This window comes from Thiorhodovibrio winogradskyi, from assembly GCF_036208045.1.
Lineage (GTDB): Bacteria > Pseudomonadota > Gammaproteobacteria > Chromatiales > Chromatiaceae > Thiorhodovibrio > Thiorhodovibrio winogradskyi.
Genome location: NZ_CP121472.1, coordinates 1,259,138 through 1,316,808, shown reverse-complemented (window position 1 = coordinate 1,316,808; position 57,671 = coordinate 1,259,138). Strand labels below are relative to the sequence as shown.

Here is a 57,671-nt window from a genome sequence, read left to right as displayed (position 1 = left end):
GTGTTTTGCAACCATGTGCTGACTCCGCCCGCGCTGCGCGCCATTCTGAGCGACAGCGCGGACGAGGTCGCGCGCATCGACGGCATCCTGGGGCCGTCCCATGTCAGCACCATCATCGGCAGCGCGGCCTATGAGTTCGTCGCCCGGGATCATGGCTTGCCCTTGGTCATCGCCGGCTTCGAGCCGCTTGATGTGATGCAAAGCGCGCTCATGCTGGTGCGCCAGATCAACCAGGGGCGGCGCGATCTCCAAAACCAGTACAGCCGCGCCGTCAGCCCCGAGGGCAACACCAAGGCCCAGGCGCTGATGCGCGACACCCTGGTCCCGCGGGAGCGCTTTGAATGGCGCGGCCTCGGCTGGCTACCCGAGAGCGCGCTGAAAATCGCCGACGCCTATGCCGACTGGGACGCCGAGCAACGCTTCCCGGTCGCGGTGACTCCAGGGCGCGAGCACGAAGGCTGCGAATGCCCCAAGGTGCTGCGCGGGCTGATGGAACCGACCGATTGCAAGCTGTTTGGCCGTGTTTGTTCACCAGAGAATCCCCTGGGCGCCTGCATGGTTTCCTCCGAAGGCGCCTGCGCGGCTTACTGGCTCCACGGCCGCTCAAGAATCCCGCAACGCACCGCCAGCGCATCGGCGACCTGATCCTCGCTGCCAAGCCATGACCAACACCAAAGAAAGCCCACAAACCCATTTCCGCAGCCGTCTCGACATCCCCAACGGCCAGGTCGACCTCAGCCACGGCGGCGGCGGTCGCGCCATGGCGCAACTGATCGAGGACCTCTTCCGCCACCATCTCGACAACCCTCTGCTGCGCCAAGGCAATGACCAAGCCCTTTTTGGCCCGGTGCGCGGGCGCCTGGTGATGAGCACCGACGGCCATGTGATCTCGCCGCTGTTTTTTCATGGCGGGAACATCGGCAGTCTCGCCGTGCATGGCACCATCAACGATGTCGCCATGGCGGGCGCCCGACCGCTCTACCTGGCCGCTGGTTTTATTCTCGAAGAAGGACTGCCGCTGGCCGACCTTGAGCGTATTGTCATCGCCATGGCCGAGGCATCCCGGGCCGCCGGTGTGCCCATCGTCACCGGCGACACCAAGGTGGTGGAGCGCGGCAAGGCCGATGGCTGTTTCATCACCACCACTGGCGTGGGTGAAGTGCCCGAGGGAATCCATATTTCAGGGGAGCTTGCCGCGCCCGGCGACGCTGTCCTGGTCAGCGGCAGCCTGGGCGATCATGGCATCGCCATTCTGTCTCGGCGCGAGAATTTGGGGTTTGGGACGGATCTCCAATCCGACAGTGCCGCCCTGCATGGGCTGGTCGCGGACATGATCGCCGCCGTGCCAGATATCCACTGTCTGCGCGACCCCACCCGCGGCGGCATGGCGGCAACACTCAATGAGCTGGCCGCCCAGTCGGGCGTGGGCATGCTGATTCGCGAGGCGGCGATTCCGCTCAAGCCCGAGGTCCGCGGGGCCTGCGAGTTGCTTGGGCTCGACCCGCTGCACATCGCCAACGAGGGCAAGCTCATCGCCATCTGTCCGGCCGAGCGCGCCGCGACGCTGCTCGCCGCCATGCGCGCTCATCCGCTCGGGCAGGAATCAGCCATCATCGGCGAAGTCACCCAAGACCCGCAACGGCTGATCGAGTTGGAGACGCCCTTTGGCGGTCGCCGTCTGCTCGACTGGCTCAGCGGTGAGCAACTCCCGCGCATTTGTTAAGCAAAGGCCCACAGCATCAGGCTTAGCAAGACCGCGGCCAGGGTCCAGGGCGCCAGACGCGGACCACTCAGCCCCACGACCAGGCCAGCCAGCCTGTCGAGCAAGGCCACGAACAGGGGTTCGATCAAGGGCCGCCGATCCCGCCCCTGATCGACCGCCTGATCCCCCGCACGCTCCACCGCATGATCCATAGGGGGCCTCCCTGCCTCCGAGAGCAAGCCACCACCCGTCGGCACCGTGCCAAGCAGGCGCCACAAAAAGGCACGCACGCGTTCGCCAGATTCGGATGCGCTACGCCACACCCACCAAAGCACCGCCAGCAGCGGCAACAGCAGCAAGCCCTGCCACAGGGTCAACCACAGCATGTCAATACGGCCAGCAACGCCGCCCAGGGTCCAGTCCAGCACCGGCACGCCGAGCGTGCGCTGCATGGCCGCCACCCAACCCATGGCCGGCCCTGGCACCACCCCGGCCAGGAGCGTCAAAGCGGACAACCCCAGCACCGGCGCCATGATGGCGTCGGGCCGACCCGTGCATTTCTCGCCCGAGCGCGCGCGCATGATGGCCGCCAGCCGCAACAGCGCGAGCAGACTCAGCCCACTGCCAAGCAGCGCCAGCCAAAACAGTGGCCAGCGGCTCAGACCCAACAGGGGGTCGGTCAGAATGGCGTCATAAAGCAGCCACTTGGAGACAAAGCCCAGGGTTGGGGGCAGACCAACCAGGCTGGCACCAGACAGCAAAGCCGCGGCAAGCGCCAGACCTCTGAGCCCCGTCTCCACGCGACCCGAATGAGAACTTCGGGCTTGCGACCCAAAGGGCACCGATACCAAGGGCACAGCGACCAGACAAAGCCCGGCCAGCACCGCTTCCGCCAGACCCAGGCTAAACAACTGCAAAAGCCCACTCGCGGTGCCAAACTCCCCGCCCACCAACAAGGCCAACAGCACGAATCCGGTCTGGCTGAGTGCCAGCCAACTCAGCACGGCGCCAGCACAGCGTTGCCGCCAGGCCCGCCAACCGCCGAAAAGCACCAGCAGCAGCGCCACCCAGCACAGCAGTAGACGCGGATCGAGCCAGCCACCCCGCGCCAGCCCACCCATGCTCGCCAGCCACTCCACACCCACCATGCGCGAGAGCAACACAAGCAGAGCAAAAAACCCCACGCGCGCCGCGATACCATGCCAGAACACGGGCACCGGCGGCCGCACCTGCCCCGGCTGCCAGGCGAAAAGCGGCAAGGCGCCCAGTCTCAGCCCCAGGGCGACCAGCAACAACAACCCCAGCAGCAGTTCCTGCCCCAGGCCCAGGGTGGGCAGCGCGGCGCTGACCCGAGCGAAATCAAAAGATCCAGAGGCGCGAAACACCAGCGCCAGCGCACCGAGCAGGGCCACGCCACCAGCAAAGGAATAAGCGGCATAGCGCACGGCCGCGCCCAGTGCCAACCCGCCACCGACCGCCAACAGCAGGAAGAAGGCCCAGACCACCACCTCCCAACTCACATAGAGCGCCAGCAGATTGCCGCTGCCGAACAGACACAGGCTGCTTAGCACCGAGAGCGCCAATGCCACATGAAATAAATGCCAGAGTCCAGAGCCCGGACCCAATCGAGACGCGATACTGGCGCCCAAGCGAGTGACCAGCCGCTTGGTTTGGCGCGCGCCAAGTTCTGCGCCCAGGTAGGTGCCAGAATCCGCGCCGGGGTCGGCTTTGGCATCGGCTTTGGCGAACAGCGGCGCCCTCCCGTTGGACGCTGGCGCCAGTGCGAACAAAGTGCACACAAAAGCCGCGCCAATGGTCAGCATGGCAAAGAACCACGACAGACTGTCATAGCGCCACACCACCGGCTGGCGCAAAATGCGCAAGGCAAAGGAAGCCACCAGGGGCTGGCCAGTCAGCACATCGGCATGTGCCAGGGCCCAGAATTGCGCGCCATAACCGGCGGCAAACAGCGGCGCGAATACTCGCCAACGTCCCAGGACCAAGGCCAGCAGCAAGGTAACCAGGGCCGCGACGAACATCCAGTCGAGCGGCGAGAGCGCCTGCCATGACCAATCAGCGGACAGTGCCACGATGGGCGCCGTCGGCCAGGGCAAGGGCAAAGTGGCCGAGTTCGCTGTCATGGCTCAACCTCCCGCCACCAGACATCATCCTTATCCACCACCAGACGCGGCCCAGCGACCGAAGCCGTCGGCAAGGGCACCACCAGCCGATTCAGTCCCTCGGCCAGGGGCGCGATCGACAGAGTCGCCAGCAACAAGAGCGCCGCCACCAGCAGACTGTAGGCGCGCGCCAAGCGACTGGGTTCAAGCAACCGTGGCAAGCGATCAGCGCGCGTCAAGCCCAACGCCTTGCCATCCGCTAGCGCAGTCCCGCTCGCGCCTAACCCGGTGCGCGCATACAGCTGCCGCAGCAAGCGCAACCAGGCCGCTGCTTCCACCGCCGTGGCCAGCAGCAGCGCCAGTAGCACCACCAAAACGATTGCGCCAGCATGCTCGGCAAGACTCAACACCAGCATCAGCTTGGCCCAGAACCCGGGCAACGGCGGCACTCCAACCAGGGATGCGGCCAGCAACATCAGCACCGCCGCGGTCAGCGGCAAACGCCAGGCGATGCCGACTAGATCCGCATGGCGCCCGCGCCAGCGATGCGCCAGCACGAAAAGCGCGGAATGCACCAACAGAAAATGCAGCAGCAAGGCCAAGGCGGAGAAAGGCCCCGCTGGTCCAGGCAGGGAGAAGCCCACCGCCACGGCGCCCATGGAGGACAGGCTCAGGCCAATGAGAAAGGTTGGAAATTCCCGCGCCCACCACATGCCGAGCGCCCCGGCCAGCGCCGAGCCCATGCCCAGTAGCATGAGCGCCTCGGCGCCCTGGGCGGGCACGCCACCCGCGGCCAGCAGGCGCGCCAAATTCACCAGCGCCAGCGCCGGAACCACCCCGGTCAGCAGGGCCAGCACGCGCGCCCCGGCCGCCCAACCGGCCGGGGCCATCCAGGCATTGAGCGGAAAGAGCGCCGCCTTGACGCCAAAGCCCAGCACCAAAAGCCCAACGCCAAGCCGCCCCAGGGTAGTCGCCGCCGAATCGCCAGCGGCTAGGGATGCCGCCGTCAGCGTCAGCCCAAGCCCAGCCACCGCAAGCCCGGTTCCCGCCGCGCTCCAGCGCACAAAAGCGAGCATGGCGGTCAGGGAGCGCAGGGTGCCGCCAATCAGCAGCAAGGCTCCGGACGCCAGTGCGCAGACCTCCAGAAACAGCCAACTGGTGACGGGATCGCCCGCCAGGGCAAGTCCAATCAGACCGCCCGCAAGCAGCAGCAGGGCCGCGTGCATGCGCACCGGATCTGGATGATCCTCCCCCCGGGTCCAGCTCAGCAGCACCAGCGCAATACTCACGAGCGCCAGCACCAAGGCCAGTCGGTCGACCTTCAGCAGCAATTCAAGGGGCGCGTTCGTTGATCCGAGCGCGATGAGCAAGGGCCCGTCCGGGTTGACCACCAGCAGTCCGAGACCCAGCAGAGCGCACAACAACAAGGTCAGTGGTCCCAGTGCCCCAGCCATCCACCGTGATATGACAGCCAGTGGTCGCATCGCCAAGGCAGCTAGGAAGGGCAGCAACAGCATGACCAGAATCGGCATGAGCGGGCCGCGCGGCATTGCCGGCAACATTTCGGGCAGCATATCGGCAAGGGACGTCAAGACCGCATCCCCGCCACACCTTTGCGCCGCGCTGCCGGCCCCGCCTCCCGACGTGGCCCATCGCTGCGCGACACATCACGGCCCGATATATCGACGGCCGAGGGATCTTCACCCGAAAGATCCCTACCAAGCCATACCAGCCACTCCCGTCTGGCCAAATCATCGAGTGCTTGCGTTTGCAGCGTCCCCGCACGCTGATCAAGGGCAATCAACACCGCCGCCAGCATGGCGGCAAACAGTAGCCCCATCACCAGGACCGCCAATGCCAGGCCATGCAGGCGCGCAGCCAAACCAGCGCCGGAAAGTCCGATGTCACCGCCAAACCAACCGGCACCACCATAACGCGCGGCCAATTCAAGTAGTAGAAAGATCAGCCCAGCATGCAACAACCCCATGCCGGCAAGGAGTCGAGCCGGGCGCAAGGGCAACAGCAGGCCAAGCAGGCCAAGGCCAATCAGCACCCCAGCCAGGATCACCGGCAGGTTGATGACAAGCGCGGACTCAAGGATGGACATGGCTGAATCGGGGACTCATCGGATGATCGGTTGTTAAGATGAAACCGCATTGCACAGCCGTGATTCAACCCCGTCCGTCGCGATTCTGATCGCCGGGGGAGTCAAGCCGCCGCGCGGGCAGCCCATCCAGCAGCATGCCGGCGATTTCAACCAGCATGGCGCCAAAGAGCAAAGCCGCCAGCCAGACCGTCAGCGGCAAGGACAGCATCCAGCGCAGGGCGGTCATGAGCGCGCCCTGATCCGCCTGCGCGCCCCAAGCATGACTCTCAAGCAGGACACCAACCAGAGCAATGATCGCCATCAACACCACCAGCGACGCCAGCCACAGCGTCGGAGTCGCCGACAGGCGACCAGCCGGACGGGCGGATAGGTGCAGACCCCAGGCCAGTGCGAGCAAGGCGCCGCCTGCGAGAGGGGCGACAAAAAACCGATCGGCCAAGACCAGCAACGCCAATCCCGAGAGGGCCAGCAGAGCGACCAGCAGGCGGCGGCCGCCAAGCTTCGAGTTCCGACCCGAGGCGGGTTGATGATGCACGACGCCGGGCCGCTCACCGAGCATCAGCGCCACCGCGAGCGCCACCGCGCCCGTTAGGATCACCAGCAACCAAGCGCCATCAAGACCGACCACCCGCGCCCCCATGGCAGCGGACTCCGCCGCCACAGACCGGATCGACACGCCGATGAAACCAACCCCGAGCAGCAACTGACGCATGCCTGAGCCAATCATCTTGCGCGGCCCAAATATGGCACTAGGTCGGTTACCAGAGGATGCACAAGTGGGTGCACCAAGCTTGACCAGGGCCAAAATTTGCATTTAAGGCAATTAACGAAAATTCTCATATTAGGCCGACTCAATGCTTGGGATGCCTTCAGACCTGTCATGCTAACCCGAAACTGATCCGAGATCGGCATCATCGTCGAAAATGCCAGCCTCAAGCCGATCACTCTCACCACCCTGCTGAAGCACCAGATGTTAGAGCTCACGCGCGCCCCTGAACACAGGGACATGAAAAGGCTTAATACCCCGCCAGCCGGCACAAATGAGCAGAACAACTTGGCAGAGACCATGAAACTCAGGTGAAATAGCGCGGCATCATCCGACTGCCATGGTCAAGCTTACCTCGGAGCGAACGCGGCCAGGGGCGCCTTCGGTTTTGACCAGAGGTTGACCTGAGAGGTCGACCAGACCCAGATCCTGATCCCGGTCGGACGCGATGACCCTGATTTCAGTGACTTCTCATTCAATCACCCCAAGGAGAACCAGATGTCAACTCAACAAAAATGGGCTTTTGCCTTTGAAGACGGCGACGGCAAGAACAAAAAGCTACTCGGCGGCAAAGGGGCAAATCTGTGCGAGATGACTCAGATCGGACTGAATGTCCCGCCAGGCTTCGTGATTTCCACCGAGGCCTGCCTCGCCTATCTCGAGGACACAAGTCATGCACTGCCCACCGGAGTGATGGATCAGGTGCGCGCCGAGATGACCGCGCTTGAGCAGAAAACCGGCAAGGGCTTTGGCAATCCCGAGAAACCCCTGCTGGTGTCAGTTCGCTCTGGCTCGGCCATGTCCATGCCTGGCATGATGGATACCATTCTCAATCTGGGCCTGAACCAGGACACCCTTCAGGGCGAAATCCGCGCTACCGGCGACGCCCGCTTTGGTTACGACGCCTATCGACGCTTCGTTCAACTCTTCGGCAAGGTCGCGCTCGGCGTGCCGGATGAGAAATTCGATCACGAATTCGACGAAGTCAAGCGCGCCGCCCATGCCAAACAGGATGTGGATTTGTCCGCCGCGGATCTGAAAGACATCAGCGAGCGCTTCCTCAAGGTGGTCGAGGAGTTCACCGGCCGCCCCTTCCCCAGCGATCCCTACGAGCAACTGGAAATCGCCATCAAGGCGGTGTTCAACTCCTGGTCGGGCAAGCGCGCTGTCGACTATCGCACCCAGTTCAAAATTACCCCGGACATGGCCAATGGCACCGCCGTGAATGTGTGCACCATGGTGTTCGGCAACCGCGGCGATGACTCGGCCACGGGCGTGGGCTTTACCCGCAACCCCGGCACCGGCGAGAACAAGCTCTACGGCGAGTATCTGGTCAACGCCCAGGGCGAGGACGTGGTCGCCGGCATCCGCACCCCCAAACCGCTCGACCGGCTCAGGGTCGAGATGCCGCAAATGGCCAAGGAACTCGACGAACTGCGCGACAAACTCGAAACCCACTACAAGGAAGTGCAGGACTTCGAGTTCACCATTGAGCGCGGCCAACTCTACTGCCTGCAAACCCGCAACGGCAAGATGAATGCCACCGCACTGGTGCGCACCTCGGTGGAGATGGAACAGGAAGGCCTGATCACCAAGGACCAGGCGCTGCTGCGCATCGACCCCACGGCACTGGAGCAGATGCTCTTCCCGCGCCTTGATCCCAGCTTCAAGGCCGAGGCCGTGGCCACTGGCCTGCCCGCATCTCCCGGTGCCGCCTCCGGCATCGCGGTGTTCGACGCCGATCGTGCCGAGCAGATGGGTCGGGATCTGGGCCAGAAAGTCATCCTGGTGCGCGAGGAGACCAAGCCCGAGGATATCCACGGCTTCTTCGCCGCCCAAGGCATCCTCACCTCGCGCGGCGGCAAGACCTCGCACGCCGCCGTGGTGGCGCGCGGCATGGGCAAGCCCTGCGTGGCCGGGGCCGAGGGCATCAGCGTGGACGTCAGTCGGCGCGAGGCCATGGTCGGCGACACCCAGTTCAAGGAAGGCGACACCATCACCATCGACGGCTCCAATGGGCGCGTTTATCTCGGCGCCATCCCCACGGTCGAGCCTGAGTTCACCGAGGAGCTCTCTGTGTTACTGTCCTGGGCGGATGAAAAGGCACGATTGAAAGTCATGGCCAATGCCGACACCCCGGACGATGCGCGCACCGCGCTCAAATACGGCGCCGTGGGCATCGGGCTCGCGCGCACTGAGCGCATGTTCAACGATGTTGATCGCCTGCCGACCGTGATCGAGATGATTGTGGCCGAGACACCCGAGACCCGCCAGGCAGCGCTCGACAAGCTGCTGCCCTTGCAGCGCGAGGACTTCCGCCAGTTGTTCGAGGTCATGGCGCCGCATCCGGTGACCATCCGCCTGCTCGATCCGCCGATTCATGAATTCCTGCCCGACGAGCATCAGCTCGAACAGGAAATCGCCGATCTGCGCGGCCTGGCCCAATCCACCCGCGGCATGACGGCACTGGCCGGCGCCATGGGCCTGCTGCATGCACCTGAAGAAACCCGCCGGGAGTTCGATGCGCTGCGCCGCACCCTTGATCCGATGCTCGTCGAGGATGCCATCGCCAAGAAAGAGGCCATGCTGCGCAAGGTGCGGGTGCTCTACGAGACCAACCCCATGCTCGGCCATCGCGGCGTGCGCCTGGGGATTACCTTCCCGGAAATCTACCAGATGCAGATTCGCGCCATTCTGGAAGCCGCCGCGGAATGTCAAAAAGCCGGCATGGACGCACACCCGCAGATCAAGGTACCCCAGGTCTGCACCGCGCAGGAACTGCTCAAGGTCAAAGCCTATGTGGATGAACTGCACCAGCTGGTGCAGGCCGATTATGGCTTCCCGGTCAAGTTCAAGTTCGGCACCATGATCGAGGTGGTGCGCGCCTGCATGCGCGCTGAATCCCTGGCCGAGGAAGCCGAGTTCTTCTCCTTCGGCACCAACGACCTGACCCAGGCGGCCTTCTCCTTCTCGCGCGAGGACGCCGAGAACAAGTTCCTGCCGCTGTACAACCAGAGCAACATCCTGCACGACAACCCCTTCGAAGTGCTGGATGTGAAGGGCGTCGGCAAGCTGATGGAACTGGCGGTGGAATGGGGCCGCAAGGTCAAGCCGGACCTGCATGTGGGCATCTGCGGCGAGCATGGCGGTCACCCAGCCTCGATTGCCTTCTGTGATCAGGCGGGGCTGGACTATGTCAGCTGCTCGGGTCCGCGCGTGCCGGTGGCGCGACTAGCGGCAGCCCAGGCGGCATTGCAACAGGCTGGACGAAAGGATCTCTAAGCGACCTTGCCCGCCCATCCTGGCGATCAGCCAGGATGGGCGGGGCCGCCTTCAAGCGACATCTCGAATGCTCAAATAACACGCAAACACCCGCGCAACGCAGCTTGCGCATCCCCTCCGTGAATACCGCAGTCAGCGGTTCCACATTTGAGCTGCTCGAGTGTGAAATGGCTTCCAGCCACTTCAGAATGTGCCTGGCCAGAAGCCCGACACAGTTGCCGCGCGCGTAACATTCATCTCGCCTGCCTTGCCTGCAGACATATCAGGACACTTCGCGCCATCCAGGTGTCGAAATTTTTTACACCCTGTTCTAGCAAAATACAATCACCGAAGCGTTAATTAAAAGTCTTCAAAGTATTGCTTAGGTATCTTGATTAATGCCATCTTTCCATTCGATCCGATGTTATTTATACACATATAATGCTCTGAAACGAATTCGAAGGTTTCATGAAGTGTCAGATTTTTTTACACTGCGAATAACCGACGAAATCTATCGGACAACCTCCCCTTTTGGGTTGTTAAATGTCTGATTAAAGGTTTTTTTGTTGGCCTTCGAGAACTCCTCATGCTTCTTCACTACATCACAAATCGGGCATTTTCACCGATCAGACTGTCAGCTTTTTTTACAGTTTGGAGCGTCGATCTAGGTCGAAATTTTAACATCATTGTTTTTCATAGCAATTTATTAAAGGCATGTATTTTGCTTAGTGATTCTGAGAAAAGGTTAAGGCACGAGGTGATAAGGTGTCTTAGGGCCTAACCTTAACAGACGCCCCAGGTCACATTTCGCGCTTATCAGGAATGAGAGCCACCATGAGAAGGGAACACCATGACGCTCCAAAACCATGATACTCCGGAGCACGGGATCCTTAAGCACTTGTTGAGTCCAGCCCCCTTCCCACGCGCTTCGGATTCAGCCGATCCAAGCGGCATTCTCCCATCCGTTGGCGCGGGCGGCAGCATTGCTTCATTCGACACTGACTCGCGGCACCAGCAACTGTCGTTGACCGCGGCAAGAGTTGGCACCTACCAGCTCGTCTTGTCGGATGGTCTTGTTCATGGCGATGCTCAGTTTTTTCGCCTGCTAGGCCTGCCGCTCGATACGCGCCCCAACACGGACCCTAATCAGAGCACCAGCCAAAGCACAGTGTCGCTTGAGGCGTTTCAGCAACAACTCAATCATGACGACCGCTACCAGCTCCAGAACGCGCTTGACGCCATTCGCCACAATCACAGCAAGGCGTTCGAACTCTGTTTTCGGATCCCAAGCGATGCAGGCAAGACCATTCCTGTGCTAGATCGCGGACGCGTCTTTAGGGAAGATGGGCGGCTGCTCATCGCCGGAGCCCTTGTCGATCTGACAGGTTTTGTTGCTCCGGTACAGCAGTTCCAACACCTGACATCCCATGATCCCTTGACCGGCTTGCTCAGCCGCCACGGCATCTGGCGTCTTGTCGAGCAAGCCCATCAGCAGACGCATGAGACCAAACGGGAATGCGCTATCGCCCTGCTGGATGTCGATCATCTAAAAGACATCAATGACATGCATGGGCCGACCCTGGGTGACCGAGTGCTCTCCGCCTTGGCTGAACGTCTTCATGAGCGATTACGGCCAAAAAACATCACCATTGGCCGCTGGGGCGGGGATGAATTTCTTGCCGTCGCCGCCGACACCGATGAAGCGGCGCTGGTACAAGAGATCGACGGCGCACGTCAGATGCTGGCCGAAAAACCGCTGAACATCGACGGGCAGGATATCTCGGTGACCTTAAGCGCCGGCGTGACTTCCGCCCGTCGCCTGATGGACAGCACCGAGCAGGCCCTGGCGCGGGCCGACGTTGCCCTGTACCGCGCCAAAAAAGATGGCTATAACCGTGTCTACGGCGGTAGCACGGGCGCGGGCACCGACAACCGCACCCTGTCCCTGGCCATTCTGGTTCAGGATGCGGTGCGCACAGCCCGCGTGACTCCAGTCTTTCAGCCAGTCGTGCGACTGCGCGACCGCCAGCCTGTGGCCGAGGAAGCCTTCTCCCGTATCATGGAAAACGGCTCGCGTCTGTTGAATGCATCCGCCTTCATCGAGGTCGCGCTGCAGCTTAAACTCTTGCACCGCATTGATCACATGCTGTTTGAGGCAGCGATGGAACGCATCGCCTACCCGCCGTCGAACTCCGCCTTTCCGCCTAGGGACCGCCAATCAAGGCCTATCTTCGTGCATGTTTCAGAGGATTTAATCCAGCATCCCGCCACCCTGAACGACATGATCAATGCCCTCGATGGTGCCACCTTGCCCGAGCCACTGCCGCTGGTGCTAGTGCTCAATGAGCAAACGGCTACCGAGCACAAAAAAATGGTGGCTGACACCCTAAAACCCTTGCTAGACCTTGGCTGCAAACTCTCTGTTTCCGGTTATGGTACGCGCGGCCATTCCTTGCAGCTTCTGCACCAGGATCTCCCCATCAACTTTTTGTCCATCGACCCCTTCCTAGTGCAGAAAGCGCTGGAATCCGATCGTGCCCGATCAGTGATTGCCGAATTGCAACAGAGCGCGCGCGGCCTTGGTATCACCACCATTGCCAAGCAGGTACAAAACCCCGCCACCCTGAACCTGGCAATCGAACTTGGCCTGGATTGGGGACAAGGCTACCTGCTCGGCGTGCCAACAGATCCTTCCTGGCCGCTTTCGGCGCGCTCAGACTCCGGATAGCTGCCCCAAAGAGTTTGACCTGGACGAGGCGAATGAATTCGCCCCGTCTAAATCCATTTTCTTTCGCACCGTTTCAGGTGGAATTCAGACTTCGCCATTGCTAAGCAGGCTCGTCGCCATATCCCGCCGAGTTGGATTTGTTAGTCCAAGGGCCGACCTTTCGCCTCCGACTGCTCCCCCTCCTCACGACGATGCAGTTTCCTTCGGCTCGGGAGCCTCAGGCCATGAACGGCAGGAACTTTCTTCGTGCTGTTGAGGCTCCTTTGCGAGTGCACCACAAGAGCGGCTCAAATTTGGAAACGCTGATCTAGCCCTGCGCGCGATTGTGCTGCTATACTGTCAGGACAGATTGACATCCATCTGACTTGACACTTCACTTGGCTTGTCACGAGTTAACTACTTAACGCGTGACCAGTTGACTAAGGGAGCAGCATTTTGGCCGACGCCGCATCAGCCTCATCCTCGGCAAAACCATTAGCCGTCGTTATCGGCAGCGGCTTTGGCGGTCTCGCCGCGGCCATTCGCCTGGGCGCGCGCGGATATCGCGTCACTGTGCTCGAGAAGCTCGACGCTCCCGGCGGGCGCGCCTATGTGCATCGCATTGATGGCTTCAGCTTCGACGCTGGACCCACCATTATCACCGCTCCCTTCCTGCTGGAAGAACTCTGGCAGATGTGCGGGCGGCGCTTTGCCGATGATATCGACCTGCGTCCGATGGACCCCTTCTATCGGATTCGCTTCGACAACGGCGACACCTTCGACACCAATGGCGATGCCGAGGCCATGCGCGAGCAGGTACGCCGCTTCGCGCCCGAGGATGTTGAAGGCTATGAGCGCTTTCTTGAGGCAAGCAAGAAGATTTTTCAGGTCGGGTTCGAGGAATTGGGCCATGTGCCCTTCACCCACTGGACCGACATGGCGCGCATTGTGCCAAAAATGGTCGCGCTGCAAAGCTATCGCAGCGTCTACAGCATGGTCTCAAGCTTCGTCAAGGACGAACGCCTGCGCGTGGCACTGAGTTTCCATCCGCTGCTGATTGGCGGCAACCCCTTCTCGGTTACCTCCATCTACACGCTCATCTCCTATCTGGAGCGTCACTGGGGCGTGCATTCCGCCATGGGCGGCACCGGCGCCATTGTCGATGGCATGGTGAAACTGATTCAGGGCCAGGGCGGTAGCATCCGCTACAACGCCGAGGTGGCTGAAATCACCACCGTCAAAGGTCCGGGAGACCAGGACAAAGCCAAACCCCGCACCAACGGCGTGCGCCTGACCGATGGCGAGTATGTGCCCGCCGAGGTGGTGGTGTGCAACGCCGATGTGGCCTGGACCTATCAACACCTGCTACCGTCCATCAAGCGCCGCCATTGGACCGACAACAAGCTGAAAAACGCCAAGTATTCCAATGGACTCTTTGTCTGGTATTTTGGCACCAAATGCCAGTACCCGGAGGTCAAGCACCACAGCATCCTGCTGGGGCCACGCTATCGCGGTCTGCTCGACGACATCTTTCACCACAAGGTACTGGCCGAGGACTTCAGCCTCTATTTGCACCGGCCAACGGCGACCGACCCCTCCCTGGCCCCCGCGGGCTGCGACACCTTCTATGCCCTGGCGCCCGTGCCACATCTTGGCGCCAAGCTTGATTGGGCCGAGCGCGCCGAACCCTTCCGCGCCGCCATCGCCCGGTATCTGGAAAATTCCGTGCTACCCGGTTTGAGCGACAACATCGCCGTCTCCCGGGTCACCACGCCAAAAGATTTCGAACAACGCCTGCTCTCGACCATGGGTGCTGGCTTCAGCCTGGAACCTGTTCTGCTACAAAGTGCCTGGTTCCGTCCCCACAACCTGAGCGAGGAAGTCGACCGGCTGTATTTTGTCGGTGCCGGCACCCATCCCGGCGCCGGTGTGCCGGGTGTCATTTCCTCCGCGCGCGTGCTCGATAGGGTGGTCCCCGATGCCTCTGTTCATTCGTGATTCCAGCTTTGCCGATCCGGCGGATCTGCTTGCCTGCCGCAAACTTCTGAGCAACGGCTCCAAGTCCTTCTACGCCGCGTCATTTTTCTTGCCCAAGCGACTGCGCGAGCCGGCCACGGCCCTCTATGCCTTCTGTCGCTTGGCCGACGATGCCATTGACGACAATCCAGAAGACCATCAAGTCGCCCTCGCCGGTCTGCGTGAGCGACTCGACCGCGCCTATCGCGGCCAGCCCATCAACGACCCCGCCGACCGAGCATTCGCCGGCGCCATTGAGCGCTTCGACATCCCGCGCGACCTGCCAGAAGCCCTGCTTGAGGGCTTTGAATGGGATGCCGAGGGCCGGGTGTATCAGGATCTGTCCGGCGTCTATGCCTACTCCGCCCGGGTGGCCGCCGCCGTCGGGGGCATGATGGCCGCCATCATGGGCGCGCGTTCGCCCTCGGTGCTGGCCCGCGCCTGCGATCTCGGCACCGCCATGCAGATCACCAATATTTGTCGCGATGTCGGCGAGGATGCGCGCAACGGTCGCATCTACCTGCCGCTTGAATGGCTGCGCGATGCCGGCCTGGAGCCCGAGGCCTGGCTGCGACGCCCGGTTTTCAACGAGGTGATCGGCGACATCGTCAAACGCCTGCTCGACACCGCCGACACCCTATATCAGCGCGCCGAGGCCGGCATCGCCAAGCTACCCACCGCCTGCCGGCCTGGGATCTATGCCGCGCGCCTGCTCTATGCCGAGATCGGCCAGGAAATTGCCCGCAATGGCTATGACTCCGTTTCCCAGCGCGCATTCGTCAGTTCGGCACGCAAGCTGACCCTGCTCGGGCGCGCCATGGCGGTGACACCCCTGCCGATTAAAGCCGTCTGCACCGCCGATCCACTGGAGGAAAATCGTTTTCTGGTCGATGCCCTGGCCATCCCCGATCCCGTCACGATCAACGCCACCGTGGGCGACAAAGTAGTCTGGGTGCTGGATCTATTCCAGCAACTTGAGGAACGCGAGCGTGCCAATGCTGAATTTGGCCGAGCGGCAGCAGCAGTCAGCAACGGCTAACGCATCATGCCTACCTTCGTCGGTCTTGGGTTCACACTTGTTGGCGTCTGGTTTCTGTTCCAAGCGTTTAGTAGCCGTCGCGAAGCACTGGAACGGCAAGCGGCGGAAGCAAGCACCAGCCAGGCGAGCGGCTTGACTGAACACCACCACCATGACAGTCCAGCCCACGACAATGAGGCCCAAAACAATCAGGCCCATGACCATCAGGTGGTCGCGGAAGCACTGGTCGATTCGCAGTTAACCGCGGAACAACATCGACACAACCGCGAACTGCAAAAATTCGCGAGCGGGTGCGCTCCTGTGGTGGCCATAGGCGTGGTGCTGATGGCGCTTGGCGTGTCGGCCATCGCCCTGATGATGAATCTCACGATGAAGGAGACCATGGACAGGCCGGGCCTGCTGTCCATTTTCGACATCGTCAGCATTCTGTTCTTCGCGGGAGCCTTTGCCTACTCACTGCTGACCAGAACCTACTACAGCACGGTTGCGCTGACCGAAAGCAAACCGAATCACCTGATAGCCAATTCACCTGATAACAACAACCGCCCGTAGTGACTCGCGTTGCATAGGAATGTGAACTAACCTGCCTCCGGCGTGGAAAGGATGGCCCTTTTGCTCTCCATGCCGCCCTGCAACAGCCCAAGATAAGAACCCGCCCCAATCGAGGATCGAGCGCTGGGGGAAGCGGACTTGATGCGGGAATCTCGCAAGCTAGAGCGAAAATACCCGAGCCTTGGCGCAAAGACCAACGCCAGTCTCAGATCATCCTGATCCGAGGCCTGGCAAGGTTCAAGGCGCAGGCTAGCCGGGAATCACCAGCGCTGGCCACCACCACCGCCACCACCCCGGGGCGCACGCTCGGCACGGGGTTTGGCCTGATTGACCCTAATCGGGCGACCTTTCAGCGGGGTCTCATTCAAGGCCTTGATCGCGGCATCCGCCTCGGAGTTGTTCGGCATCTCAACGAAGCCAAAACCTTTGGACTGGCCGGTAAATTTATCGGTGATCAGATTCGCGCTTTCGACATCGCCATAGGCGGCGAAGGCATCACGCAGTTCGTCCTGGGTCACGCCATAGGCGAGGTTGCCAACGTAAATATTCATCAGTCTCTCTCATCAAAAATGTGCATTGCGGAACGGGCGCCTCCGCCCGGCCAATGCACTCACCGGACGAAGATCAGGCTGGCAGATACGCGCGCCAGCCTGAACACCAGACTGATCGGGCTTAAAACTCCGGTCCTGTTGCGCCCTGCACTCGATGTGTAAAATCCGCGATCAGTTCGAGCGGGCGAAGATCCGGCGACATGACGGCGCGGGGCCGGCAGCGACCAGGTCTGGGCGAGATCGGAACGCCTTACGAGCAACTTCACTCCCAGGGTTTGCACCCAAATGGTCACTGGAAGCTGACAACTCACAAGGCGGAGCGCATCGAGCAGGAGGGGAAGAATCAACTAGGCGGGAGAGTCAGTCACCGAATTAGCGGCAGGCGTTTCGGCCGTAAGATACTAGAAAACCATGCGGGTGCAAAGAGAAATCTGCCAAAAACCAACTGACCTATTGACGAATCGGTCACATCAGGATGGCATGCTATGACAGAGGCCTAGCCATAATCCCCCGGAGCACCGAAAAGCTCACTCGCAAAATCCGGACCTTATACCCAGTCCTTATTACCAATCCTTGCTTCACTTCCATTGGAACGCCACCCCTCATGCAGTTTCGTTCGCACAAAACCAAAATCGTCGCCACCATCGGCCCCGCTTCGGATCAACCAGTGATCCTGTGCCAGATGCTAAAAGCCGGGATGAATATCGCTCGACTCAACTTCTCCCACGGCGACCCCCAATCCCACGCCGAGCGCATTAGGCGCCTGCGCCAAGCGGCGCAAGACACCGGCCAACGCCTGGCCATCATGGGCGACCTACCCGGACCCAAGATGCGCATTGGCGACCTGGCCGAGGAGCCGGTTGAATTGGTGCGCGACAACCTCTTTACCCTGACCACCGAGGACATTCTCGGTAACGTCGAACGCGCCAGCGTTACTTTCAAAGGTTTACCCGCGGCGGTTAAACCCGGCGACCGGCTATTTTTGAACGACGGCTTCATTCTGCTCAAAGTCGTGGAGGTCAGCGCAACCGAGGTGGTCTGCAACGTCCGCGCCGGCGGCGAGTTGCGCTCGCGCAAAGGGCTGAACCTGCCCGGCATTGACCTTGGCATCAGCGCCTTCACCGAGGAGGACCACGACTGGCTGCGCTTTGCCGCCGAGCAGGGCGTGGATGCCATTAGCCAATCCTTCGTGGCCAACGCCGAGGATATGCAAGCGGTGCGCGCGGCGGCGGCGGAACTCAACTATCAGCCCTTTCTCATCGCCAAGATCGAGCGCGCCGACGCACTGGACAAGCTGGAAGCCATTCTCGAGGCCAGCGACGGCATCATGGTGGCACGCGGCGATCTCGGCGTGGAAATTCCCATCGAGAACATCGCCGTCGCGCAAAAGCGCATCACCGAAATTGCCAACATGCGCGCCAAACCGGTCATCACCGCCACCCAGATGCTCGAGTCCATGGTGCTCTTCCGCCGTCCGACCCGCGCCGAGGCCACCGACGTGGCCAATGCCATCCTCGGCGGCACCGATTGCGTGATGCTCTCGGCCGAATCCGCCATGGGTCGCTTCCCAGTTGAATCCGTCGCCATGCTGGCCGGTATCGCCGCCGCCACCGAGCCCGAGCGCGACAACCGCGCCCTGGCCCAGGCCTTGGGTGCCTATGGCAGCGGTGGCAGCCTGCGCGCGGTCGATCTGATTGCTCGCAGCGTCTACCACACCGCCGAGCGCAGCGCGCCACAGGTCATCATCACCCCCACTCGCAGCGGCAACACCGCGCGCAACATTGCCCGCTTTCGGTTACCACACTGGATTGTGGCCCTGAGTCCGCTGCCCGCCACCTCCCAGGCGCTGGAATTCTCCTACGGCATTCAGCCGATCGACGTGCGCGAGGATCGCGCCGAGTGGGGCGAATTCGTCCGCGCCTGGCTGCGTGACATGGGGATTCGCGATGGGCTGGTGTTGCTGACCCAGGGCCCCTCGGACGAGCACCCCTGCGGCAACCATCGCCTGGAACTGATTGAACTTGACCGAGCGGCCGCCCATGCCTGCCACTAGCCTCTTCTCCTGCCACGGCGCGGATGGCCGGCGCATCGCCTGGCACGAATTCGGTCAGCCAGACGGACGCCCGGTGGTCTACTGTCATGGCTTCCCCAGTTCCGGGCGCGAGGCCGCGCTGTTGCATCAGCCAGCATTGGCGCTCGGCCTGCGCCTGATCGCGCCGGACCGCCCCGGCTATGGCGGCTCGGACGACCTGCCGGGGCGGGAACTGCGCGACTGGCCGGCCGATCTCGCCACACTGGCCGATCACTTGCAGCTGGAGCGATTCGCCCTGCTTGGCCTGTCTGGCGGCGGTCCCTACGCGGTTGCCTGCGCCTGGCGCCTGCCCGAGCGACTCAGCGCCCTGGTCCTGGCCTGCCCGCTCGGCCCGGTGTACCGGCCCGAGGTGCTGGCCGCCATGAATCCACCGGCGCGCGCCAGTCTCGCCCTGGCCAGGCGCTTGCCCTGGCTGGCGCAACAAGTCTATGGCGGCCCCACGCCCTGGGTGCTCGCGCGCTGGCCCGGGCTGGTTGAGCGGGTACGCACCCTTAACCTCCCGCCCAACGACCTCATCGCCCTGGCCGAGGGCGAGAATCAAGCCATCCTCAACAGCACCATCGGCGATGCCATGGCCCTGGGCGCACCCGGCGCCCGGCGCGATCTGCATCTCTACACCCATGACTGGCGGATCCCCTTCGACGCCATCCAGGCGCAGGCGCCCATCCGCATTTGGCACGGCGCGGCCGACGCCACTGTGCCCGCGGCGCACGGGCGTTGGTATCGCGACCATCTGCCCGGCGCCACCCTGACCACCCTGCCCGATCAAGGGCATTTCTCGCTACCCATTCATTTTGGCGAGCGGATACTGGGCGATCTGCTCACGGATGATTGATTGCCCCCGCACTTGACGCACCGGCGTGCCTTGGGGTCAGATTATCCCCCGATCCAAACCCATCCACCCACGCCTGCCGCGACAGGCACAGGAGCATCTTTATGACCGAGATTCGCGTGGCCGTCGCCGGAGCTGGCGGGCGCATGGGGCGCACCCTGATTCAGGCAGTGCATGACACCCGGGGCCTGCGCGTCGGCGCCGCCACCGAACTGGCCGGCAGTGGCCTCATCGGCATCGACGCCGGGGAGGTCGCCGGCATCGGCCCGGTCGGCGCGCCCATTCGCCCCGATCTGGACGAAGTTCTGGCTGATTTTGACGTGCTCATCGACTTCACCTCCCCCAAGGCCACCATGCACCATCTGGAACTGTGCCGCGACGCCGGCTGCCGCATGGTCATAGGCACCACCGGACTGACGGCGGATCAGCGCGAGACCCTGAGCGAGGCCAGCCTCGACATCGCCCTGGTCGTGGCCCCCAACATGAGCGTTGGTGTGAATCTGTCGCTCAAGCTGCTGGAACTCGCCGCCCAGGTCATGGGATCTGACGCCGACATCGAAATCATCGAGGCCCATCACCGTCACAAGGTCGACGCCCCCTCCGGCACCGCCCTGCGCATGGGCGAGGTCATCGCCAACACCTTGGGGAGAAATCTCGATGAAGTCGCGGTTTATGGCCGCGAAGGCCATACCGGCGCGCGCGACAGTCAGACCATCGGCTTTGCCACCGTCCGCGCTGGCGATGTCGTTGGCGAGCACAGCGTCTGGTTCGCCACCGAAGGCGAACGCATCGAAATCACCCACAAAGCCAGCAGCCGCATGACCTTCGCCCGCGGCGCCACCCGAGCCGCCTTGTGGATCAGCGAACGCGAGCGAGGCCTGTTTGACATGCAGGATGTGCTCGGCCTGCGCAAGCGGGCCGCCGAATGATTCGCCTAATTCGTCAGGGTGTTCGCCCCACCGCCCAAACATCGACGCGCTCGACGCCTGCCTGACGCAGCACGCGCGCAAGCTCGCCGACCGTGGCGCCAGTGGTGACCACGTCATCGACAATGGCGACATGGCGCGCGCAAAGCGGCTGTCGCACACGAAAAGCGTCACGCACATTGCTCTGACGTTCCGCCCGCGCGAGCCTGAGCTGCGGCGGCGTCGCGACCACGCGTTCGATCCTGCCACCATCCACATCAATACCCAGTTCATGACTGGCAACCCGCGCCACTTCCAGCGATTGGTTATACCCGCGCTGACGCAGCCGCGAGGGATGCAAGGGGACCGGCACCAGCAACTCGGGCAGGGACACATCCGGCTGCCAGCGGGCCGCTTCGGCCAGAAGTTGACCGAACAGCCGGCCGAGATGCAGCCGCTGGCGGAATTTGAAGTCACCGATCAGCCGCGTCACCGCGCCTTGATAGCGAAACAGTGCAATGCATCGGTCGTAGGCCGGTGGCTGACGCTGACAGCCTCCACAGCGCATACCATCCGGCGCGCCGGCCGGGAGCGGCAGCGCGCAGCAGCCGCAACTCGGCGCAATGTCCGGCAGATCAGCCAGGCACCCAAGGCACAGATCCAATTCGCCAAAACCCGCGGCACCGCAGAGCACGCAAGTCGGTGGATAGGCGCTATTCAGCGCCAATTGGAGCAACGTCTTCCCCCGTCGCCGGGCCGCTGTCAACCACCAAGACGCATGATGGTTGACAGGGTCGCCGATAGCCTTAAGCTTATCTGCCTGTGCCGCGAGACGCGGCCCTTCCCACGCCGCCTGCTCTAGGCGCCTATTCACGGAATTTCCCGCCATGCCTTTGGATCTCGCACCCCACTCGCACCCTGCAGACTTGCGCCATGACTGGACGCGGCAGGATGCGGAAACCCTGCTAAGCCAGCCCTTCAATGATCTGATATTCGCCGCTCAGCAGGCCCATCGCCAGCATTTCGACCCCAATCGAGTGCAGGTCAGCACCCTGCTCAGCATCAAGACCGGCGCCTGCCCGGAGGACTGCGGCTACTGTTCCCAAAGCGCTCAACATGATACCGGCCTGGAACGCGAGCGCCTGCTGTCGCTCGATGAGGTCGTCGCGGCCGCGCGCGCGGCAAAAGCCAGCGGCGCCACCCGTTTCTGCATGGGAGCGGCCTGGCGCAATCCAAGCAACACCCATCTCGAGCAGGTCATCGCCATGATCGCGGCCGTGCATGGGTTGGGACTTGAGACCTGCGTCACCCTCGGCATGCTGAGTCTCGCCCAGGCACAGCGACTCAAGGACGCCGGGCTGGATTATTACAACCATAATCTCGACACCTCGCCGGAATTTTACGGGCAAGTCATCAGTACCCGCACCTATCAGGAACGGCTCGACACCCTGGAGCATATCCGCGCGGTCGGCCTCAAAACCTGCAGCGGCGGCATTCTCGGCATGGGTGAGTCGCGCGCCGACCGCGCCTCGCTGCTGTGCCAGCTTGCCAATCTGCCGGCGCATCCGGAATCCGTGCCCATCAACCTGTTGGTCAAGGTGGCGGGCACGCCACTGGCGCCCGCGCCCGAGCTGGACCCCTTCGAGTTTGTCCGCACCGTGGCCGCAACGCGCATCATGATGCCGGCCTCCTATGTGCGCCTGTCCGCCGGCCGCGCGACCATGAGCGACGAACTCCAAGCCCTGTGCTATCTGGCCGGCGCCAATTCCATTTTTTATGGCGAGCGCCTGCTGACCACCGAAAATGCCGGCACCAACCGGGATATGGCGCTTTTTGAGCGACTGGGGCTCGCATTCGAGGCCATGCCGCCCGAAGGACGCGACCAGCCCGGTGGCTGCTTCAAATGACAGTCCCACCGAGCGCGGAACCCGCGCCCTTTCATCGTGAGCGTGTACTCTGCTCGCAACTTGCGGAACTCGCCGACCGCCAGCTCTATCGGCGCCGGCGCTTGTGCGAGAGCCCCCAAGCACCGCTGATGCAGGTCGATGGGCGCACCCTGCTGACCTTCTGCGGCAACGATTACCTTGGCCTGGCCAACGATGCGCGAGTCTTCGAAACCTTTACGCGCGCGGCCAGCGACTTCGGCGTCGGCAGTGGTGCCTCGCATCTGATCAATGGTCATAGCCGCTATCATCATCAGCTTGAGGAAGCCCTGGCCGACTTCACCCAAAGACCGCGCGCGCTCTTGTTCTCCACCGGCTACATGGCCAATCTGGGGGTGATCAGTGCCCTGGCCGGGCATGGCGAGCAGATTCTGTGCGACCGACTCAATCATGCCTCGCTGATCGACGGCGCGCGCTTGAGTGGCGCGCGCATGCGCCGCTATCGCCATGCGGACCCGGCCGATCTCCGGCGCCTGCTGGCCAGCACCGGAACCGACAAAGCCACCGCGATGATCCTGAGCGACGGCGTGTTCAGCATGGACGGCGACCTGGCACCCGTGCCTGAGCTGGCGCAAGCGGCACAACAGGCCGGCGCCTGGTTGCTAATCGACGATGCGCATGGCCTGGGTGTGATCGGACCGGATGGACGCGGCACACTGGCTGGCTTCTCCGCTCGTGCCCGCTCCACACCCGAGTTGCAAGACCCATTTGAGCAACAACAGGTGCCTATTCTAATTGGCACCCTGGGCAAGGCCTTTGGTACCTTTGGCGCCTTTGTCGCCGGCAGTGAAGCGCTGATCGAGACCCTGATTCAGCGCGCGCGCAGCTACATCTACACCACCGCCCTTCCACCCGCCGTGGCGGCGGCTAGCCTGACATCCCTGTCAGTGATGCAAGCCGAGCCCTGGCGGCGCGAACATCTCGCCCGGTTGGTCCATCATTTCCGTCAGGGCGCGGCCGAACTTGGTCTGCCGCTGATGCCCTCGGTCACGCCCATTCAACCCCTCCTGGCCGGCGCCTCCGCGCGCGCGCTCGACTGGAGCCACCGGCTCGAGGCGCGCGGACTGCTGGTGCCGGCCATTCGCCCACCAACGGTCCCGCAAGGCCACGCCCGACTGCGCATCAGTTTCTCGGCCAGTCACCAGATCGCCGATGTCGAGCGCCTGCTCGAGGCACTGGCGGCACTACCGAACACTGATCACCCAAACAAGGAGCACCGGGCAGATGCATCCTGATCCCCTGGTTTTATTGCACGGCTGGGGCATGAACCCGGCCATCTGGTCCAGCCTGCCCGATCGCCTGGCCGCTGGACGCGAACGCATCCCTCTGGCTCTGCCCGGCCATGCCGGTGCCGACTGGCAGACCGACTGGAGTGCCCTGCCCGACTGGGCCGATGCCTGTCTCGCCCAAGCGCCCGAGCAGGCGGTATGGCTAGGTTGGTCGCTTGGCGGCCTGATCGCACTCCAGGCTGCGCGCCAGGCACCCAAGCGAGTCCGTGCCTTGATTCTCATTGCCACCAGCCCACGCTTTACCCGCGCCATCGACTGGCGGGTCGCCATGCCGGAGGAAACGCTGGCACAGTTTCACGCCGCTCTGCTCGAAGACACAAAGGCCACCCTGCAGCGCTTTCTGACGCTGCAGGTACGCGGCAGCGAGGAGGCGCCAAGACTGCTCAAGCAACTCCGCCAGGCGCTCAACAGTGCGCCTGACGCCAAGCCCGAGGCACTGCGCATCGGGCTCGAGTTGCTGCGAGACGAGGATCTGCGTGGCCCGCTGCCAGACATCCGCCAACCCACGCTGTGGCTCTTTGGCGAGCGCGACACCCTGGTACCAGCCGCCGTGGCCGAGCGCATCGCCATCCTGCATCCGCAAGCGCGCGTCGCATGTCTGCCCGGTGCCGGTCATGCGCCTTTCCTGTCCCATGCCCAACGCTTGAGCGATCTGATCCATGCCTTTCTTGCCGAGGTGGCCACTTGAGCCTGCCACCCAGTCCGCGGCTCCCCGCGCACTCGGGCAATCAGATCGACAAAACCGCCGCGCGCCGCTCCTTCGAGCGCGCGGCGGCTACCTATGAGGCCGCCGCAGTGCTTCAGCGCGAAATTGGCGAACGCCTGCTCGAACGCCTGGACTATGTGCGCCTGCAACCCGCCACCGTGCTGGACCTTGGTTGCGGCACTGGCCTGGCACTCGATGATCTCTGCCGCCGCTATCGCAACGCCCGGGTCATCGGCCTGGACTTTGCCACTGGCATGCTCGCACGCGCGCGTCGCCGTGGCCACTGGCGCAACCGCCCACGCACCCTCTGTGGTGACATCGACCGCTTGCCGCTGGCGGACAATTCCGTCGATCTGGTCTTCTCCAACGCCACCCTGCAGTGGTCAAACGACCTCAGCGGCTGCTTCGCCGAGCTTTACCGGGTGTTACGACCAAAGGGGCTGCTGATGTTCACCACCTTCGGCCCGGACACCCTGATCGAACTGCGCCGCGCCTGGGCCGAGGCCGACGGCGGCGCGCATGTATCAACCTTTATTGATATGCACGACATTGGCGACATGCTGGTGCGCGCACGCTTTGCCGATCCGGTCATGGACTGCGAGCACTTGACCCTGACCTACGCAACTGTCACCGACCTGATGGCTGACATGAAATCCCTCGGCACCCAAAACCGGCTGCGGGGCCGCCAACGCGGGCTCACCAGTCGCGAACGCCTGCGCCGGATGACCGCCGCCTATGAGCGGCTGCGCCAGGATGATCGCCTGCCCTCCACCTGGGAGGTCGTCTATGGGCAAGCATGGATGGCAGCAGAGAAAGCGCCCGCGCAGCGGGTGACGGATCAGGGCATCGCCATCCCCGTCAGCGCCATCCAGCGCCGCTCCCTTTCTGGATAACCTTACGCGGATGAGCAAAGGCCTTTTCATCACCGGCACGGACACCGGCGCTGGCAAAACACTGATCGCTGCCGGACTCTTGCGCGCCCTCCAAAGCCAAGGCCACAGCGCCCTGGGGATGAAGCCCATTGCCTCCGGCTGTACCCCCACCAAAGATGGCCTGCGCAACGCCGACGCCCTTGCCCTGCAGGCCGCTGGCAGCCAGCAAATGCCCTACGACCAGGTCAACCCCATCGCTTACGCCCCCGCCATCGCCCCCCATCTGGCGGCGGAACAAAGCGGACAGCCCATTGACACCAAGCGCATTCTGTCCGCTTACCGCTGGCTGAGCACGCAGGCCGACTGGCTGGTGGTCGAGGGCGTCGGTGGCTGGCATGTCCCCCTTGGCAAGCAGCTCATGGTGCGTGATCTACCCGTATTGCTTGGCGACACCAAGCCCCTGCCCGTGGTGCTGGTCGTCGGCCTGCGGCTCGGCTGCCTGAATCATGCCCTGCTGAGCGCCGCCGCCATCGCCGCCGACGGCTGCACTCTCGCTGGCTGGGTCGGCACCCAGACCGAGCCCGAGATGTTGGCCGTCGAGGCCAACATCGCCACGCTAAAATCCCGCATCACGGCCCCCTGCCTTGGCTGCATCCCTTATCTGCCAAACACCAAACCCGAGGCCGTCGCCAGCTATTTCGACTGTGCTCCCCTGCCAGCCAAGTGCTAAGCCAAGTGCTAAGCCAAGTGCTAAGCCAGGTGCTAAGCGAAGAGCGCACCGGATCTCTAGCGACCTTGGTTTAAACAGCGGGCATTCCCAGGGTCTGGTGAATCATCTGTACCACGCTCGGCTGCAGTTCGGTCTTGTCGGCAAACTGACGCAGGTATTCACGTTCCTCGTCGGTATCGACCTCGACCGCGAGCAGGGAGGCGGCATAGATCTCGGCGGCCACCTCCTGATTGGGGATCTCGGCAACAAAGGCATCGAGATTCAGCGGCTTGCTCATCTCCGCCATCATCCACGCCTGTTCTTCCGAACCCAGGCCAGACTCTTGCGCCTTACCCAGAATGCGCTGAATCTCCCCGCCGCTGATCTCTCCATCTGACTTGGCGATGTTCATCATGCCCTTGATAATCAACTGGGTTTTCTGCTCCACCACCTGCTCCTCGGCCGGCGTTTGCGGTGGCAGTAACCCCAAGGGCAGATTGCCGCCGCTGAAAGGCGCTTGCGCCCCCCCGCCCTGGTTGGCATTCATCAGCGCCTTGTAGGCCACGCCCGCGATCATGGCCAAAGCCCCGCCCGAGAGCGCGCCTTTGACGGACTGCCCGCCGCCACCGACCAAGGACCCCAGCACGGCGCCAAGGCCACCGGCCTGAAGCGGATTTTGCGACGCACCCGCCAGCGAATTGCCAGCCGCGCCGAGCAGGCTGCCGAGCACGCCGCCCATGCCAGCACCAGCCGCGCCACCACCGCTCAGTTGCCCCAGGCTAGCCTGCAAATCCTGCAACGCATTGCCGATACGCTGCTGCCCCGATGGGCCAAGGTTGTTCTGAATGACGGATCCAAGCAAATCAGCAAAATTGGCCATGCTGGCGATCTCCCGTGATGAAGTGTGGTATTGGATGATTCCGGCAACAGGCTTATACACGGTTTTTCCGATTGCAGCCACCGTGCAATGTCCACCTTGACCGCGCACGCCCTCACTCGGACCCCCGAGCCTAGAGTCACAGCCAATCCGAGCCGTGCTATGAAACCCCGGGCTCTTGCCGATACAGTGCGCGGTCAGCAGCAACAATGAGTTCGTCAAAAAACTCGACTTGATCTGACAATGCACACACGCCACAACTGAGGGAGATGTCGATCACAGCACCGTCGTGAATGACTGGCTGGCCTTGAATATCGATGCCAAGGCGCTCGGCAAGCAGGGAGGCGCCCTTTAAATCGGTGTGCGGAAGAATCAACAGAAACTCGCTCCCGCCAAAGCGGCCAAAGATATCCGTCTCTCGGATCGCCGCCAGGACAGTTGACACGACAGAGTTAAGCACCTTGTCGCCAACCTGATAGCCAAAGGTATCATTCACATCCCTGAAATGATCCACACCAATCAGCACCAAACTTAGCGGGTGGCCATAACGGGTGGCGCGATCAAACTCTTTATCGCCAAGATCGTATAGGGTTCGGCGATTCAAAATCCCGGTCAGGGGATCTGTCGTGGCTAATTTAACCAATTCCAGTTTGGCTGAATGCTGCGCAATACAATAGCGAATCGATCGCTCGACCAAAGCAGGGCTCAACTCAGAGGTTTGCAGACAATCCATCGCACCGGCATCCAGTGCCAACTGCTCAAGATCTGGGTTGGTCTGACGAGTCAACAACGCCATGGGCGGAAACTCAGAGTCCATGCTATGGGCTGAAATAAATTCAAGATTGTCATCATCACCAGCATCATCCGCAAGCAGACAGAGATCGAAGCTATGCGGCCCGGACTCCAGGATCAGGGTTTCAGCGCTCTCGACCGTGCGAACCCGTCGCAGGCGATACTCCTTCCCTGGTCTATCCGCGAGCAGCGCCCTGAAACGAAGAAATTCATCTTCCTTGCCCTCAATAAGAAGAAGCGAATAGCAAGTATTTGAAAGCATAATGCACTCAGCTTCGGGTCTGATGTTTCTTTAGTATCTGAGAATGGGACAATGCGATAATTCAAGAGCTCAATAACCAGTTCCTGACAAAGGCTCTCCATGACCATATCGCCTAAACGCAGAAATAAGATTACCGAACGACGAAACCAGTGCGCTTGTATTATTGTTCGGTAAATTACTCATGGCAGGAAGGAATCAGTTGGCACCGAACGACTCGGTTGTATACTTGTTCGAAAACGGTTGCAGCGCTTCCAACTCAAGCATCCAATCAACGTGCAACGGACCCAAGATCACTCCTAGACCCAAGATCACTCCAATTAGTGTTGCGCGCTAAAAGAAACTCGCACTTGCTCGATGAAAATGGCGGATAACAAGGTACCCGCCACCATTCGCCTAATCCGGACGAAGTGTTACATCTTTCGCAGGTTCTTTAGGATCGATCTGCCCCTGCGATCATTCGCCTGATGCAACCGGCGCTGAAGGTCTTTCCCAGTAGGGATTTCCATCAGGCAACGCCGGAATTTTCTGGCTCAAGCTCGATATGGCTGCATCGATCGCTGGAATGGGAGGCGGCTGAATAGCCTCGAAAGTGGTGTCGTCATAGACGTACTTTCCACTGCCACTCGGATACTCCACGCCGACTTTCAAGTTGTGCGCTTCACCATCCACTGGCACATAGGAGCGAAAAGTCAACACATAATCGCTCTGTAGGATGTTTTGAATCTCCTCGACCACCCGCTGCATGCGATTGCCGGTTTCATCGACCAGGTAGTAAATACCAAAGGAGTTCTTTGACAGCGCCTCAAGGTTCTTGAAATAAGTTGGCTCGACCTGAGAATAGGCCAGGGAATAAATGGGCACGGGAATTGGCAAGCTGGAAATGCGTGTCATCAGTTCGTCGCGCGTGATCGAGCTTCCCTCATCCTTGCCATCGGAAAACACAAGGATGGAGCATGACACAACATAACTGCCAGAACCGACCTCAGTGCCCTGCGAGGCCATACCACACATCTGCAGGGCGGCACCCACACTATCGTAGATCCGGGTCTGCATACCATCGGCACGAATATCGGCAATGCGCCGCGCAAGTGCCCGTTCGTCTCGCTCAAACTGCGAGATCACCTCATAGCCTTCCTTGGTGTCGCGCACAGCCAGCACGGCAACTTCATCCTGGGGGCGCTTGCTCTCAATGAAGCGAATCGCCGCGCGGAGCGTTTCCTCGAAGGGATCATCCGCCATGGACCCGCTCGCATCGATAATCAAAATGCTGCGAGTCGCTTCTTCGCGCTGGCGAATGGATTGAATGCCATACTGGCGCTTCATCGGGTCATAGGTGCGCCCCTTGACCATGAGACCGATGTTGCGTTCATTCAGATTAACCAGCGGCTGCATCTGGGAATCGAAGGTGCGCAGATAAACTTGTACAAATGGGTAGAGCGTGTAGTCGGTGCGATATATTTTCAGCCCATAACCTCCCGGTGCCGCAAAGCCATAGCCCAACCCTTGGGCATGGACAAAGCCTGCCCCCAAAAACATCCACATAAACAGCAAGACAAACGCCAGCCCCAGATGCGACGTGCGTCCAGGTAAAAAAGCCAAAGAGACAGATTTCACTTGATACCTCCGATCATCGCCTGTTGGAACACCTGTTGGAACACCTACTGGAAAACATTTGCAATTGCATCACGATTGAAGTCATGGTTAAGGGATACAAAGCGGGAAGGATCCGCGCCCGCTAAAGCTTACGATCCTTCAACTTCAAAGCAAAAACAGTCAGCAGCAAAAAGCCCACCGTTTGCGCGCCAAGCGCCTGCAGACCCGACGCCCAATCCGCGACCAAAGCAATCACTGGCTTGCCATTCTGACCAGACAAATCAAGCAACTCAGGGCTTAGGGTAGCTCGCATTGCGTCCAAAGCCCAGTAGGCAATGACGCCGATCTGGGCAAAGGTCTCTGTGACACCGGAGAGATCAACCACCGAATTCGACAAAATAAATTGAGGGATCAGCAGCAACGGCAACGCCGCGATCGCCTTGTCGTTGCTATTGACCAAGGCGCTCACGGCCAAGCCCATGGCGCTGGCACCAAGCCCAGCCAGGAAAAGCACGGCCAGACGATCAAGGAATGCGCCCGGAAAATCGATCATCGCGGTGACAATCGCCAGAAAACTCGCGCATTGCAGCAGGCAAAGCAGCGCGAGCGGCAACAGCTTGCTCATCAGATAGGCGGGGATTTGCACCGTGACCGAGCGCTCGCGCAAATAAACGGGCAACTCTTTGACGATCTCGCGCGCCGAGTTGATACAGCCAAACCAGATCGCCGAGAGTACCAGCACGAAAGCAATCTGGCTCTCGGCCGCGGCGCGTTCCGCGAGACTGCCCTCGGTGGTGAAAACCGCTCCGACAACCAGCGCAATCAGCGGCGCCTGCAGCAGCAGGACAGCCAGATTGAGTCGATCCGACAAAAGCAAATCGACGTAGCGACGCGTCAGAGTGACAGCCTGGCGCAACCCAAACCATCCGCGCGGACCGGCATGCTGACGCGCGGGCCGTTGATTTGGGTTGGCCGGCGACTGATCCGCATCGGACAACGTCTGTCGACTGGCGACATAGTCCCGGTATTGGGAAGATTGACGAAAACGAGCCTCCCAGGTCTTGGCATCTTCATTCTCAAGTCGCTCATACACATCCGACAGGCGCTCAACCCCAAAATAGGCGGCGGCTTGATCGGGGGGGCCATAGTACACAAGGCAGCCCGCATGCAGCAGCGCGACCAGATGACAGGCATCAATGTTCTCCAGCGAGTGTGTGACGCACACCACGGTCTTATTATCTTCGGCAAGCCCCTCGAACAAACGCATCATCCGCTTGTCCGTTCCGGCATCGAGCCCGCTGGTCACCTCGTCCAAGAACAGGATATTGGGGTTGGCGACCAGCTCGACGGCCAAACTCACCCGCTTTAATTGCCCACCGCTCAGAGGTTCAGGCGTATCCACCGAAAGCTCGGCCTTTTCAAGCAACCCAACCCGGTCAAGAACGCGTTCGATATTTTGGTCGATCTCCGCCCGGCTGGTATCCAAGGGCAACCGCAGCCGCGCGGTATAACGAAGTGCGGAATTGACCTTGATTTTGCGGTGGACAATATCCTGCTGAGGCACGTAGCCAATGCCAGAGCGAAAAAGATCGAAGGCGGAGTAAAGATTGATGCCGTTGTAGGTCACGGTGCCCGATGTCGCGGGTCTTCGGCCATTGAGCGCGTCCAGCAGAGTTGATTTTCCCGATCCGCTGGTACCAAAAATGACCACAAACTCGCCTGGCTCGATGCACAAATTGATATTATCGAGCAGTCGGCGCGGCTGTCCAGTCTTGCGGTCCTTGACCTCGCGCGTCAGACCCGCCACCTCTACACGGATGCGATGACCTTCCTCGCAAGGGTCCAGCGCCTCACCGGTAAACAGAAACACTAGGCTACCAAAACCAACACGATCTCCTGGTCGCAGCGCCACCGATTTTTTTATTCGATGGCCGTTGATGGAGGTGCCGTTGGTGCTTTTCAGATCCTCGATCCAGACCCGCCCGTCACGGATGGAAATCCGTGCATGACGTCGGGAAATTGCCGGTGAATCAATTGCAAACCCGCAATCAGGCGAGCGACCGACGATAATCTCCGTCGATTCGGCCGCCGGGGAGGATACACCGTGATTTGCAGAGGGGGCCGAACCAGCCATGACAGCTGGACAGGCAATTTGCACGGAGATCGCACCCAGCATCAGCCAATCGCCATGCCCAACGGGGACCGCCGTGGTGATTGCATCACCGTTGATCCGCACGGGAGCGCCCTGAAGGGGCTCAACGAAAAGGCCCTGGTCGCACCAAGACAGGCGGGCATGCCGTTCGGCAACCGAGTCGTCGAACAGCCGCAGACTCGCGTCTTGTCCGCAACCGATCACACAGTCATTCACGGGTGTCAGGACAACGCGCCCGATCGCGCTACGCCGGGTTCGAAATTCCAGCTCGAGAGTCCGCTGCTCCACGCATCCCCCTTTGCTAAACCGCAAGTCAGAGCACAAATTATCGCATGATGCAGCGCAGTAAAGAGAAAAGATCGAGGAGACTCCTCGACCGAATCTCGCGCACGAGGACGGGGAGTTTCAATTCCGTGCGCGCTCTGACGAGCGAATTCCGACAAAAAACTCTCGTTTAAAAGCTGCCGCTCGGCCAAGCTGGCGTCCGATTCGGACTGACCTTGGCGATCAGACCAGGATATTGAATTGCCGGTGGGGTTCTTCAGACTGAAGCGCAAGCCGAACGGCCACCTCGACGCAGTGGCGCATTGCACTGCTGGCAGCGGCCATCTCTTCATCGCCGCGACCGACTGCGGAGAAATTGAGGGATTGGTCTGATTCGTCGCCTGAGTCACCGCCAAATTCACGACTGGCAGCGACCCGAGCGCGGGCGCCAAGTTCGACAAAACTTCGGTTCGCTTGCGCGGCCTGCAGGAGGTTACCTGGCTGCTGCTGAGCGGCGTTTGAGTCGATGGCAGCCTGTCGCTCAGAGAAGGGCGCCTTTGCGCTGCCCTCCTCAGGAGCATTGAGGGCGCGGGCGGTTTCTGGGCGCACGGCAACCTGGCCGAGCCCGAGGCGTTCGGAGCCGGTTGGGCGCCCGGTTGGAGCCAAGGGTAGATAAATGGGCGCTTCTATCATCTTGAGGCCCTCCCATGCTTGCGACGGTCTGTTACTTCAATTATAGCCCAGAGCCGTTTGTTCATCATTAGACGGATTGCCAACACCTTGTCGCTTCAAGCGCTTGGCGTCGAGACAGGCGGTTGGAAGGCAGTCGCGGAGCAAAGAACGTCAAGGTCTCGACAGTCTCCGGCGCAGGCGCGCATCCGGCGCTGCGATCAGCACCAACAAACCCCTCCATCCCTCTGTTAAAAAGTATCTTTTCTTTTTTGGCACTGAAGCTGCTTGGCATCGACTAGAAGGCGCGAGACCACAGGCACAACCCCAAGCGCGAGTTCTGCAGAGGCCTGGTCTTTTCGCTGCATCTCACTGGCACCAGAGCGGGTTTATTATGTTTGATTCCATCGCCCTTGGTCTAATCACCACCCTCAATCAGCTCGATCCCATCGTGGTGATCGGCATCTTCACACTCCTGCTGTTAGCGATGTTTGCCGCTGCACTGGTCGCCACGGCGCGCGGCCATGCTAGCGCCTTCGCGCTCAGCATGCCAACACTGCTGACCACGCTCGGCATCCTTGGCACCTTTCTTGGCATTGCCATCGGGTTGCTGCAGTTCGATGTCAGTCAGGTGGAATACAGCATTCCGACCCTGCTCGAGGGACTCAAGCTCGCCTTCATCACCAGTATTATTGGCATTGCGCTGAGCGCCGTGCTGCGCTTGGTGCTGGTGCTGAGCGCCGGGTCCGTCACCAGGGCTAGTGGCGCACAGGTACAGCCCGGGCAGAACCTCGACCGGCGCCAGCTTGAACTGGCCGAGGCGCAACTGGCCGCCACTCAGGCGATCAATCACGGACTGCAAGGCTTGGATCAGCGCCTTAACCAGACCCTGGAGACCCATCACCTGCGCCTGATTGAGGGCATGGACAATTTTGCCGCGCAGTTGAGCGAACTGGGCTCGCGCCAACTGGTCGCCGCACTCGAGGAGGTCATTCGCGACTTCAACGACAAGCTTGGTGTGCAATTTGGCGAGAACTTCCGTCGCCTCGATGGAGCCGTGGGCAAACTCTTGCAATGGCAGGATCAGTATCGCCAACAGATGGAAAGCCTCGGTGGTCAGCTGGATCGCGCCACTGCCGGCGTGGCCAAATCCGAGGCCAGCCTGCAATTGCTCACCCAACAGGCACTGCAGATCTCGCAGCATGTCGCCGACCAGCAAAGCACTCTGTCCAGCCTGAGACGCGAAACCATGGAGCTTGAAGCCCTGCTCGGCGCCATCGCGGAATTGCGCGACAAAGCCAAGGACGCCTTCCCGGCCATGGACAAACGGCTCACAGCCATGCTTGAGAGCATCGAAACCGCTGTACTCGCCGCGCAGAACGCCGGGCACGCCTACTTCGATCCACCTCCGGCGCATCGCCCCGGCCGCCACAACAATCCTGGCTTCCAGGGTATTCCACTGGGTGAAAAACAATGAGCCTCAGCAGCCTTTCCAATCGCACCGCAATGGCGGTGGAACCCGACGGCGAGAGTCACTGGCTGGTCGTCTCGGACCTGATGGCCTCGCTGATGATGATCTTTTTGTTCCTGGCACTGTTACACATGGTCCAGCTCGAGCGTAGTCATCAGGTGGAGACCGAGGTACGAGTGACCGCCGCAGAGCTTCGCCAAGCGATTTATCTGGCGCTAGAGGAGGAATTCCGCGCCGACCTACCGCGCTGGAATGCTGAACTGCACCGTCCAACCCTGACACTGCGCTTTCGCGAGCCCGAGGTGCTCTTTGACCGCAACTCCGCGCGCATTAAACCCGAGTTTGAGACCATTTTGCGCGACTTCTTCCCGCGCTACGTGCGCCAGCTTGACCCCTTCCGCCAGGTGATTCGTGAAATTCGCATTGAGGGGCACACCTCCAGCGAATGGGGACCGGAAAGCAGCCCGCTTGATGCCTACTTTGCCAATATGGAATTAAGCCAGCAGCGCACCCAGGAGGTACTGCGCTATGCCTATGGGCTTGATGCGGTGGAGAAGGCCGGGTGGTTTCGCACCCGGGTCGCGGCGGTGGGTCTGTCATCCTCGCGGCTAGTCCGCGATGCCCAAGGCGCGGAAGATGCCGATGCCTCGCGCCGGGTTGAATTCAGCGTGCTGACTAACTTCGAGGCCAGTCTATTGGCGGGACGGCCGCTGGACAAGGTCACCGCAACCAGTGAAGGGCCTGTTATTCAATGAGACCAATCGGCAAGCCAGGCAATCAGCGTCAAATCTTTGACAGCTTATTGCCAAGCACGCCGTTATGGGAGCATCACCCTGCGCTCAGCGCTGGATCATGCAGTGCCTCAACCGAGATCACTTGGTACTGCGCCTGCTCAATCACCGGCAGTAGAGCATCGGCGCAGAGACCTAGCAGCGGCCAGACAGTCGGATCAACCGGGGGAGCATCATCCCAATCACGCGAATCCAATTCCGCCAGATGGGCACCCGTGTTGGCGATATGAACAAAGGCCACCGCTTTGCGGGAGTCCTCGGGCGCTGCCGCTGGATCATGGTGAAAATGCAAAATATCGCACAAAATCGGCGGCAGCCCCCAATGTTCCGCCAAAGCGCCGCCAAGTTCAGCGTGATCGAACCCGAGCTGATCATGCTCGGCAGTCTGGGGGCTAATTGATCGAGGTGCGCTCAGACTGTTCAAAAAAGCGCGTTGGGTTTCTTCCGGTACCTGGGAAAACAGAACCAGCTGCCCCAGATCGTGCAGCAAGCCACCAAGAAAAACGACCCCCTCAAGCGCACGATGGGAGTCCTCCGCCAGCATGCGCGCGATGACCGCGCAGTAAGCGGAATGACGCCAGAAAAACTCCAGCGGCAACAGATGCTGCTCCGGCAGGCGATCAGCCGCCCCGGTCACAGCGCCGGTGATGACCAAACGCCGCACCTGTTCGCGCCCGAGTAACGCCAGCGCTCGATCCACCGAGTCCACCGTGCGACTGGGCGAAAAAGCAGCACTGTTGGCGAGACGCAGCAGCATGGCCACCAACGCAGGATCCTGCGCCAGCGTCTTGGCGATCCGCGCCTGTGCGCTGTCCGGATTATCGAGCAGACGCATGACCTCGCCCACCACTCGTGGTATCGCCAGCAGCTTGCCGGTGGATTTAACGAGCGATTCAATCGTCATGGATGCCAAGATCAGAATCTCCCATAGCGCGCAAGGATTTGCGACTCTCACCGATCACGATGATCAATGTATTGGCTTTAGCTCTGTTCAGACAAACCGCAAGCGCAATTCAACGCATTGACAGGCAGAGGATCAACGACGCATCTAACCCGACTCCCGGCGACGACTGAATGCCCCTTCATCAGGACGCGAACATACTCTGCAAACGCTCAAGCGCGGCCTCACTGCCCGCAAGCTCGACCAAAGCTCCGTCGTCGCCTGGAATCTGCAGCTGCAGCGTCTCGAAAGCCGGTATTTCAGCCGCTGGCGGACGAGGCCGGCCGTGATGCGCCAGGGCCGCCCAACGGGCGACGATATTCAGGCAAGCATAGTCCGGCTCCGGTGCCTGATAGCTCCAGCTCGCACCATGCTCAGCAACGGTCACCAGATCCGAACCCAGCTCCCAGTAATTAATGACAAGAACACCGGTCACGCTCAGAAGTTTTTGCAGCAGGTCATCAAGCTCTTTGCGCTCCCCGGTTGCGCTGCCGCCCTGATCAAAAAACTGGATGATGGGCACGGCGCCAACGCTCGAGAGCAATCCGGCCAACAATGCGCGATCCGGATTGAGCAACTGCAACTTCTGCGACAAGAGTGAACAATAGGCCGAACGCAAGACACTGTCTTCCCAAACCTCGGCGATCGCCTCCCGAGCCACTTGATGCTTCGCCTTAAAGACCTGGCGCAAAGCCAGATTCGTTGCCAGCATTCGGGTATTTGAAAAACCGAGCCGTACAACGGCGTCCCGGACAGAGGTAATTTCCTTCGCGGCACGAAAACGGGGGCTATTGGTCGCAAATATCAACGCACCAGCAAGGGTTGCGTCGTTTTGTATCAGCTCTGTGAGCTCAGAAACGCCAACATCCGGATCAGCCGTGAGGCTCTGTATACGCAAGGCAACCTCTGGCCGCGCAGGCAACTCCAAGCGATTCGAGTTGATCTGCTCGTAGAGTTTGGCGAGAAAGCCCCCTTCAGCGTCGTCAAGATCCAGTTCATCGACCTGCGTGATAGCGCCGCCAGCTTTTGGGAGCAGAGAGGCAGGCACTCCAAGCAGAAGGCACCGGGCCTGAGTCACGATCGTATCGTCCTCGGAACCCGTCTCATCGAAAAGCTCCACCGGGTCACTCAGGCCGAGACAACTATCGAGCTCGCGCTCAAGCCCATTGCAGGCGCGAACCACATTGCCATCGACCAGGAACAACCGTTGGTTGCCAATCTGGCGTCGCGCCAAGCGTTTGCCCTGGTCTACACGCACCAGTTTTGCATGCGACGCCAGTTCAGTGCGCGCTTGGTCGGACAAGCTCTTGGTGATTTCCATCTGCGCAAGCACGGCAGATGGCGTAATGCCCTCGGACATCGATTCTTTCCCAGCAATCAAGCAAAGCCTCAAGGCTTATAGTCTAGCAAGAACGACGCTGCGAGGAGATAAAACAAGCCAAAAATTAGCAGGACTTAAAAAAGACGGCGGATAATGGATTGTAAGGAGGGAAAAAAGCTTAGCTGTCCAGCCGAGGGCGGCGCAAATCGCCGAGACTCCAGAACTGATCGCCGCGCAGATAACCAGCCGAGACTTGGTCAACCAGGGCCATGGGACGCCCATCATCGTCTCGCTCGGCCACCCAGTCAGTTGGCAGCGAATCGAGCAAGTGCACGCTTGCCAGTCGACCGTCATCCGTCAAGCACAGTCGCACCTGACCGTCGACTTCATGGCGAAATGCCGGCAGAAAACCAGCCGCGAGCGCCGGCGACCTAGCAGCGCTTACCGTGGCATGCGGCGGTGAGAAGATGAGTTGCCTAACGGCTTGTTGCAGCATCATGGATCAGTTCCTCGCGGTCTTCTTAATCCGAATAACGACATATCGGGTTAAAACTTGAAGCACCGCAGCCGATACAGTAAGGGATCGGACCGCCAGGTTCGCCTAAGCCAACAGGAGCCACCAATGGATATGTCTTCCGTATCAGGGGTCGCAAACCTAGCGACAAACGCCAACAACGCCCAGATTAAGGATGCTGTCGGCATCTCCGTGCTCAATAAAGCCCTGGATGCTCAGGTTGAGAGCGCTACTGCCTTGATCAAAAGTGTCGCCGAAAGTCCACAGCCTTCCGCGTTGCCGGACAATGTTGGCGGTAATGTCAACGTAACCGCTTAAATACGGCAGCCAACGATGTGACTTACTTTCATAGTCCCAAACACTTCGGTAATGAAAGCGATCTCTCACGGGGGGCGGCCCAGGGCACGCAAGATCTTGCCTTGGGTCAGCCTCCATCTAGTGAGTAAGCGCCTCAAGCAAATTGACTGAGTCCATGGCTCGCCGGCGCGGCAAAAAATCCAGCAAAGCGTTGCCGCAGGCGAGCACTGGCATCGGCGGTATCGCCCAGAGCCGGCTCTTCATCCTCCTTTTCTTCGGATTGCTCAAGCGACCCGGACATTTCGCGCAGATTCTCCTCCAGCATCTCGCCATGCGCCTGAGCCTCCATGCTCCGCGCTTGCGCGGCGACTCGATAATCCTGGGACGATGGTTCCGCCGGCGCAAGTGCCGCACGCAGGATAACCCGCGCTTTCTCCATGGTGGCCGCGGGATCGTTTGGAACGGGTGAGGTATCGATTGATACCTCGCCGCCGACCGCATAGCGATTGCCGTCAGGTCCGGTTTGGTAGTCGTAACTCGGCGCCTTGGTCACATAACTACCACCCGCAGCCGCATGCGCCTGCTCATGCGCGCGCACTTCCATATCGCGCTGGCGCAGTCCGCTGACCACGACCTCTTCATCGGGCGTGAGTTCCTGCGATTTCGTCTCATCGCCGGATTCTGTCTGTTCTTCCTCCCCTTGCTTGTCCTCGTCCGCCGCTTGAGAACCAGCGACCCGGGGCTCAGCCGAACTCGCGTTGGCCGCCTCGCTGTTGGCAGGCGAATCCCGCGACCATTGCGCATCTTGAGGGATCAGACGCCCGGCGGCCTGATTCAAGGCCGTCATTTTGCCAATGGCAGCGCCCGACTCAACCGCCGGGACAGATGTAGCGAGCGGGATGGAATTCGGGGTGGCAGCCGAAACCTTACTCTCGGTCTCGCCCACCCGACTCGGCAACGGCGCTGACTGACCCGCAGGCACACCTGCGCCTCCAGGCCTGCCTGGATACACATGATGATAGGACTGTACTGCGAAACCAATCTGCATGTCACTGATAACCGCGGTGTTAAAAAGGCGTGACCAATAACCGCGACGAAAATACCGGAAAACCGGGGGGACAGAGAAAATAACGACCGACTATGATGCGACTTGAGCGCGAATCTTGAGCGCCTGTAGACAGGCTAGTCTCGCAACGACTGGCGCACCGACTCGACTGACCTTATCCAGTAACCTTGCCCACGAAGCGCCTCAGGCAGTTTGGCAAGCGCCCGTTCAGCATCGGCACGCGCAGGATAAACGCCAGCGAGCACAACGACGAAATCCTGTGATTTGGTTCGCGTTGGAACAAATCGCGCATCGACTTCACCGAATGCCGCGACATGCTGGCGCGCCGCGCCAATCGAACGGGTTGCAACCAACTGAATCGTAAAATGCTGACCGGACTGCTGCAAAATCCAGTCTCGGTCAAGCCCATCGGAAGCCGACTCTGTCTCCTCATTGTTCGGTTCTGCGTCATCTTGCTGCCCCCCCGCAGTATTGGACGAGGCATTCATGATATCTGTTCCCGATGCCAACTCGGTCCTGGTGGACTGATCACCTACTGGTTCAGATATGACTGATTCAGACTCGATTGATTCATCCCCCATCGCACCGGCACCCGCAGATGTGGAAGCGAGAGGATTACCAGACAAGATCGAGGGTACCTCCAACTCCTGCCGCCGCGCATGCTCGAGACCAAGGGTTGGCAACTGCGGCCCCAGCGATGGGATACCCGGGGCGATCGGAGCTTGCCGCAGGCGCGGTGCCTCGGATCGCTCCCGCAACCGCGTTGGAGCATCTTCATCGTCAGAACCTGGCAGTTGCCAGACAAGCGGCAACAAGAGCGCAAAGAGGCTAAACACAGCCACCCCTGGAACAAACCAAGGCCGATTCCACACAGGCACAGGATCTTCACTTGGCGCTGTTTGAATCTTTTGGCGGGCTTTTCTCTGCCGAAAACTCTTTTCGCCCAGTCGGTTACGATCATGTCCCGCTGAAGGCTGATCATCCGTCGATGCAGCCTGCGTATGATTGGGGTGCGATCCAAGTAATGCCTTTGCGTCGGAGACACCCCGCTCGGGCATATCCAGTGCCTGGCTCGACGCGCTGCGCAACGCCTCCAGCGCGGTCATCGCCGAGACTATGGCATCGGCCGGTACATCCTGCCGTGCCGAAGTGGGCGTCGCACCAAGGACTCCAAACGCCTGCACCGGTTTCTCGGTTGGCCCACCAGCGGCTAAAAAGGCGCCTTGATCACAGCATTCCTCCAGCCAATCCTCCGCCAACGCATTGAGATACTTAGGTAAACCGCCACTGCCACGATGCAGGCGATCAACCAAGTCGCGTTTCAGCAGCAAATCCGGCTGCGCATGCCCGGCTGTGAGCAAGCGATGACGCAGATAACCATGCGTCTGCTCGCGATTGAACGCACGCAGATGCAACCTGAGCACCTGAGCATCAGCCTCGGCATCCAGCCCCGGCAGCGGATTGGCGGCGAAAGCGGGATCGCCTACCAGAAAAAAGCGCGTGCTAGCCCCCAGACGCTCAAGCAGCTGCCGACGCAGCGCAAAAAGCAGCTCCAGAACCGCCGCATCCAGCAGATGGGCATCGTCAATGGCCAGCACCAGCACCCGTCCAGCGCGCAGGCGTTCCCCAAACAGATGCAGCAGGGACGCACTTGGATCTTCGTGACCAAGCTGGCTCAGATGAAATCGAAGCGTTGCATCGACCGCATCGAAGCCAACCTTGGAGCGGGCACGAAAGGCGATCAGATCACTGTCATCAGCCAATAAACTCAAAACCAATTGCAGTTGGGTGCTGCGTCCCACCCCGCCAGCCCCAGCCAGCACCAGCACGGCAGTTGGTTCAGCCAGCGCGCGCAGAGCGAGATCGCCAAAACCATCGAGCAGCGCATCGCGGTAAAGCGCGGAATCTTCAGGCACGGGCCCGAATGGCTCAGTCTGCAAACCAAGCTGCGTGAGGCACTCTGAAGTCAGCGACATAGTGGCAAGGCATCTGTTCGCACACCGTCATCGAAACGCCCGGTCGTTTTATAAAAAGTGTGCGCCAAACTGGAATCAAAAGCTGAGGTTTCCGATGGACCCGAAAAAAAAACCATGACAGCCCACGGAAAAAGCAGCACTGCGAGGCATCTGCTGGTGCTGGCGACCACTATACCCCAATGGTCAGCACGCTGGCGGTTGCCATCATCAGGCTCACAATCAGCCAAATGCTATAGCCAGCGCAGCGTTGTACAAATCATTCGCTGATGTCAGATTCAGGTTTATGGCGGCCGACCCGTTAACCTGACAAGGAACCAACACCGAGACGGCGCACTTAGACCAGCGCCCATGCAAACCGGCCCGGCCCCTGCATCCCGCTTTATGACAGCAATCGGACCAAGAGTGATCCCCAATGAAAATAGCCAGTTCGGACATGCTGCTGCAAAGTCAGCACAAAGCCGTCAAAGAACACGAGCGTCACGAGCGCTTGGACATCTGGGTGGGAACTCGCCAAAATGACAATGCCAGGGCTCCTGCCAACGGCCAGGCCCGCATTGCCAGCCTGGCCGATAACCTAGAGCTATCGCTCACCGCCCAAGCCACGCAACCTAAGAAAAGTGTTGCTGCAGTGTCAAGTAACACGAAAGAGACCGATATCAGCGATGAGGACAAGCTTAAGCTTTCGTTACTCACAAAGATGATTGAATCCATCACTGGCAAAAAGCTCAAACTGGCGCCACCGGGAGACTTTGCCAAAAAGATGGAAGAGGCCAGGGGCCAAGCCGAGGCCACGGCCACTGAGTTAAACAGCCTTCACGCTAGGGCCACTGCAGCCTCACCTCAAAGCAGTGGCAATGAAAGCGCCGGCTTCGGCATTGAGTACGATTCCTATGAGCGTCATTACGAGTCAGAATCCACCAGCTTCTCCGCTCAAGGACAAGTCATGACCGCCGACGGCCAAACCATTGATATTTCTGTCGAGCTCAACATGAGTCGCGAGTTTCTGCGCGAGCAATCTGTGAGTATCCGCGCCGGCGATGCCGTCCTCAAGGATCCCCTTGTGTTGAATTTTGGCGGGAACGCCGCCGAGTTAACAACAACCCGCTTTGAGTTCGATATCGATTCCAATGGGCGCCCCGAGCAAATCGCCTTTGTCGGCCCGGACAGCGGCTTTCTCGCGCTGGATCGCAACCAAGACGGCAAAATCAATAACGGCTCGGAACTTTTCGGCCCAACCACCGGCGAAGGCTTCGCTGAACTCTCTGAGCACGACGATGATGGCAATGGCTGGATCGACGAAAACGACATTGTGTATAATAATCTACGAATTTGGTCAAAAACAGCAGAGGGTGAAGATCAACTTGTCGGGCTTGGTGAGCGCGGCGTTGGTGCTATCTACCTCGGAAATGTGACCAGCCCCTTTGCATTGAAAGATCAGGACAACGCGCTGCTTGGACAAATTCGCTCATCAGGGGTCTTCCTGTCCGACAAGGGTTCACCCGGCACTGTGCAACAGATCGATCTCGCGGTCTGATCCTCCTAATAGCCTTTCCCGCAGTCACCCTGCAGGACAGTCCAAACATCCGCCCAGTCATCCGACCAGTCATCCGCCTACACAGAACACCCGGCTCCAGCCCCCGGCTGACCGGGTGCGCCCTTTGGCGCCTTGCGCAAAACAATCCCTGTGCCACCCTGCCCCTTCGGCTTGGTTTGCGGGTATCATTGTCTCGGATCGGCAACCAATGGCCAGTCTGACTTACCGGTCACACGATTGTTTTAGCCCAGATCGGCGCGCGCCCGATCTGGATGCATCGAATTGAAATAGAGGACAGCTCCATGATGCAATACGACGACCGCCGCGGCTTCATGCGCCTTTCAACTGAAACCAGCGCCAGCATTACCCATCTCGGCAACCAATCTACGGCGGAAGTCAAATTGGTGAATCTCAGCGCCGGAGGCTGTAGTTTCTATACCGGCATTCCGCTCGCGGCGGATGACAAACTTGAGTTTGTTGTACATGGCGCAACTGACAGCATTGATCCACTGACAAAGCGCGGCCATGTCGTGCGCATCACAAAGGGTGAACAAGGCAAGCTCGTGGCCTTTGAGTTCGAGGATTAATTTCCGCGCCCGGCGCCTGCTAGCGCCGGGTTTGTTCTATTACTTTCCTCAAGCGACCACAGGAAAAGTCGCCGTGACCGTCAGTGCAAAGACACAGGCACTCGCAGCCGCACCAAGAAAAGGCTGCCACGTGCGGCGATAGGATAAAAACCCCAGCCAGCCGTAGACAAAAAACAGCAGTAAAATCGCTGGGACAATGATTACCAGGAAAAACAGTTCGTTTAGATTCAGTGCCACAGCGAGTACTAGAGAAAGCAGAAACAGCACTTTGGTAAAGAGCCCCGCCCCGCGCGCGCCCATTTGTCCATGCACCAGCCAGGCATCCGCGCTTGCGTATAGAAAACTGCCAACCAATAGCACCATCAAGCTCGGTAAACGCTCAAGTGGTGGAAAAAAACTTGCCACAAAGGCATCTGTTGGCCAGCCGAACCCGCCTATGGCATAGATGAGCCACACAGCGGAACCCATCATTAACACAACTGGCGTACTTGCGCGCGACGCCCGGGCCACCTCTGACCACTCCGGCAGAGCGCCGATCAGCGCCAAGGCACCCCATGTCACCAAGCCATAAAGGAGAAAATGCAGCGCCAGGTAATCGCCGATCAGCAGTGGCAAAAAGTCACTCGGCATTGGCCAAAGTAACAATGGAGTCAAGACCGCGGGACCCAGACCGGCAATGATCAGCTTGCGCCAACGCAAGCCCGCGCCCAAGGGCCGACTTGCCATCGGCGGCAACAGCAGCGACAGCGGCCAGGCCAGTAAACCAAGGCCGGCGTAAAGCCAGCCCAACCCCACACCCGCGGTCAGTATGGGACGCGCGGGAGGCTGATCAGGCGCGCGGCGACCAAAACTCACATCCAGCCAGTCGAGCGCCTCCCGCTGAGACTGACCGTTAAAAAGCACGCCGATGTGTTCCACTCCATTGGCAATGACCAAACGACGCGCCCCGCCGTCGCGGGGGTCGCCGTAAGTAGTTTCAGCTTTAGCACCCGAGGGAGCGACCTCCGCCATGGCCTGGCGCCCCTGTTGCTGGATCATTTCGGGCTCATAGGCGCCATAGACGAAGAGCAGATTGGGTGCGAAGTCCGCGTCAACAGGCTCGGACAGATAGGGCGAGACGGCCACGATAGCTGACACCGCTGGGTGCTCGCTGGCATAACGCACCAACACATCCCCAGCCATCGAGTGGCCTAGCAAGGCGAGCCCCGCATTGGGATTTTGCCCTTGCGCGAAGGCAACGGCCCCGCTCAGGGCATCGAGCAACGAGGTTAAGCGCTCCGGAGACCCCAGATTTCCGCCAAGCGGTGCCCGATGGTCGCCGTGACCAGGAAAATCCAAGCTCACCACCACATAGCCGTTACGCGCCAGGTTCAACGCAAAGGAGCGCATCAGCTGATGTGAACCAGCAAAGCCGTGCGCGATAACGACTGTCGGTTGGGCCGTGCTTTGGGATGAAGCATCCAGTTGCGGCAGGTAAAGCATCAGGGGCAAGTCCCCAAGACGCTCAGAGGAAACATCTACCCCAGCTGCCATGCCGTGCAGCAACAAACCGCCATGGATGAGCGCGGCCAAACCCAGCAACAGCGGCAGCCAGTGCCAGGGCCGCCAGAGCGGACGAACTGGTTGCTGGCTAGATGGAGTCGCGCTCAAGGTTCCTGTAAACGCGGAACCAGCCGCCCTAAACACCTGGAAAGTCGCCGGAGCACTGCCCACTACTCAACCGGTGCCGCGCGTTCCTCGTCGGTCAGCGCCTTCATGCTCAGACGAATGCGGCCCTGCTTGTCGACCTCCAGCACCTTGACCCGCACATGGTCGCCCTCGGAGAGCTTGTCGCTGACGCTCTGCACCCGCTCTTCGCAGATCTGGGAGATGTGCACCAGGCCATCGCGTCCCGGCAGGATGGTCACAAAGGCGCCAAAGTCCATCAAACGCGCGACCTTGCCTTCGTAGATCTTGCCGACCTCGACATCGGCGGTAATCAGGCGGACACGCTTTTTCGCCTCTTCGCCGGCGGATTTCTGCACCGAGAAAATCTTGACCACGCCCTCGTCATTGATGTCGATGGTGGCTCCGGTTTCCTCGGTGATGGCGCGGATGGTGGAGCCGCCCTTGCCGATGACATCGCGGATTTTTTCCGGATGGATCTTGAACTCAATGATGCGCGGCGCATGCTCGGACATCTCGGAGCGATGGTGGTCAATGACCTTGTTCATCTCGCCGAGAATGTGCATGCGCCCATCCTTGGCTTGGGCCAGCGCCTGTTGCATGATCTCGCGGGTAATGCCCTCGATCTTGATATCCATTTGCAGGGCATTGATGCCCTCGGCGGTGCCGGCCACCTTGAAGTCCATGTCGCCGAGATGATCCTCGTCGCCCATGATGTCGGTCAGCACGGCGAAGTCCGTTCCTTCCTTGATCAGCCCCATGGCCACGCCAGCCACGGAGCCTTTCACGGGCACGCCCGCGTCCATCAGCGACAAACTGGTGCCGCAAACGCTGGCCATGGAGCTGGAGCCATTGGACTCGGTAATCTCCGAGACCACCCGCACCGAGTAGGGAAATTCCTCGATGCTGGGCATGGCCGCCAGCACGCCGCGCTTGGCCAGACGTCCATGGCCAATCTCGCGCCGCTTGGGGCTGCCGACCCGGCCGGTCTCGCCCACGCAGAAAGGCGGAAAATTATAGTGCAGCATGAAGGCTTCGCGCCGCTCGCCATCTAGAGCGTCGATAATCTGCGAATCACGCTCGGTTCCAAGGGTGGTCACCACCAGCGCCTGGGTCTCGCCGCGGGTGAAGAGCGCCGAGCCATGGGTGCGTGGCAACACGCCGGTGCGAATACTGATCGGCCGCACGGTCTTGGTGTCACGCCCGTCAATGCGCGGCTCGCCACGCAGAATGCGCCCGCGCACGATTGCTTTCTCGAGCTTCTCAAGCGCGGCATAGACCAATGGCTGCGGCCACTTTTCATCCTCTCCGCACAACTCGGCATAGACGGCGTTGCGCACCTGATCGAGCGCGCGGTAGCGTTCCATCTTGTCCTTGATGCGATAGGCCTCGCCCAGGCCATCGGCGGCCTGGGCCGCGACCGCTTGCGCCAGCTCGGGATCGGTCGCCGCCGGGGTCCACTCCAAGGGTGGCTTATTGACCTCGGCAGCCAGTTCCTTGATGGTCTGGATAACAACTTGCATCTGCTCATGACCAAAGAGCACAGCCCCGAGCATGACATCCTCGGACAGGCCGCGCGCCTCGGACTCCACCATCAGCACGGCTTGTTCGGTGCCGGCAACCACCAGATCGAGATCGCTGTCCGGCGTCAGGCCGATCATGGCCGGATTCAGCAGGTATTCCCCATTCTTGTAGCCGACGCGCGCGGCACCGATGGGTCCATTGAAGGGCGCGCCAGAGATGGCCAGCGCGGCAGAGGCACCGATGAGTGCGGGAACCTCGGGATTGACCGCCGGATTGAGCGATTTGACCGTGGCGATCACTTGCACCTCACGACCAAAGCCAGCGGAGAACAATGGGCGGATAGGACGGTCGATCAGGCGCGAGGTCAGAATCTCGGCCTCGCTCGGGCGACCTTCACGCCGAAAAAAGCCGCCTGGGATGCGCCCGGCGGCATAGGTTTTTTCCTGATAATCGACGGTCAGCGGCAGAAAGTCTTTTTCAACAGTCGCACGTTTGTCGATCACCACGGTGACCAGCACCACGGTGTCATTCATATTGACCATGACGGCGCCATCGGCCTGACGGGCGATTTCGCCGGTTTCGAGGGTGACGGTCTGATCGCCGTACTGGAAGGACTTGATGATATGAGTCACAGGAAAAAAGCCTCGTTAAGGTCTGAAAGGGGGCTGACTGCGCACCGGCGGCTGCCATGCCGGTAACAACTCGACAATAAGGGATCGGCCATAAGGACCCGGCAACAAGGGCCCGGCAATCACGGGCCAGCGCGGCACGCCGGCCCGCGCTCGCGGGGCTTGGGGCCGGCACCAAGGATGACGCGCCATTAACGACGCAGGCCGAGCGTTTGGATCAGTGCACGATACCGGTCGACGTCCTTTCTTTTCAAATAATCCAGCAGCTTGCGTCTGGAGTTGACCATGCGAACCAGACCACGGCGGGAATGGTGATCATGTTTGTGCTCGTTGAAATGCCCGGTCAACTGCTTGATGCGCGCCGTGAGCAGGGCCACCTGCACCTCGGGCGAGCCGGTATCATTGGCGCCCCGCGCATGTTCGGCAATAATCTGGCTTTTATCTTCGGCGGTCATTGTCATTGTGTGTCTCCTTAAGTGTTGAAGTATTGGCCGCGAATGCTCCGCTGCGCGAAGCCCGCTGTTTCCCCAACAATGACTTCAGGGAAACCGGCCCAGTGACGCGATGATGCGTCATCGAATTCTGACGCGCAGTTTAGGCGATTTCCGTCGAATCTCATACCGCCTTGAACCCTGCACCCAGATAGTGCTCATAGATAGCGCGACCAAACAAAGCGCCTGGTTTGCTTTCAGACCAGTCGCTTTGGCTGCACCCGACCGTCGTCGAGAATACTGCCCACCCCAAGAAAACCCTCCGACTGGTCATAGAGTCGGACCATGCCCTCGGTCGGCGCCTGCGGCACCAGCACCGGTTGCCCCTGTGCCAGGTAAAAGGCCGCATCGGCGGACAGGCGCACTGCCGGACAGTGTCCCAGCGCGGTGTCGAGCGATAGCAATAAGGCGTCAAGCCCTTGCAGGCGCTCGTGCAAGGGCGGCGTGTCACCATCCCCGGCCTCTGCCTCCCGAGCCGCATCGGCCAGGGCTTGCAACTCATCCATGGTGACAAAGCGGGTCTGGCCCTCGATATAGGGACCGACGCCAGTCCGTCTCAAACCAATAACATGGCCACCACAGCCCAGGCAGTCGCCGATTTCCTCGGCCAAGGTGCGTACATAGGTGCCCTTGGAACAATGCACATCGAGTTCTATCTCCGGCAGGGCAACATCCGTCAGCTCCAGGCGGTGAATACGAATCGTACGGGGCTGACGCTCGACTTCCCGTCCCTCGCGCGCAAGCTTGTACAGGCGCTGGCCCTGGTGCTTGACCGCCGAATACATGGGCGGGAGCTGTTCGATGTCGCCGACAAAGCGTTCAAGACAAGCCAGCACATCCGCCTTGGTCACTCCATCGGTCGGCTTGCGCTCGAGAATCTCCCCCTCGGCATCCGCCGTGGTGGTGGTCTCGCCCAGGCGCACCCGCACTCGATAGTGCTTGTCCGCATCAAGCAGAAAGCTCGAAAATTTGGTGGTATGGCCCAGGCAGATCGGCAACAGGCCAGTGGCCAGAGGGTCAAGACTACCGGTATGCCCAGCCTTGGCGGCAAAAAACAAATGCTTCACCCGCTGCAGCGCGTGATTCGAAGTGTCCCCAAGGGGCTTGTCGAGCAACAAAATGCCCGCGACCTTGCGGCCTTGTTTACGTCGTCGTGCCATGAAATACTGTCGGCTATGGTAATTCTGGTGTGCAGTTCGGGTATTCTGTTCGACTATTCTGTTCGACTATTCTGTTCTACTATTCTGGGGGCGCGCCATACCCAAATCCGAGCTGGTATCCGCGTCGGCATCGGCCTGATGCTCTGGCGAAATCCCGGCGACCGCCTCGTCGATCAGGGCGCTGAGTTGCTCGCCATGGTGGATGGACTCGTCATGGACGAAGTGCAACTGCGGAATGGTACGCAGGCGCTCGGTGCGGGCGAGTTCGTGGCGCAGAAAGCCGGCCAGAGGGCCATTCAGCAACGCCTCGCGTGCCGCGGATTCCTCATCGAGCGGAAAGCAGGTGAAATAAACCTTGGCGTGGGAAAGATCCCGACTGACCCGCACCTCTTGCACCGTCACACTGCCGAGCCGGGGGTCTTTCACCTGCTCGCGCAGAATCACCGTGAGCGAGCGCATCAGTTCGGCGCCGACACGCTCGCTGCGCTGAAAATCCCGACCGCTGTCGCGCGTCACGGCATCACCTGGCGACTGTGAGAACGCCGGAGCGCACTCATAGCTCCCGCGCCCGCTCAGTGCGCTCGAACACCTCGATCTGGTCACCGACCTGCACGTCGTTGTAGTTCTTCACGCCAATACCGCATTCGGTGCCAGCCTTGACCTCGGAGACGTCGTCCTTGAATCGGCGCAGGGACTCGAGCGCCCCTTCGTAGACCACGACATTGTCGCGCAGCACCCGGATCGGGCTATTGCGACGTATCACGCCCTCAATGACCATGGAGCCAGCGATGGCGCCAAACTTGGACGAGCGGAAGACATCCCGCACCGTTGCCAGGCCGATGATCTCCTCGCTGACGATGGGACTGAGCAGACCCGAAATGGCCTTTTTGACATCGTCTATCAGCTCGTAGATGACCGAGTAATAGCGCAGATCCAGGCCTTTCTCCTCGATTGTGCGTCGTGCCGCGGCATCGGCGCGCACATTGAAGCCGAGCAAAATGGCGTTGGAGGTTACGGCCAGGTTGGCATCGGATTCGGTCAGGCCACCGACACCCGAGCCCACAATGCTGACCTTCACCTCGTCATTGCTGAGCTTGAGCAGACTTTCCTTGAGGGCCTCGAGACTGCCCTGCACATCGGCCTTCAGGATAAGATTGACACTCTTTTGCTCACCGGCCTTGAGTTGCCCGAAGAGCGCATCCAGACTGGCGACACCCTGGGCGTCGATCTTCGACTGGCGCTCGCGCGCGGAGCGCAGTTCGGCCACCTCGCGCGCGCGTTTTTCGTCCGCCACGCCGACCACGTCGTCACCAGCGTTGGGCGCGGCGGAAAGGCCGAGAATTTGCACCGGAGTGGAGGGACCCGCTTCCCGCACCGCGCGACCCTGTTCATCAAACATGGCGCGCACGCGGCCGTACTCGGCCCCACTCACGATCATATCGCCGGCCTTCAGAGTGCCCGACTGCACCAGCACGGTCGCCACCGGACCGCGGCCTTTCTCGAGGCTCGACTCGATAATGGTGCCATGCACCGAGCCGCCAAGCGGGGCGTCAAGCTCCAGCACCTCGGCCTGCAGCAACACAGCGTCGAGCAGGTCGTCAATGCCGTCTCCGCTTTTCGCCGAGACCTTGACCATCATGGTATCGCCGCCCCATTCCTCGGAGACCACCTCGTGCTGCGAGAGCTCCTGCATCACCCGGTCGGGATTGGCGTCCGGCTTATCCGTCTTGTTGATGGCGACCACCAGTGGCACCTTGGAGGCACGCGCGTGCTGAATGGCCTCAATGGTCTGTGGCATGACGCCATCATCGGCCGCGACCACCAGAATGACCAGGTCGGTCACCTCGGCACCGCGCGCGCGCATGGACGAGAATGCGGCATGACCCGGGGTGTCGAGAAAACAAATGGTGCCACGCTCGGAGGTCACATGATAGGCACCGATGTGCTGAGTGATGCCACCGGCCTCGCCATCGGCGACCTTGGTGCGGCGAATGTAATCGAGCAATGAGGTCTTGCCATGATCGACATGGCCCATGATGGTGACGACCGGGGCGCGCGGCACCCGCTCGGCCTTTTCGTTCTCGGCTTCAAGATAAGCGAGCAGGGTGTCCTCGACGTCGTGGTCCTTGGCTTCGACCGGCTTGTGGCCCATTTCCTCAACCACAATGGTGGCGGTATCGCGGTCGAGCAGTTGGTTGATGGTGACCATCACGCCCTGCTTGAACAGCTCCTTGACTACCTGCGAGGCCTTGACCGACATGCGTGAAGCAAGCTCGCCGACCGAAATGGCCTCGGGAATTTCCACCTCGCGCACCACGGGTGCGGTCGGGCGCTGGAAGCCGTGCTTGTCCTGGAGTTGTGCCTTGGCGGGTTTCTTGCGGCGGCGCAGCGCCGGGCGGCTGACAACCGCCTCCTCGTCACTGGTCTCCTCCTCGTACTCGACTTCAGCGTCAAGTCGTTTCGCCCGTCCAGGATCTTTGCGGGCGGCTTTCTTGGCCGGTTTTTCCTTGTCGGCCAGCTTGTCCTTTTCTTTCTCCCCGCGTTCCTTATCCCCGCGTTCCTTCTCCCCGCGATCAGGGCCTTTCTTGCCCGCCTTGCGCGCGCGGCTCTCCACGCTAGGAGTCTCGCGCTCTTCCGGAGTTACCAGGATCTCCTCGACAATTTCAACGCTGTCGTCGAGTTCGACCGCAAGGCGCGCCTGTTCGGCCTGCTCCTCGGCCAGGCGGCGTGCTTCCTCGTTTGCCCTGCGACGCTCTTCCTCGGCACTGCGGCGACGCGCCTCGGCGGCACGCTCCTGGCGTTCGAGCTCCTCACGCTCCGCCAGGCGCCGAGATTCCTCCTCGGCACGGCGCGCTTCGAGTTCGGCACGACGGCGTGCATCGGCGCCTGGATCGCGCCCGCCCGACATTTTACCGCCGCGCGCAGGCTCGGCACTATCGGCTCGACGCCGACCAACTGGCTGCTCGAGCGTTTGGCGCTCGCTGCCACGGAGAGTCGCAGGCGGGGTGGCGGGTGCCGGACCTTCAGGCTCGCCGCGGCGAACATAGGTCCGCTTGCGCCGAACTTCGACACTCACCGTCTTATTACTCGCCGACTTGTTACCAGCCCGCGACCCGGCACCCGGGCGTGCGCTGACCGTGGGCCTTGAACCACCAGCTGGGCGCTGAGCAGCCGGCGTCTGGCGCAACTCGCCCACCGACTTGCGCGTCAGAGTGACACGGTTGGGTGAGGCAGTCTCCTCCTCACCCTGCTTGCCATGGCTGCGCCGCAAAAATCCCAGCAGTTGAACTTTTTCCTGCTCGGTGATGGTCGCCTCGGCGTCGGCAGCGGCAATGCCGGCCTCATGCAGCTGCGTGAGCAACCGCTCTTCGGGGATACCAACAGTGTTGGCCAGCTGTCTGACCGTGACTTCGCTCGTCATTCGCACCTCCGCGGGCTAGTCCTGATCCGACCGGGTTTCTGGAATTGGGTTTTCCGAATTCGTGGCTTCCGAATTCGGCGGCTCCTGATTGGAAACATCCGGCTCGGGGTTCGAGTGTGCGAACCAGGGCTCGCGCGCTTTCATAATCAGCGCTGCTGCGCGTTCTTTATCCATACCCTCAATGTCCATGAGTTCATCGACCGACTGTTCGGCTAAGTCCTCCATGGTAATCACCTTGCGTCGCGCCAACTCGAAGGCGAGCGTCTGATTCATGCCGGCCATTGCCAGCAACTCGCCGCTGGGCTCGACTTCAATGTCCTCTTCGCTGGCAATGGCGCGGGTCAGCACCAGATCTTTGGCGCGCTGACGCAGCAGATCAATCATTTCGTCATTGAATTCCGCGATCGCCTGCAGCTCTACCATGGGCACATAGGCGACTTCATCCACCGTGGTAAAGCCTTCCTCAACCAGCACGGCGGCGACAGTCTCGTCGACATCAAGCTGCGTCATGAAATTATCGACCAGTCGTTGGCCCTCTTCCTCGCTCTTGGCGGCGGCGTCCTCTTCGCTCATCACATTCAGCTCCCAGCCAGTCAACTGGCTGGCTAGGCGGACGTTCTGACCGCCACGCCCGATCGCCTGGGAAAGATTTTCTTCTTTCACCGCAACATCCATGCTGTGGGCGTCTTCATCAATCACGATGGAAACCACATCGGCCGGAGACATGGCATTGATGACGAACTGGGCGGGATTCTCGTTCCAGAGAATAATATCCACCCGCTCGCCATTGAGCTCATTGGAGACCGCCTGCACCCGTGAACCGCGCATGCCAACGCAGGCGCCGACTGGGTCAATGCGCGCATCGGAGGTGCGCACGGCAATCTTGGCGCGCAACCCCGGATCGCGCGCGGCACCAAGAATCTCGATGGTACCCTCGCCCACTTCGGGCACCTCGAGCCGAAAGAGTTCAATCAGAAGATCGGGCGCCGTGCGGCTTACAAAGAGCTGCGGCCCTTTGAGTTCGGCACGCACCTCGTAGAGCAGTCCCCGAAGGCGGTCACCCGGGCGCACGGATTCGCGCGCGATCATCTGGTCGCGCGGCACCAACGCCTCGGCATTGCCACCCAAATCGAGCACGAGGGTATTGCGCTCGGCTTTTTTGACAATACCGGTGACCAGTTCGCCCTCGCGCTCCTTGAACGCCTGGACAATTTTGGCCCGCTCGGCCTCGCGCACTTTTTGCACGATCACCTGCTTGGCGGTCTGGGCAGCAATGCGCCCGAAGAGAACGGATTCGATCTCCTCCTCAATGAAGCCGCCGACCTCGATCCCGGGTTCCAACTCCTCGGCCGCCGAATAGGTAATCTGGCGCTCGGGCGCCTCCAGCGGCTCGCCGTCCGGATCGGTCACCACCTCCCAGCGTCGGAAGGTCCGGTAATCGCCGGACTGCCTGTCGATACTGACGCGCGCATCGATATCGCCACCGTGTTTTTTGCGTGTCGCCGAGGCAAGCGCCGCCTCCATCGCCTCGAAGATCACCTCCTTGGCAACGTCTTTCTCGTTCGAGACAGCCTCGACAACCAACAGTATCTCTTTGCTCATGCGTGATATCCGCGATCAACCTTTACCCAAGTGGGCGAATGCACCTGATGCCATTCTTGGCATGCATGGCTGTTGGCAGCCATGCTTCAATCTGGGCTTCAATCTGGGCTTCAATCTGGGCTTCAATCTGGCGTGCCACTCCCGCTGAAAACCTCACAGCTACCCGAGCATGCCCTGAGCCAGCTCCGACAGAGGAGCCATTCTCAAAAACCGGCATCATCTGAAACACATCGATACCACAAATCATCCAAACCTAATCGCAAAACTCTTTGTTTTGAAGATGTGCCAAGGCCATTCACTAAAATTGGGGCACCAAGCGCGCACTCTCGATGAGCGCGAGCGACAAAGACTCCATCTCATCATTGTCAAGCCGCAACTGCAGCGCATCATTGATCACGCCAGCCAGCACCCCCTCAAAGTTGCGCCGCCCGTTGCGCTTCTCAGCCAAGCGGACGCGCGCGCGCTGTCCCTGGAACCGCTGCATCTGCTCCGCCGTGAAAAGCGGCCGGTCCAAGCCCGGCGAGGACACCTCGAGCGCATATTCGCCGGGAATCGGATCTTCAACATCGAGCTGGCCGCTCAGTTGATGACTGACCAAGGCACAATCATCGACGGTGATACCCTCTTCATGGTCTATATACACACGCACAACGGACGACCGGCCAGTACCGCACTGCTCCACGCCCACCAACTCGAACCCCAGCGGCTCGACCACCGCGCCAGCGAGCGCGGTCAGCTTTGGATTAGCCTGATACATCGCCTGCCCTCGAACGGACGCCCGAAAAGGTCGCCCCACAAACAAAAAATGGGCGCAAGGCCCAACGCTCGGCAACCGCAAGGAAATCATTCGAGACATCCTGCCAACAGCCGCAAAATCACAAAAAAACCCCGATCACGGGGTTTTGAGGATCGCCCTTTTCAAGATCGCCCTTGGCTAGCATTCCCCTGTTGCGGAATCCCGAAATGGCGAGCGACATATGGAGAATGGCTAAAGGCGAGGAATGCTCTTGCAAGCAAGGAATGACCCTGCGGACAAAAAACTCTTGCCAACCACCTCAAGCCCGTGGTGTTGCGCCACCCCCGAATATGCAAGACTTATCTCAGGGCAAGGCCCAGCGCCTAGGATTCAGGATCCATCGCCAAGCACTCTGCTTTGCTTAAGCCGACAGAATATACAGACAACACCGCTTTCGCGCAAGATAATCGGCCTGTTTCGCGCATGGACCGGGGGGTTCCGGATGCCATTTGCTAACTGGGCGCCAACAGGAACCAAGCACAACCGAAACCTCAGCAGAGAGATCCCATGCCCTTTACGCCCGATGAAAAAGCCCGTCTGAAACATCTGCAAACAGTGGTCGAGCAACGGGTGCGGCAACTGCTGGCTACCGCTCGCCAAACTCTTGGGTTTTGTGCACCCAACCCTGATCTGCGCTTCGACTTGCGCGGCCAAAGCGCCGGACAGGCGCGGTTCGACGCACGAGGTCGCGGCCTGATTCGCTTTAACCCCTGGCTACTGCTGCGCCACGGCGAGGAATTCATCGATCAGACTGTGCCACACGAAATTGCGCACTGGCTAATTTTTTGCCTGTACGGCCGCAACGCGCGCCCACATGGAGTGGAATGGCGCCAACTGATGACGCTATTTGGCGCTGAGCCCAAGCGCTGCCATCAGTATGACCTCGACGAGATCCCGCAACGCCGGGTGAGCAGTCACAGTTATCATTGCGCTTGCCAAGATCATCAACTCAGCGCAGTCCGCCATAACCGAGTGCGCAAAGGTCAGACCTATCTGTGCCGACATTGTGGTCAAGCGCTGAAACCCGGCCTGTTCGGCACTTGATCCTATTGGCATCAGAGCACAGGGAGACTGCAATAAAGGCCTTGATCACAGCTTGGGCCACCCCAGACTCGCCGGCGGTGACCCAGCAGGCTAAAGCGCTGTTTTTTTGATATCGGCGCACAGCTTATCCGAGTGGATCGCAGGGTTTTGGTCCGACTTATGATCAAGGCCCTGCAAAAAAAAACCGGCCGATCAGCGCGAAGACCAATCAGCCGGTGGTCAAGGCAACCGCTTCCCCAAATTTCACCGAGAAGGCGGCCGCGCTGGGGCAGAATCGCTCAGCGATAGTAGCCCGGCGGGTAGTAGCCGGGATAACCACCATAAGCAGGCACTTGCGGAGATTGCCCCTGCGGGTATTGCCGGTAGGCCTCTTCCCAACGTTTGCGGGCGGCCTCATAGGCTTCGCGCTGCTGACGCATATAGTCCGCGTATTGATTCTGGTACGCTGCGCCCGACTGTACAGGTGCCACTGGCTGCCCATAACCCTGAGCGGGAGGTTGCGGATAACCTGCCCGTGGGGGCATCGCCTGGGACGGCGCACCGCCAGGTTGCGCCTGGTTTGGTATTTCCGCGCTTGCCGCGGCCTGGGATCCTTGCGCCTCTTGAGTCTGAGCCTGAGGTTGGCTGGACTCGCGCATCACCCGTTGCGCGAAGGCTTCTGACTCAGTGGCCTTGATCTTCCCCTGACTAGCATCGGCCGGCTCGCTCGACACCGTCGAGGATGGCTTGCTCGGCTCTGGCGAGGGTTTTGCTGGCGGGACTTGTCTTGGGGGCGAGGCGGTCTGGACATGCTCGCTCCGCGGCATAACCGGCGCCGGTGACGCAGCTGCCCGGGGTGGCACAGCCGCTGAAGGAGACTGCGCCTGCTGGGGAGGTGCCGCCGGCTTGGGCGCTTGAACCTGTTGTTGCCCCTCCGAGATAGAATCCTTTGCAGGATAATCGAGGGAACGCAGGTACAGGAAACCGAATGCGAGCACCAGACTCCAGAGCAACAGCTTGGGCCAGACTCTGGGCGATTTGGTGGCCTTTTCAGGCGCGTCATCAGGGGCAGTTTTTGACATGAGTGCGACTCCTGTTTGCAGGGATGATGAAGGTTTAGGGAATTTTTTCCCGTGATTCAAACGACTTAGATTGACCGCGGGGATGGTCTAACGAAAATTCAGCATCAGGATTGTTCACCAAGAATTAATCACAAGGGACTGTGACTGTTCAGAGACTTAAGTAATGCCGGGCTATCCGTGCGTGATCCGTTGCCGAGCCAAGATTTGGAGCAAGCGCTCAACCGACGCCGAGCAAAGTCCGAGATTGGTGGTAATTTCAGCCATGGTAACAGGCCCGTCGGAACAACCAGGTGCGCGATTGACCACGAAGCAAAGAGCGGCGTAGCACAGGCCAAGCTCACTGGCCAGCGCCGCTTCGGGCATGCCTGTCATACCAACTAAATCGCAGCCGTCACGCGCCATGCGGCGAATTTCCGCCGCTGTCTCAAGCCGCGGTCCCTGGGTCGCACCATAGCAGCCCTGGGCGCGGACCGACAGCCCGGCAAGTCCCGCGCTCGAGATAAGCTCGGCGCGCAACTCCTCGCAGTAGGGCTTGGTAAAATCGATGTGATCAAGCGCAGGATCCCCGGGCTCACCTTGGTAAAAACTGCCGAGCCGAGCCGAGGTGTAATCAATGATCTGATCAGGCACGCATAGCAAACCTGGGCCGCAGTCCACCGCGATTCCGCCGACAGCGCCCAGGCCGATAATTTGTTCGGCGCCAGCATCCGCCAATGCGCGGATATTGGCGCGATAATTAATCCGATGAGGCGGGATGCCATGCACCTCGCCATGACGGGGCAAAAACAGGAGCGGGCAGCCAGCGAGACGACCCCAGATCAGAGGCGCCGAGGTCTCCCCATAGGCTGTGCTGACCTGTTCGCGCCTTTCAACCTCCAAACCGGGCAGCGCACAAAACCCGGAACCACCAATCACTGCCAGGCGCGCCATGCAAGCCCCCTCTTGTTCGTCGATGATTGCGATGAAGGGGGATTTTACTGAAGAATCGTCAATCGCGCCCGAC

47 protein-coding genes and 1 pseudogene (1 of these 48 cut by a window edge) are annotated in these 57,671 nt (G+C 60.6%); 21 read left to right on the top strand and 27 right to left on the bottom strand.

The window, feature by feature from the left end; translation table 11 throughout:
- On the top strand, window positions 1–645 hold the 3' portion of the coding sequence (gene hypD, locus Thiowin_RS06010; RefSeq protein ID WP_328986833.1) for a hydrogenase formation protein HypD. 510 nt of this gene lie to the left of the window's left edge; 645 of the gene's 1,155 nt are visible here — the last part of the coding sequence; the start codon falls outside the window, past its left edge; its stop codon occupies window positions 643–645.
- 16 nt (window positions 646–661) lie between these two features.
- Window positions 662–1,723 carry a hydrogenase expression/formation protein HypE gene (gene hypE / locus Thiowin_RS06005; protein ID WP_328986832.1) on the top strand — a complete coding sequence of 354 codons (1,062 nt, stop codon included), beginning with the start codon at window positions 662–664 and terminating at the stop codon, window positions 1,721–1,723.
- Here the strand turns inward: hypE and Thiowin_RS06000 are convergent.
- The 4 genes from Thiowin_RS06000 to Thiowin_RS05985 form a co-directional block, all read right to left on the bottom strand.
- Window positions 1,720–3,843: a proton-conducting transporter transmembrane domain-containing protein gene (locus tag Thiowin_RS06000; protein ID WP_328986831.1), complete on the bottom strand. Its 2,124-nt coding sequence runs from the start codon at window positions 3,841–3,843 to the stop codon at window positions 1,720–1,722. The two genes, hypE and Thiowin_RS06000, sit on opposite strands and share 4 nt — an antisense overlap.
- On the bottom strand, window positions 3,840–5,414 hold the full coding sequence (locus tag Thiowin_RS05995) for a proton-conducting transporter transmembrane domain-containing protein (protein ID WP_328986830.1): 1,575 nt from the start codon (window positions 5,412–5,414) through the stop codon (window positions 3,840–3,842). Before Thiowin_RS05995 ends, Thiowin_RS06000 begins: the two co-directional genes overlap by 4 nt.
- Window positions 5,411–5,929, bottom strand: coding sequence for a hypothetical protein (locus Thiowin_RS05990; RefSeq protein ID WP_328986829.1), 519 nt, complete (start codon window positions 5,927–5,929; stop codon window positions 5,411–5,413). The genes Thiowin_RS05995 and Thiowin_RS05990 overlap by 4 nt, the downstream gene beginning before the upstream one ends.
- 64 nt (window positions 5,930–5,993) lie before the next feature.
- On the bottom strand, window positions 5,994–6,641 hold the full coding sequence (locus tag Thiowin_RS05985) for a hypothetical protein (protein WP_328986828.1): 648 nt from the start codon (window positions 6,639–6,641) through the stop codon (window positions 5,994–5,996).
- A gap of 552 nt (window positions 6,642–7,193) precedes the next feature.
- Between Thiowin_RS05985 and ppdK the strand changes: the two genes are divergently transcribed.
- From ppdK to Thiowin_RS05960, 5 genes are all read left to right on the top strand, one after another.
- Complete coding sequence (ppdK, locus tag Thiowin_RS05980; protein WP_328986827.1) at window positions 7,194–9,977, top strand: pyruvate, phosphate dikinase; 2,784 nt, start codon at window positions 7,194–7,196, stop codon at window positions 9,975–9,977.
- Window positions 9,978–10,980: 1,003 nt separating this feature from the next.
- Window positions 10,981–12,684, top strand: a complete 1,704-nt coding sequence (locus tag Thiowin_RS05975) for an EAL domain-containing protein (RefSeq protein WP_328986826.1) — start codon at window positions 10,981–10,983, stop codon at window positions 12,682–12,684.
- A 435-nt stretch (window positions 12,685–13,119) separates the two neighbouring features.
- Window positions 13,120–14,661, top strand: a complete 1,542-nt coding sequence (locus Thiowin_RS05970) for a phytoene desaturase (RefSeq protein ID WP_328986825.1) — start codon at window positions 13,120–13,122, stop codon at window positions 14,659–14,661.
- The gene (locus tag Thiowin_RS05965) at window positions 14,642–15,718 is read left to right on the top strand and encodes a phytoene/squalene synthase family protein (RefSeq protein WP_328986824.1); all 1,077 of its coding nucleotides are present in this window, start codon (window positions 14,642–14,644) and stop codon (window positions 15,716–15,718) included. Before Thiowin_RS05970 ends, Thiowin_RS05965 begins: the two co-directional genes overlap by 20 nt.
- Before the next feature lie 6 nt (window positions 15,719–15,724).
- Entirely contained in the window at window positions 15,725–16,270 is a 546-nt protein-coding gene (locus tag Thiowin_RS05960; RefSeq protein ID WP_328986823.1) for a hypothetical protein, read from the top strand.
- 260 nt (window positions 16,271–16,530) lie between these two features.
- Here the strand turns inward: Thiowin_RS05960 and Thiowin_RS05955 are convergent, their stop codons facing one another.
- Window positions 16,531–16,821, bottom strand: a complete 291-nt coding sequence (locus Thiowin_RS05955; protein ID WP_328986822.1) for an RNA recognition motif domain-containing protein — start codon at window positions 16,819–16,821, stop codon at window positions 16,531–16,533.
- Window positions 16,822–17,425: 604 nt separating this feature from the next.
- Here Thiowin_RS05955 and pyk point away from each other — a divergent pair.
- The 3 genes from pyk to dapB all read left to right on the top strand — a co-directional run bounded on the left by pyk (window position 17,426) and on the right by dapB (window position 20,674).
- On the top strand, window positions 17,426–18,874 hold the full coding sequence (pyk, locus tag Thiowin_RS05950) for a pyruvate kinase (RefSeq protein WP_328986821.1): 1,449 nt from the start codon (window positions 17,426–17,428) through the stop codon (window positions 18,872–18,874).
- Window positions 18,861–19,748: an alpha/beta fold hydrolase gene (locus Thiowin_RS05945; protein ID WP_328986820.1), complete on the top strand. Its 888-nt coding sequence runs from the start codon at window positions 18,861–18,863 to the stop codon at window positions 19,746–19,748. The genes pyk and Thiowin_RS05945 overlap by 14 nt, the downstream gene beginning before the upstream one ends.
- A 101-nt stretch (window positions 19,749–19,849) precedes the next feature.
- A complete protein-coding gene (gene dapB, locus Thiowin_RS05940; RefSeq protein ID WP_328986819.1) occupies window positions 19,850–20,674 on the top strand; it encodes a 4-hydroxy-tetrahydrodipicolinate reductase in 825 nt (274 codons plus the stop codon).
- 13 nt (window positions 20,675–20,687) lie between these two features.
- Here the strand turns inward: dapB and Thiowin_RS05935 are convergent, their stop codons facing one another.
- Entirely contained in the window at window positions 20,688–21,377 is a 690-nt protein-coding gene (locus Thiowin_RS05935; protein ID WP_328986818.1) for a ComF family protein, read from the bottom strand.
- Window positions 21,378–21,537: 160 nt separating this feature from the next.
- On the opposite strand from Thiowin_RS05935, the gene bioB reads away from it, so the two are divergent.
- The 5 genes from bioB to bioD are packed head-to-tail and all read left to right on the top strand — an operon-like array spanning window position 21,538 to window position 26,190.
- Entirely contained in the window at window positions 21,538–22,557 is a 1,020-nt protein-coding gene (bioB, locus tag Thiowin_RS05930; protein WP_328986817.1) for a biotin synthase BioB, read from the top strand.
- On the top strand, window positions 22,554–23,828 hold the full coding sequence (gene bioF, locus Thiowin_RS05925; RefSeq protein ID WP_328986816.1) for an 8-amino-7-oxononanoate synthase: 1,275 nt from the start codon (window positions 22,554–22,556) through the stop codon (window positions 23,826–23,828). The genes bioB and bioF overlap by 4 nt, the downstream gene beginning before the upstream one ends.
- Window positions 23,818–24,570: a pimeloyl-ACP methyl ester esterase BioH gene (gene bioH / locus Thiowin_RS05920; protein ID WP_328986815.1), complete on the top strand. Its 753-nt coding sequence runs from the start codon at window positions 23,818–23,820 to the stop codon at window positions 24,568–24,570. Before bioF ends, bioH begins: the two co-directional genes overlap by 11 nt.
- Window positions 24,567–25,481, top strand: coding sequence for a malonyl-ACP O-methyltransferase BioC (bioC, locus tag Thiowin_RS05915; protein WP_328986814.1), 915 nt, complete (start codon window positions 24,567–24,569; stop codon window positions 25,479–25,481). The genes bioH and bioC overlap by 4 nt, the downstream gene beginning before the upstream one ends.
- A 10-nt stretch (window positions 25,482–25,491) precedes the next feature.
- Window positions 25,492–26,190, top strand: a complete 699-nt coding sequence (gene bioD, locus Thiowin_RS05910) for a dethiobiotin synthase (RefSeq protein ID WP_328986813.1) — start codon at window positions 25,492–25,494, stop codon at window positions 26,188–26,190.
- A 70-nt stretch (window positions 26,191–26,260) separates the two neighbouring features.
- Here bioD and Thiowin_RS05905 read toward each other — a convergent pair whose 3' ends face one another.
- From Thiowin_RS05905 to Thiowin_RS05885, 5 genes are all read right to left on the bottom strand, one after another.
- Window positions 26,261–27,049, bottom strand: coding sequence for a tellurite resistance TerB family protein (locus tag Thiowin_RS05905; RefSeq protein ID WP_328986812.1), 789 nt, complete (start codon window positions 27,047–27,049; stop codon window positions 26,261–26,263).
- Window positions 27,050–27,206: 157 nt separating this feature from the next.
- Window positions 27,207–28,100 carry a GGDEF domain-containing protein gene (locus tag Thiowin_RS05900; protein ID WP_328986811.1) on the bottom strand — a complete coding sequence of 298 codons (894 nt, stop codon included), beginning with the start codon at window positions 28,098–28,100 and terminating at the stop codon, window positions 27,207–27,209.
- 453 nt (window positions 28,101–28,553) lie between these two features.
- A complete protein-coding gene (locus tag Thiowin_RS05895; RefSeq protein WP_328986810.1) occupies window positions 28,554–29,714 on the bottom strand; it encodes a vWA domain-containing protein in 1,161 nt (386 codons plus the stop codon).
- A 121-nt stretch (window positions 29,715–29,835) separates the two neighbouring features.
- A complete protein-coding gene (locus Thiowin_RS05890) occupies window positions 29,836–32,133 on the bottom strand; it encodes an FHA domain-containing protein (protein ID WP_328986809.1) in 2,298 nt (765 codons plus the stop codon).
- Between the two features lie 219 nt (window positions 32,134–32,352).
- Window positions 32,353–32,802, bottom strand: coding sequence for a hypothetical protein (locus tag Thiowin_RS05885; RefSeq protein WP_328986808.1), 450 nt, complete (start codon window positions 32,800–32,802; stop codon window positions 32,353–32,355).
- Window positions 32,803–33,172: 370 nt separating this feature from the next.
- On the opposite strand from Thiowin_RS05885, the gene Thiowin_RS05880 reads away from it, so the two are divergent.
- Together Thiowin_RS05880 and Thiowin_RS05875 are read left to right on the top strand one after the other, a co-directional pair.
- Entirely contained in the window at window positions 33,173–34,255 is a 1,083-nt protein-coding gene (locus Thiowin_RS05880) for a hypothetical protein (protein ID WP_328986807.1), read from the top strand.
- Window positions 34,252–35,004, top strand: coding sequence for an OmpA/MotB family protein (locus tag Thiowin_RS05875; protein ID WP_328986806.1), 753 nt, complete (start codon window positions 34,252–34,254; stop codon window positions 35,002–35,004). Before Thiowin_RS05880 ends, Thiowin_RS05875 begins: the two co-directional genes overlap by 4 nt.
- Before the next feature lie 73 nt (window positions 35,005–35,077).
- On the opposite strand, the gene Thiowin_RS05870 is transcribed toward Thiowin_RS05875, so the two are convergent.
- From Thiowin_RS05870 to Thiowin_RS05860, 3 genes are all read right to left on the bottom strand, one after another.
- Window positions 35,078–35,944, bottom strand: coding sequence for an HDOD domain-containing protein (locus Thiowin_RS05870; RefSeq protein WP_328986805.1), 867 nt, complete (start codon window positions 35,942–35,944; stop codon window positions 35,078–35,080).
- 181 nt (window positions 35,945–36,125) lie between these two features.
- Window positions 36,126–37,340, bottom strand: coding sequence for an HDOD domain-containing protein (locus tag Thiowin_RS05865; protein WP_328986804.1), 1,215 nt, complete (start codon window positions 37,338–37,340; stop codon window positions 36,126–36,128).
- Between the two features lie 139 nt (window positions 37,341–37,479).
- Entirely contained in the window at window positions 37,480–37,800 is a 321-nt protein-coding gene (locus tag Thiowin_RS05860) for a hypothetical protein (RefSeq protein ID WP_328986803.1), read from the bottom strand.
- Between the two features lie 123 nt (window positions 37,801–37,923).
- Between Thiowin_RS05860 and Thiowin_RS05855 the strand changes: the two genes are divergently transcribed.
- Window positions 37,924–38,133, top strand: coding sequence for a YjfB family protein (locus tag Thiowin_RS05855; RefSeq protein ID WP_328986802.1), 210 nt, complete (start codon window positions 37,924–37,926; stop codon window positions 38,131–38,133).
- Window positions 38,134–38,266: 133 nt separating this feature from the next.
- Here Thiowin_RS05855 and Thiowin_RS05850 read toward each other — a convergent pair whose 3' ends face one another.
- The 3 genes and pseudogenes from Thiowin_RS05850 to Thiowin_RS25205 all read right to left on the bottom strand — a co-directional run.
- Window positions 38,267–38,959, bottom strand: coding sequence for a putative metalloprotease CJM1_0395 family protein (locus tag Thiowin_RS05850; protein ID WP_328986801.1), 693 nt, complete (start codon window positions 38,957–38,959; stop codon window positions 38,267–38,269).
- Window positions 38,960–39,294: 335 nt separating this feature from the next.
- Complete coding sequence (locus Thiowin_RS05845) at window positions 39,295–40,509, bottom strand: SPOR domain-containing protein (protein WP_328986800.1); 1,215 nt, start codon at window positions 40,507–40,509, stop codon at window positions 39,295–39,297.
- A gap of 201 nt (window positions 40,510–40,710) precedes the next feature.
- Window positions 40,711–41,154 (bottom strand): annotated as a pseudogene (locus Thiowin_RS25205) (AAA family ATPase); the annotation flags it as partial.
- A gap of 433 nt (window positions 41,155–41,587) precedes the next feature.
- On the opposite strand from Thiowin_RS25205, the gene Thiowin_RS05835 reads away from it, so the two are divergent.
- Both Thiowin_RS05835 and Thiowin_RS05830 read left to right on the top strand, forming a co-directional pair.
- The gene (locus tag Thiowin_RS05835) at window positions 41,588–42,688 is read left to right on the top strand and encodes a hypothetical protein (protein WP_328986798.1); all 1,101 of its coding nucleotides are present in this window, start codon (window positions 41,588–41,590) and stop codon (window positions 42,686–42,688) included.
- A 302-nt stretch (window positions 42,689–42,990) separates the two neighbouring features.
- Window positions 42,991–43,275 (top strand): PilZ domain-containing protein, encoded by a 285-nt coding sequence (locus tag Thiowin_RS05830; RefSeq protein WP_328986797.1) that lies wholly within the window; start codon window positions 42,991–42,993, stop codon window positions 43,273–43,275.
- A 48-nt stretch (window positions 43,276–43,323) separates the two neighbouring features.
- On the opposite strand, the gene Thiowin_RS05825 is transcribed toward Thiowin_RS05830, so the two are convergent.
- The 8 genes from Thiowin_RS05825 to rimP all read right to left on the bottom strand — a co-directional run bounded on the left by Thiowin_RS05825 (window position 43,324) and on the right by rimP (window position 54,524).
- Window positions 43,324–44,925 carry an alpha/beta hydrolase gene (locus Thiowin_RS05825; RefSeq protein WP_328986796.1) on the bottom strand — a complete coding sequence of 534 codons (1,602 nt, stop codon included), beginning with the start codon at window positions 44,923–44,925 and terminating at the stop codon, window positions 43,324–43,326.
- A gap of 62 nt (window positions 44,926–44,987) precedes the next feature.
- A complete protein-coding gene (gene pnp, locus Thiowin_RS05820; RefSeq protein WP_328986795.1) occupies window positions 44,988–47,096 on the bottom strand; it encodes a polyribonucleotide nucleotidyltransferase in 2,109 nt (702 codons plus the stop codon).
- Window positions 47,097–47,284: 188 nt separating this feature from the next.
- Window positions 47,285–47,554: a 30S ribosomal protein S15 gene (gene rpsO / locus Thiowin_RS05815; RefSeq protein WP_328986794.1), complete on the bottom strand. Its 270-nt coding sequence runs from the start codon at window positions 47,552–47,554 to the stop codon at window positions 47,285–47,287.
- 227 nt (window positions 47,555–47,781) lie between these two features.
- On the bottom strand, window positions 47,782–48,744 hold the full coding sequence (truB, locus tag Thiowin_RS05810) for a tRNA pseudouridine(55) synthase TruB (protein ID WP_328986793.1): 963 nt from the start codon (window positions 48,742–48,744) through the stop codon (window positions 47,782–47,784).
- A gap of 66 nt (window positions 48,745–48,810) precedes the next feature.
- Window positions 48,811–49,260, bottom strand: coding sequence for a 30S ribosome-binding factor RbfA (rbfA, locus tag Thiowin_RS05805; protein ID WP_328986792.1), 450 nt, complete (start codon window positions 49,258–49,260; stop codon window positions 48,811–48,813).
- Between the two features lie 37 nt (window positions 49,261–49,297).
- Window positions 49,298–52,165, bottom strand: coding sequence for a translation initiation factor IF-2 (gene infB, locus Thiowin_RS05800; RefSeq protein ID WP_328986791.1), 2,868 nt, complete (start codon window positions 52,163–52,165; stop codon window positions 49,298–49,300).
- Between the two features lie 15 nt (window positions 52,166–52,180).
- A complete protein-coding gene (gene nusA, locus Thiowin_RS05795; RefSeq protein ID WP_328986790.1) occupies window positions 52,181–53,767 on the bottom strand; it encodes a transcription termination factor NusA in 1,587 nt (528 codons plus the stop codon).
- A 298-nt stretch (window positions 53,768–54,065) separates the two neighbouring features.
- Window positions 54,066–54,524: a ribosome maturation factor RimP gene (gene rimP, locus Thiowin_RS05790; RefSeq protein WP_328986789.1), complete on the bottom strand. Its 459-nt coding sequence runs from the start codon at window positions 54,522–54,524 to the stop codon at window positions 54,066–54,068.
- Window positions 54,525–55,070: 546 nt separating this feature from the next.
- On the opposite strand from rimP, the gene Thiowin_RS05785 reads away from it, so the two are divergent.
- Complete coding sequence (locus Thiowin_RS05785; protein ID WP_328986788.1) at window positions 55,071–55,607, top strand: SprT family zinc-dependent metalloprotease; 537 nt, start codon at window positions 55,071–55,073, stop codon at window positions 55,605–55,607.
- Between the two features lie 278 nt (window positions 55,608–55,885).
- On the opposite strand, the gene Thiowin_RS05780 is transcribed toward Thiowin_RS05785, so the two are convergent.
- Both Thiowin_RS05780 and Thiowin_RS05775 read right to left on the bottom strand, forming a co-directional pair.
- Window positions 55,886–56,668, bottom strand: coding sequence for a hypothetical protein (locus Thiowin_RS05780; RefSeq protein WP_328986787.1), 783 nt, complete (start codon window positions 56,666–56,668; stop codon window positions 55,886–55,888).
- A gap of 171 nt (window positions 56,669–56,839) precedes the next feature.
- Window positions 56,840–57,598, bottom strand: coding sequence for an S-methyl-5'-thioinosine phosphorylase (locus Thiowin_RS05775; RefSeq protein ID WP_328986786.1), 759 nt, complete (start codon window positions 57,596–57,598; stop codon window positions 56,840–56,842).
- Window positions 57,599–57,671: the final 73 nt, after the last annotated feature.

Excerpts from the sequence above, each read along its gene's own strand:
- hypE (WP_328986832.1), top strand. The coding sequence starts at position 662 with ATGACCAACACCAAAGAAAGCCCACAAACCCATTTCCGCAGCCGTCTC.
- Thiowin_RS06000 (WP_328986831.1), bottom strand. The coding sequence starts at position 3,843 with ATGACAGCGAACTCGGCCACTTTGCCCTTGCCCTGGCCGACGGCGCCC.
- Thiowin_RS05990 (WP_328986829.1), bottom strand. The coding sequence starts at position 5,929 with ATGTCCATCCTTGAGTCCGCGCTTGTCATCAACCTGCCGGTGATCCTG.
- Thiowin_RS05985 (WP_328986828.1), bottom strand. The coding sequence starts at position 6,641 with ATGCGTCAGTTGCTGCTCGGGGTTGGTTTCATCGGCGTGTCGATCCGG.
- ppdK (WP_328986827.1), top strand. The coding sequence starts at position 7,194 with ATGTCAACTCAACAAAAATGGGCTTTTGCCTTTGAAGACGGCGACGGC.
- Thiowin_RS05965 (WP_328986824.1), top strand. The coding sequence starts at position 14,642 with ATGCCTCTGTTCATTCGTGATTCCAGCTTTGCCGATCCGGCGGATCTG.
- Thiowin_RS05960 (WP_328986823.1), top strand. The coding sequence starts at position 15,725 with ATGCCTACCTTCGTCGGTCTTGGGTTCACACTTGTTGGCGTCTGGTTT.
- Thiowin_RS05955 (WP_328986822.1), bottom strand. The coding sequence starts at position 16,821 with ATGAATATTTACGTTGGCAACCTCGCCTATGGCGTGACCCAGGACGAA.
- pyk (WP_328986821.1), top strand. The coding sequence starts at position 17,426 with ATGCAGTTTCGTTCGCACAAAACCAAAATCGTCGCCACCATCGGCCCC.
- Thiowin_RS05945 (WP_328986820.1), top strand. The coding sequence starts at position 18,861 with ATGCCTGCCACTAGCCTCTTCTCCTGCCACGGCGCGGATGGCCGGCGC.
- dapB (WP_328986819.1), top strand. The coding sequence starts at position 19,850 with ATGACCGAGATTCGCGTGGCCGTCGCCGGAGCTGGCGGGCGCATGGGG.
- bioB (WP_328986817.1), top strand. The coding sequence starts at position 21,538 with ATGCCTTTGGATCTCGCACCCCACTCGCACCCTGCAGACTTGCGCCAT.
- bioF (WP_328986816.1), top strand. The coding sequence starts at position 22,554 with ATGACAGTCCCACCGAGCGCGGAACCCGCGCCCTTTCATCGTGAGCGT.
- bioH (WP_328986815.1), top strand. The coding sequence starts at position 23,818 with ATGCATCCTGATCCCCTGGTTTTATTGCACGGCTGGGGCATGAACCCG.
- bioD (WP_328986813.1), top strand. The coding sequence starts at position 25,492 with ATGAGCAAAGGCCTTTTCATCACCGGCACGGACACCGGCGCTGGCAAA.
- Thiowin_RS05905 (WP_328986812.1), bottom strand. The coding sequence starts at position 27,049 with ATGGCCAATTTTGCTGATTTGCTTGGATCCGTCATTCAGAACAACCTT.
- Thiowin_RS05900 (WP_328986811.1), bottom strand. The coding sequence starts at position 28,100 with ATGCTTTCAAATACTTGCTATTCGCTTCTTCTTATTGAGGGCAAGGAA.
- Thiowin_RS05885 (WP_328986808.1), bottom strand. The coding sequence starts at position 32,802 with ATGATAGAAGCGCCCATTTATCTACCCTTGGCTCCAACCGGGCGCCCA.
- Thiowin_RS05880 (WP_328986807.1), top strand. The coding sequence starts at position 33,173 with ATGTTTGATTCCATCGCCCTTGGTCTAATCACCACCCTCAATCAGCTC.
- Thiowin_RS05875 (WP_328986806.1), top strand. The coding sequence starts at position 34,252 with ATGAGCCTCAGCAGCCTTTCCAATCGCACCGCAATGGCGGTGGAACCC.
- Thiowin_RS05870 (WP_328986805.1), bottom strand. The coding sequence starts at position 35,944 with ATGACGATTGAATCGCTCGTTAAATCCACCGGCAAGCTGCTGGCGATA.
- Thiowin_RS05865 (WP_328986804.1), bottom strand. The coding sequence starts at position 37,340 with ATGTCCGAGGGCATTACGCCATCTGCCGTGCTTGCGCAGATGGAAATC.
- Thiowin_RS05860 (WP_328986803.1), bottom strand. The coding sequence starts at position 37,800 with ATGATGCTGCAACAAGCCGTTAGGCAACTCATCTTCTCACCGCCGCAT.
- Thiowin_RS05855 (WP_328986802.1), top strand. The coding sequence starts at position 37,924 with ATGGATATGTCTTCCGTATCAGGGGTCGCAAACCTAGCGACAAACGCC.
- Thiowin_RS05850 (WP_328986801.1), bottom strand. The coding sequence starts at position 38,959 with ATGACGGCCTTGAATCAGGCCGCCGGGCGTCTGATCCCTCAAGATGCG.
- Thiowin_RS05835 (WP_328986798.1), top strand. The coding sequence starts at position 41,588 with ATGCTGCTGCAAAGTCAGCACAAAGCCGTCAAAGAACACGAGCGTCAC.
- Thiowin_RS05830 (WP_328986797.1), top strand. The coding sequence starts at position 42,991 with ATGATGCAATACGACGACCGCCGCGGCTTCATGCGCCTTTCAACTGAA.
- rpsO (WP_328986794.1), bottom strand. The coding sequence starts at position 47,554 with ATGACAATGACCGCCGAAGATAAAAGCCAGATTATTGCCGAACATGCG.
- truB (WP_328986793.1), bottom strand. The coding sequence starts at position 48,744 with ATGGCACGACGACGTAAACAAGGCCGCAAGGTCGCGGGCATTTTGTTG.
- infB (WP_328986791.1), bottom strand. The coding sequence starts at position 52,165 with ATGACGAGCGAAGTCACGGTCAGACAGCTGGCCAACACTGTTGGTATC.
- nusA (WP_328986790.1), bottom strand. The coding sequence starts at position 53,767 with ATGAGCAAAGAGATACTGTTGGTTGTCGAGGCTGTCTCGAACGAGAAA.
- rimP (WP_328986789.1), bottom strand. The coding sequence starts at position 54,524 with ATGTATCAGGCTAATCCAAAGCTGACCGCGCTCGCTGGCGCGGTGGTC.
- Thiowin_RS05785 (WP_328986788.1), top strand. The coding sequence starts at position 55,071 with ATGCCCTTTACGCCCGATGAAAAAGCCCGTCTGAAACATCTGCAAACA.
- Thiowin_RS05780 (WP_328986787.1), bottom strand. The coding sequence starts at position 56,668 with ATGTCAAAAACTGCCCCTGATGACGCGCCTGAAAAGGCCACCAAATCG.
- Thiowin_RS05775 (WP_328986786.1), bottom strand. The coding sequence starts at position 57,598 with ATGGCGCGCCTGGCAGTGATTGGTGGTTCCGGGTTTTGTGCGCTGCCC.